Source organism: Actinacidiphila sp. bgisy167, assembly GCF_057707665.1.
The window spans coordinates 109,211-164,685 of record NZ_JBYIQP010000001.1 but is presented as its reverse complement, the minus strand read 5'-3'; the positions used below and the strand labels follow the sequence as shown (position 1 = coordinate 164,685).

Below are 55,475 nucleotides of genomic sequence, written 5' to 3'. Positions count from 1 at the left end.
GCCAGCGCACCCATCGGCTCTCCCAGGCCACCGCCGGGGGTTCGTGGCCGAGCAGGTGGAGCGCGAACGTCGGGACCGGCCCGGGCGGCAGCGGACGGCGCAGCCCCCGTCCGCGCACCAGCCGCCCCGACGGCAGCCGCAGCACTCCCGCCGCCCCCGGCTCCCAGCCGCCGGCCGGCTCAGTCGGCACGGTCACCGCACACCGCCGGGTAGAGCACGGCGCCGGTCAGGCCGCCCTCGCCGACCGCACCGGCCGGAAGGCCGGACAGACGCAGGCAGGCGTCCCGCGTCGCGTCCACGGGAGGGCACTCGACGCCCACGGCGCCGACCGCGGTCACCGCGCCCGCCTGGTGGAGTTCGCCGCCCGAGGACGGCGGTGGCGGCCCGCCCCGCAGGACGCCCAGGGCCACCACGACGCCCGGCTCGTCCGCGGCGCCGAACGCCTCGCGGATGTCGAACCGCCAATGCGCGCGGCTCGCCTGGAGCAGATACGCCCCGGACCTGCCGCATCGCGCCAGCGCGTCCCGGCGGGCGCGGACCAGCTCGGCGATCGCGCAGCACAACGGGGCGTCGTGCCCGGCCGACGTGCGGAAGCGGCCGAAGCCGGCGAGCGGCGCGGAACGCATGGCACGGTCGAGGAGGACGACCGCCGACTCGCGTGCGTGCGGATGGCCGCGTTCGGCGATGTCCAGCAGGAAGGGGGCGGCGACGACGGCCCCGGGGAGTACCTCGCCCGCGACCGCGCGGAGCAGGGAGCCACTGATCAGGGCCGCCACCGCGGCCGTGACCGCGTCGAGGTCGCGAGCCGCGGCCAGCGCCCTGAGCCCTGCCGCGGGATCGGGGCGCTCGGCCGGCGGCCCGTCCGCGGCGCCGGCCGTCCGAGGGCGCGGCGGCGGCGCGGGTATGGCGGGCCAGTCCACGGCGTCGATCTCGGTGAGCAGCATCCGCCCATGATTCCACCCGCCACCCCACCCGCCCCGGGATGGCGGGTTTCCCGTACGGGGCGGGTTTCGAGCGGCCGTCCCGCGCCGCTCGGCTTCAGGCGGTGTGACGCAAGTACAGGGCGCCGCAGCTGTGGCAGAAGGGCTGCGCCTGCGGCGTGCCCCACACGTCCTCGGGCTGTACGGCCGCCGCGGGGGACAGCTCCCTGCCGCACAGCCCGGTCGCGGCCCCGTCCTCGACCATGTGCCAGACCCGCAACGGGTTGTCACCGGCCGGGGTGCCGTCCTCGGTGTCGTACTCCGCGCGCATCTCGTACACCGGCATGCTGGTGCCTCCCGCATGGGTCTCGCCCTTCACAGGTCCCGTATTTCCAGTGTGTCCGCGCGCCGCACCCCCGGCCATCGAGGGCAGCCGGGAGCGGCGGATCGGGCGCCGCGTTCGGCCGGCCTCCCGTGGCGCGGCCAACGGGTCGGCGGCCCGGGCGAGTTCGCTCCGGCGGCCGCGGGCCGCCGAGCCGAAGCGCCCCTCGCCGGCGCGCCTTGGCGGCGGTGCTCGCAAGACCGCCGTACTCGAGGGTCCGGCGACGGACGGTCACCGGATTTGTCGCTCTCGGCCACTAAGAGAATTCCCAGAGCAGGAAAAAAGTACGGAATCAAGGGATTTCGCCGTATGTATTGACTGCGCGGAGTAATGGAATCTAGGGTTCGTCACAGAGGATGACTCTTATGAGCCGCATCCCGTACGGCATGTCACATCTGTGATGGTGCGTCCGCGACCACGAGGTCCGGCCGCACCCCCGTCGCACCAGTGCCTGGCGCATCGGCTGGTGCGGCCCGCGCACGGTCGCCCGCGACCGGCGCCGACGTCTCCCGCATCGAAGGGGGAACGACAATGCGCGTCCAGAGCATGACCATCCGCCGCGTCGCCGCAGCGGCTCTCGCGGCACCGATCCTGGCCCTCGTCGGAGCCGGCGCGGCCGGCGCGGCGCCGCAGCAGGCGGCCCCCGCCTCGCACCAGTCCGTCGTCGCGCACGGGGACGGCTGCCGGGGCTACGGCGACTGGGGTTACGGATGGCGGTACAACCACCACTTCGACGACTGCGGCTACGGCTACGGCTACGGAGGTTACGGCGGCTACGGCTACGGCTATGACAACGGCGTCGTCGTGGTGGTGGTCTGACCGTCAGCGCACACGCCGGTGAGGCGGTACCCGCCCGGCGCCCGTCACGGCCACACCAGGCAGTACAGCTGGTGCCCGCTCTCGTGGCAGCGCCGGGCGAAGTCCTGCCATTCGTGCAGCATCTTGTAGATCACGAACGCGTCCCGCGGACCGCGGCGGTCCGGGACGGTGGACCAGATGAAGGCGGCGGCGCCGAGTGACTCCTCGCCGGCCTTGCGCAAGGGCTCGACGACGGAGGGGGGCAGCTTGACGACGGCGTAGTCGGGGTGGAGGACGACGAGTTCCAAGGGCGGGACCTTCGCCGGAGGTATGCCCTCGATACCCGTCAGCACCATGGCGGCCAGGGTCTCCGGCTTGACCTTGGTGTACATGCCCTGACCCAGCTCGTCGCCGCCGAGTTCCTCCGGGCGCATCGAGATGGGGACCCGAGCGGCGGTGGCGCCGTCGGGCGCGCCGAAGTACTTGTAGGTCACCCCCACTCGGCCACCCCTGCTCCCGCTGTTCTCGACGGCCTTGTCGCGCTCTCTCTGCGGCCGGCGGCGCCGGCCGGTGGGGCGGGCGCGCTCGGCGTCGGGGTCGTCCGCCCCGTCGCCCACGTCGCCGCGTTCGCCACCGCGCTGCATTCCACTACCCGACCATCCGCAGACCCAACCGCGCAACCCGATCATCGTCTCAGATGCACGGTCGATACCTCGCCGCGCAACGCCCGGCATTTGAGAGCATGTGTGTGTGAGCTATCCGTACGCCTACGACGCGCCAGTTTCCCAGACCTTGTTCGATCGAGCAGCCGCCGTGACCCCGGGCGGGGTGAACAGCCCGGTACGCGCCTTTCGCGCGGTGGGCGGCACGCCCCGGTTCATGGTGTCCGGAACGGGTCCTTATCTCAAGGACGCGGATGGCCGGGAGTACGTCGACCTCGTCTGCTCGTGGGGGCCGATGATCCTCGGACACGCCCACCCCGAGGTGATCGCCGCCGTGCAGGAGGCGGTTGCGCGGGGTACCTCCTTCGGCACGCCCGGTGAGGGCGAGGTGGAACTGGCCGAGGAGATCGTGGCGCGCGTCGCGCCGGTGGAGCAGGTGCGGCTGGTCTCCTCCGGCACCGAGGCCACCATGTCGGCGATCCGCCTGGCGCGCGGGTTCACGGGCCGGGCCAAGGTGATCAAGTTCGCGGGGTGTTACCACGGTCATGTGGACGCCCTGCTGGCCGCCGCGGGTTCCGGGGTTGCCACTTTCGGGTTGCCGGACACCCCCGGGGTGACGGGCGCGCAGGCAGGCGACACCATCGTGCTGCCCTACAACGACCTCGAGGCCGTACGGGCCGCGTTCGCCGCCCACCCCGGCGAGATCGCCTGTGTGATCACCGAGGCGTCGCCCGGCAACATGGGCGTCGTGCCGCCGCTCGAGGGCTTCAACCAGGGCCTGGCGGACCTCTGCCGGGACAACGGCGCGCTGTACGTCTCCGACGAGGTCATGACGGGCTTCCGCGTCTCGAAGGCCGGCTGGTACGGCATCGACGGCGTCCGCCCCGACCTGATGACCTTCGGCAAGGTGATGGGCGGCGGCTTCCCCGCCGCGGCCTTCGGCGGCCGTGCCGACGTGATGGCGCACCTCGCGCCCGCCGGCCCCGTCTACCAGGCGGGCACGCTCTCCGGCAATCCGGTGGCGACCGCCGCGGGCCTCGCCCAACTGCGGCTGCTGGACGACGCGGTGTACGAGAGGGTCGACTCCGTCGCCGCGGAGGTCTCGGGTCTGGTCTCCGCCGCCCTCGCCAAGGAGGGGGTGGCGCACAGCCTGCAGACCGCGGGCAACATGTTCTCCGTCTTCTTCACCGAGGAGAAGGTGACCGACTACGACGAGGCCCGGAAGCAGGAGGCGTTCCGCTTCACCGCCTTCTTCCACTCGATGCTCGCGCAGGGCGTGTATCTGCCGCCCTCCGCCTTCGAGTCGTGGTTCGTGTCGTCGGCGCACGACTCCGCCGCCGTCGAGCGCATCGCAGCCGCCCTGCCGGCCGCCGCCCGCGCCGCCGCGGAGGCCACGGCATGAGCGAGATCACGATCGTCCACCTGATGCGGCACGGCGAGGTGGAGAACCCCACCGGCGTGCTCTACGGGCGTCTTCCCGGATACCACCTGTCCGACCTGGGCCGGAAGATGGCCGACCGGGTCGCCGAGCACCTCGCGGGCCGCGACATCCGCCATGTCGTCGCCTCGCCGCTGGAGCGCGCCCAGGAGACCGCGGCGCCCATCGCCGCCGTGCTCGGCCTGGACATCGCCACGGACGAGCGGCTGCTCGAGGCCGACAACGTCTTCCAGGGCAAGACCTTCGGCGTCGGCGACGGCGCGCTCAAGCGCCCCGCCAACTGGAAGCACCTGGTCAACCCGTTGCGGCCGAGCTGGGGCGAGCCGTACGCGGACCAGGTCGTCCGTATGACGGCCGCGCTGGAGGCGGCCAGGGACGCGGCCCGCGGCCACGAGGCGGTGTGCGTCAGCCACCAGCTGCCGATCTGGATCGTGCGCAGCGCCGTCGAGGGGCGGCGCCTGTGGCACGACCCGCGCAAGCGGCAGTGCACCCTGGCGAGCCTGACGTCCTTCACCTTCGAGGACGACCGGATCGTCTCCGTCGGCTACTCCGAGCCCGCCCGCGACCTCGTTCCCCCGCATCTGCTGGCCGGGGCCAAGCCGGTCAAGGGCGGCAGCAAGGGCTTCGGCGCCTGAGCCCGCGCTCTTGAAGGGGTCCCCGGCCTCCGGTCGGGGGCGCCCTCGGGCGCGGTGCGCGCACGGCGTAGCGTCCTCCCGCAGCGGGTTGCTCGTGGCGGGTTGCTCGTGGCGGGTTCCTCGCAGCGGCTCCTCGGAGGGCTCGGCGACGCACCCTGGCGCCCCAGGGCCGACGGCTGAAGGCGGCACTGCCGGTCGTGCCCCGGCATCCGCGACTCCCCCGAAGGCGCCGGTCACGGCGACCGGCGCCTTCGGCGGCTCGCGACGTCCGCCGCCGCATGGCGCGACGCGTGCCCGCCGCGTCGCGTTCACGCATCCACGGGGAACCCGCAGCACGTGCTCGACATCCAGTGTGGTGAGTCGAGGCGGACAACGGATTGGGGCGTGGCATGCGGGACATCAGCCGTCGAGGGGTGCTGGGACTGGCGGCGGGGGCGGCCGCGGCGGGGCTGGCGGGCTGCGCCGGGCACCGCCCCGGTGGCGGCCACGGGGCCGCCGGGGCCCCGCCGACCCCGTCCGTGAGCGGGTCGAAGGGGCGGCCCTCCGCCTCCGCCTCCCCGTCCCCGTCGGTACGGACGATCGGCGACGGTTCCACGGCCGACACCGGGCCTCAGCCGCACCAGCCGGTGGTGGAGCGCCTCGAACCGGGGCAGACGCCGCCGCAGTTCGTGGTCTTCTCCTGGGACGGGGCGGGCGAGCTGGACAACGGCCTCTTCGAGCGCTTCCGCAAGATCGCCCTGGAGCACGACGCGAAGATGACCTTCTTCCTCTCGGGCGTCTACCTGCTCCCCGAGTCGAAGAAGCGGCTCTACAAGCCGCCACGCAACCGCGTCGGCGCCTGCGACATCGGCTATCTGACCGACGCCCACATACGCGCCACCCTGCAGCAGGTGCGGCTGGCCTGGCTCGAAGGCCATGAGATCGGCACGCACTTCAACGGCCACTTCTGCGCGGGTTCCGGCTCGGTGGGCCGCTGGAGCCCGGCCGACTGGCGCGACGAGATAGAACAGGCCGTCGGCTTCGTGGAGAACTGGCGCACCCACACCGGCTTCACCGACCTGCCCCCGCTGCCCTTCGACTACCGCAAGGAACTGGTCGGCGGCCGTACGCCGTGCCTGCTGGGCCAGAGCTCGCTGCTGCCCACCGCGGCCGGCCTGGGCTGGCGGTACGACGCCAGCGGGCCGGGGGGCTCGCAGATGTGGCCGGGCAGGAAGCACGGGCTGTGGGACCTGCCGCTCCAGGCGATACCTTTCCCCGGCCGTTCCTTCGAGGTGCTCTCGATGGACTACAACATGCTGGCCAACCAGTCGGTCAACTCCACCCGCGGCAACCCCGCCCACTACCCCGCCTGGCAGCGGCAGGCCCGCGACGCCTACCTGGCGGGCTTCCGCCGGGCGTACGAGACCAACCGCGCGCCGCTGTTCATCGGCAACCACTTCGAGCAGTGGAACGGAGGGATCTACATGGACGCCGTGGAGGAGGCGCTGCGCCGGATCGCCGACCACCAGGACGTGCGACTGGTGTCGTTCCGCCAGTTCGCGGACTGGCTGGACGCGCAGGACCCGGCGGTCCTGGAGAAGCTGCGCACGCTCGGGCCGGGGCAGCGGCCGGCGGGCGGCTGGCGCCGGTTCCTCGCGCAGGAACGTTCCCTCAGTCCGTCCTCCTCCACCACGTCCCCTTCGTAGGGCGGGCCGGCGGCCCCGCGTCGTCCCCCGCGTCGTCCCCCGTGCCGTCCCCCGTCCGGCGTCGCCCTGACGGGCGACTCGCACAGACCTCGTCAGGGGCCGCGCGCCGGGCCGCGCGGCGCGATTAAGCGACCCTTACTTGGGGCATTTGCCGCTTTGGGCAAAGGTGTCGGGGGTGCGTAAGATCGCCGGTGGCCTCATGCGAAACTTTTCACATGAGTCCTACGCGCGCCCTCCGACGCCGTCCGCTCCGCGGTGCCGCGGCACTCGCCGGGGCAGCCGCGCTCGCGCTGGCCGTCACGGCCTGCTCGACCTCCACCGCGTCCTCCAACGGCACCGGCTCCGGAACGAACTACGTCGGCGGCACGGGCGAGATCTCCGTGGTCGAGCAGGGCCACCGGATCGCGGCGCCCGAGCTCGCGGGGAAGTCCGTCGAGGGCGCGCCGCTGAGCCTGGCCGACTACAAGGGCAAGGTCGTCGTCCTCAACATCTGGGGTTCGTGGTGCCCGCCCTGCCGGGCCGAGGCGCCGCACCTGGCCAAGGTGGCGAAGGAGACCGAGGGCAAGGGCGTGCAGTTCGTCGGCATCAACACCCGCGATCTGCAGACCGCCCAGGCCAAGGCCTTCGAGAAGGAGTTCGGCATCCCCTTCCCGAGCTTCTACGACCCCTCCGGCGACCTGGTGCTGCGCTTCCCCAAGGGCAGCGTCAACCCGCAGGCCATCCCCTCCACGCTGATCATCGACCGGCAGGGGAGGATCGCCGTGCGGGCGCTGAAGGAGCTCAGCGCCGACGAGTTGCACGAGGCCCTCGACCCGGTCGTCGCGGAGAAGTGACGTGAGCGCACTCGCCGTCGGCGCCAACGAGACCGTGCTGAACGGAGCCCTGCTCGCCGCCGTGCCGATCGCGCTCCTCGGCGGTCTGGTCTCGTTCTTCTCCCCGTGCGTGCTGCCGCTCGTCCCCGGCTACCTGTCGTATGTGACGGGGGTCACCGGCACCGACCTGGCCGAGGCGCGCCGTGGCCGGATGGTGGCGGGCGCGTCGCTGTTCGTCGTCGGGTTCACCGCCGTCTTCGTCTCCGGCGGGGCGCTGTTCGGCAACTTCGGCTGGACGCTGCAGGAGCACAAGACGGTCATCACCAAGGTGCTCGGCGCGCTGACGATCGTCATGGGCCTGGCCTTCATGGGCCTGGTGGGCGGTATCACGCAGCGCGAGTTCCGCTTCCACCGCAGGCCCGCGATGGGTCTGGTGGGCGCCCCGCTGCTCGGTGTGCTCTTCGGGGTGGGCTGGGCCCCGTGCATCGGCCCGACCCTGGCCGCCGTCCAGGCACTCGCCTTCAACGAGGCCAGCGCGGGCCGCGGCGCGCTGCTGACCGCCGTCTACTGCCTTGGTCTCGGCCTGCCGTTCATCGTGGCGGCCGTCGCCTTCCGCCGCGCGCTCGGCGCCTTCGGCTGGGTCAAGCGCCACTACGTGTGGGTGATCCGGACCGGCGGTGGCATGCTCGTGGCCGTCGGCGTGCTGCTCGTCACCGGCGTGTGGGACCACATCGTCTACCAGATGCAGATCTGGTCGAGCGGCTTCACCCCAGGGATCTGATCCATGACCTCCAAAGACACCGCGGGGACCGCTCCCGGCCAGGCCGCGGACACCGGTGCCGACCTCGGCGCGGCCGGCGCACAGCTGTCGACCGCTCCCGTCGAGGACCTCGGCCAGGCCGTTCCCGGCTCCTTCGGCGGAGTCCGCGCTCCGGGCCCGGCCGGCGCGCTCGCCTGGACCGGCCGCGAGATCTGGGGCTGGGTGCGCTGGACCTGGCGCCAGCTCACCTCGATGCGGGTGGCGCTGATCCTCCTCTTCCTGCTGTCGCTGGCCGCCGTCCCCGGTTCGCTGGTGCCGCAGACCGCCGTCGACGAGATCAAGGCGCAGGACTTCAAGGCCGCCCACACCACGCTGGCCCCGTTCTACGAGAAGCTCGGGCTGTTCAACGTCTACAGCTCGGTGTGGTTCTCGGCGATCTACATCCTGCTGTTCGTCTCGCTCGCCGGCTGCATCATCCCGCGCAGCTGGCAGTTCGTCGGCCAGCTGCGCGCCAAGCCCCCGGCCGCCCCGCGCCACCTCACCCGGCTCCCGGCCCACGCGACCTGGCGCACCGAGGCCGCCCCGGAGGCGGTGCTCGCCGCCGCCGAGCGCGCGCTGCGCGGCCGCCGCTTCCGCACCCGGGTCGCCGGCCCGGCGGTCGCCTCGGAGAAGGGCTTCCTGCGCGAGGCCGGCAACCTGGTCTTCCACATCGCCCTGTTCGGCCTGCTGATCTCCTTCGCGGCGGGCGGACTGTTCAAGGCGGAGGGCGGCAAGCTGATCGTCGAGGGCGACGGCTTCAACAACACGCTCACCCAGTACGACGACTTCAAGCCGGGCACCTTCTACAGCGCCGACGACCTGGACACCTTCGGCTTCGAGCTGGACGGCTTCACCGCCTCGTACGCGCGCAGCGGCCCGCAGAAGGGCACCCCGCGCACCTTCCGCGCCAACATCCACTACTGGACGAGCCCGGGCGGCAAGCGGACGAAGTCCACGATCGAGGTCAACAAGCCGCTGGAGGTGGGCAGCTCCAAGGTCTACCTGATCGGCCACGGCTACGCGCCCGTGGTCACCGTCAAGGACGGCCAGGGCAACGTCGTCTTCCAGGGCCCCGTCCCGTTCCTGCCGCAGGACGGCAACCAGACCTCGCCCGGTGTCATCAAGGCGATGGACGTCCGCGACCATGCCGGGAAGAAGACCCAGTACGCCTTCCAGGGCCTGTTCACCCCCACCTTCGCGCTGGACGCGCAGCGGGGCCCGCACTCGACCTTCCCGGCCCTGGACTACCCGGTGCTGGTGCTGACCGCCTACCACGGCGACCTCGGGGTGGACGCCGGCCTGCCGCAGAACGTGTACCAGCTCGACACCAAGAAGATGAAGCAGTACAAGGACGCCGACGGCGGGATCCTCAACGACATGCTGCGGCCGGGCGACTCCCTCACGCTGCCCGGCGGTGACGGATCCCTCACCTTCGACGGCGTCAAGACCTGGGCCACCTTCCAGGTCTCCCACCAGGTCGGCAACGGCTGGGCGCTGGCCAGCGCCGTCGCCGCGATCGCCGGGCTGGCGGGCTCGCTGTTCATCCAGCGCCGCCGGGTGTGGGTGCGCGCGCTGCGCGGCGAGGACGGCGACACGGTGGTCGAGCTGGCCGGACTCGGCCGCAGCGAGTCGGCGCGGATCGCCGACGAACTCGGCGCGCTCGCCGCCGACCTCACGGCCACGGCCCCGCCGCTGCCCGAGCAGGACCCGCAAGCGGAGTCCCCAGCGGCTCCTCGAGCGGCCGACGAAGCCTCAGAAGAACCCCTGCCCCATGACGAAGGAGCGCGCGCGTGACCATCGCTGCCGCGGTCAACGAGAACGTCGCCCACATCAGCAACTACCTGATCTACTCGGCGATGGCGGTCTACACGCTCGCCTTCCTCGCGTACATCGCGGAGTGGGTCTTCGGCAGCCGCAGCAAGGTCGCCAGGACCTCCGCCGCGCTCACCCCCGCCGCCGCCGCGCCGGAGGTCACCGTGACCGTGCGGCAGGCGGGCGGCGGCACCGCCACCCTGACCCGCCCCAAGGTCGTCACCCGGGCCTCCGCCAGCGACCGCGGCTTCGCCGACGGCCCCGGCGCGGCCGGCGGCACCGAGCAGGGCGACCTCTACGGCCGCATCGCGATCTCCCTCACCGTGCTGGCCTGGGCGCTGCATGTGGGCGGTGTCGTGGCGCGGGCCGTCTCGGTGCAGCGTGCCCCCTGGGGCAACATGTACGAGTTCTCGACGACCTTCGGCGCCAGCGCGGTCACGGCGTACGTCGTGCTGCTCGCGCTCGGCAAGAAGGTCCGCTGGATCGGGCTCTTCCTCACCACGACCGTCCTGCTCGACCTCGGTCTCGCCGTCTCCGTCCTCTACACCGACAGCGACCAGCTGGTCCCGGCCCTGCACTCCTACTGGCTGTGGATCCACGTCTCCTGCGCGATCATCTCCGGTGCGGTGTTCTACCTGGGCGCGGTCGCGACGCTGCTGTACCTCTTCAGGGACCGCTACGAGACGGCCCTGACCGCCGCGGGCAAGGCCGAGGGAGCCTGGGCGAACATCATGTACCGCCTGCCCTCGGCCGCGAGCCTGGACAAGTTCGCGTACCGCGTGAACGCCATGGTCTTCCCGCTGTGGACGTTCACGATCATCGCCGGCGCGATCTGGGCCGAGGCCGCCTGGGGCCGCTACTGGGGCTGGGACCCCAAGGAGACCTGGTCCTTCATCACCTGGGTGGTCTACGCGGCCTACCTGCACGCCCGCGCCACCGCCGGCTGGAAGGGCCGCAAGGCCGCCTACCTGGCGCTGCTCGCCTTCGCGTGCTTCCTGTTCAACTACTACGGCGTGAACATCTTCATCACCGGCAAGCACTCCTACGCGGGCATCTGACCTCCGCGCCGGGCATCCGGCTCCGCGGTGGCGGAACCGGATGCCCGGGCCGCGGGGCGACGGCGGGCGTCACGCGCCGATGTCCTCGTTCCACAGGTCCGGACGGGCGGCGACGAAGTCCGTCATCAGGGCGACGCACTCCGGGTCGTCCAGCAGGACGATCTCCACACCGTGCTCCGCCAGCCAGTCGTGGCCGCCGTGGAAGGTGCGGGCCTCGCCGATGACGACCCGGGAGATGCCGAACTGCCGGACCAGGCCGCTGCAGTACCAGCACGGCGACAGCGTGGTCACCATGGTCGTGCCGCGGTAGGCGCGCTGCCGCCCGGCCGCGCGGAAGGCCGCCGTCTCGGCGTGCAGGGACGGATCGCCGTCCTGCACGCGGCGGTTGCGGCCGCGGCCGAGCACCGTGCGGCCGTCCGGGCCGTACAGGGCCGCGCCGACGGGGATGCCGCCCTCCGCGAGCCCGGCCCGGGCCTCGGCGACGGCCGTCGCCAGCATTGTCCGCGCGTCGTCCATGACGGCAGTGTGCCGCAGGATCAGCCGCGCGGCAGGTTGTCCTGGCCGTCGCCGGAGCCGCTCTCGCGCTGCCGCAGCTCCTCCTCGCGGCGCCGCAGATCGGCCTCCCAGCTCTTGAGCAGCTGCTCGTCCTTCTTGTTCTCCTCGCGCAGCGAGTGAAGGAACTCCGGGTTGTCGTCCGGCGCGACCCACTGCGTGCGGTGGTTGCGGTGCCATTCCGCGGGCGTGCTCCCGCCCGCCGGGGCCGTGCGGTGCTTGCCGGCCACCAGCCAGGCGATGGGGCCGATCAGCACTTCCCCGAAGAACAGGATGATCAGGACCCACACCACCTTGGGCAGTCCGCGGACCTGCTCCTCGGGCGTGTTGAGGCAGTCGATGAAGGCGTAGATCCACAACGCCAGCACCAGCAGGAACGGGATGTACCGAATCATCGCGGAGGTGCCCCCCAGGCAGCGGCGGCGGGGCGCGGCAGGGCCCCGGTGACGGGTCCAGGGTAGTGCGTGCCGGATACTGGACCGCATGGCTTACGACGATCTTCGCTCGCTGCTGAGGGCCCTGGAGAAGGAGGGGGACCTCAAGCGCGTCAAGGCAGAGGTCGACCCGTACCTGGAGGTCGGTGAGATCGTCGACCGCGTCAACAAGGCGGGCGGTCCGGCGCTGCTGTTCGAGAACGTCAAGGGCTCCTCGATGCCCCTGGCGATGAACGTGTACGGTACCGACCGCCGGCTGCTGAAGGCACTGGGCCTGAAGTCCTACGCCGACATCGGCGACCGCATCGGCGGGCTGCTCAAGCCGGAACTGCCGCAGGGCTTCGTCGGTGTGCGCGAGGCCTTCGGCAAGCTCGCAGGGATGACGCACGTGCCGCCGAAGAAGGTGAAGGACGCGCCTGTCCAGGAGGTCGTGCTCACCGGCGAGGACGTCGACCTCGACGCGCTGCCCGCGCTGTTCACCTGGCCCGGGGACGGCGGCTCCTTCTTCAACCTCGGCTTGACGCACACCAAGGACCCCGAGACCGGCGTCCGCAACCTGGGCCTGTACCGGCTGCAGCGGCACGACCGCCGCACCATCGGGATGCACTGGCAGATCCACAAGGACAGCCGCAACCACTACCAGGCGGCCCAGCGGCGCGGCGAACGGCTGCCGGTGGCCATCGCGTTCGGCTGCCCGCCCGCCGTGACGTACGCCTCCACCGCGCCGCTGCCCGGCGACATCGACGAGTACCTGCTCGCGGGCTTCATCGGGGGCAAGCGCGTCGAGATGGTCGACTGCAGGACGGTGCCGCTCCAGGTGCCCGCCCAGGCCGAGGTGGTGCTGGAGGGCTGGCTGGAGCCCGGCCGGATGCTGCCCGAGGGGCCGTTCGGCGACCACACCGGCTTCTACACCCCGCAGGAGCCCTTCCCGGCGCTGACCATCGACTGCGTGACGATGCGCAGCAGGCCGCTGCTGCAGTCCATCGTGGTCGGCCGGCCGCCGACCGAGGACGGTCCGCTGGGCCGGGCCACCGAGCGGTTCTTCCTCCCGCTGCTGAAGGTCATCGTGCCGGACATCGTGGACTACCACCTGCCGGAGGCCGGCGGCTTCCACAACTGTGCGATCGTCTCGATCGACAAGAAGTACCCCAAGCACGCCCAGAAGGTCATGCACGCCATCTGGGGCGCGCACATGATGTCGCTGACCAAGCTGATCGTCGTGGTCGACGCCGACTGCGACGTGCACGACCTGCACGAGGTCGCCTGGCGGGCGCTGGGCAACACCGACTACGCCCGCGACCTGTCGGTCGTCGAAGGCCCGGTGGACCACCTCGACCACGCCTCCTACCAGCAGTTCTGGGGTGGCAAGGCGGGCATCGACGCGACCCGCAAGCTGCCCGAGGAGGGCTACACCCGCGACGGCGGCTGGCCCGAGATGGTGCTCTCCGACCCGGAGACCGCCGCGACGGTCGACCGCCGCTGGAAGGAGTACGGGCTGTGAGCGCCGAATCCGCGACGCCGGATCTGTTCGGGCCCTCGCCGCGGCCGGACGGCAAGGTCCGGGCGTTCCTGCGGCTGGTGTTGATCGAGCACTCGGTCTTCGCCCTGCCGTTCGCCTACATCGCCGCGCTCAGCGCGATGTTCGCGCAGGACCGTTCCGTCCACTGGTGGCAGCTCTTCCTGATCACCGTCGCGATGGTCGGCCTGCGCACCTTCGCGATGGCCTGCAACCGGATCATCGACCGCGAGATCGACGCCCGCAACCCGCGCACCGCAGGACGCGAACTGGTCACCGGCGCCGTGTCCGTGCGCTCGGCGTGGACCGGTGCGCTGTTCGCCGTGGCGTTCTTCCTGGGCGCCGCCGCGCTGCTGAACCCGCTCTGCCTGGCGCTGGCGCCGGTCGCGGTGGTGCCGATGGTGGTGTACCCGTACGGCAAGCGCTTCACCGACTACCCGCACGCCATCCTCGGCCTCGCCCAGGCCATGGGCCCGGTTGGCGCCTGGCTGGCGGTCACCGGCTCCTGGTCGTGGGACGCCGTCATCCTCGGTCTCGCGGTGGGCGTGTGGATCGGCGGCTTCGACCTGATCTTCGCGTGCCAGGACGTCGCCGCGGACCGCGCCCACGGGGTGCGCTCGGTCCCGGCCCGCTTCGGCGTCGACGGCGCGCTGTACGGGGCGCGGGCGAGCCACGCGGTGACCACGGTGCTGCTCGTCTGGTACGGACTGGCGGTCGGCGCCGGGGCCTTCTGGTGGGTCGGCATGCTGATCGTGGGCGGCGCCTTCGTCTACGAGCACAGCATCGTGAAGCCCGGCGACCTCAGCAGGCTCAACCGGGCGTTCTTCACGGTCAACGGCTTCATCGGCGTGGCGTTGTTCGTCTGTGCGCTGCTGGACCTGGTGGTGCGCGGGCTGGGCGTCTGACGCCGCGGCCCGGGCCGGGCGCGTCCGCGGGCGACCGGGCGGGCCGCGTCCGGCCCGTCCGGTCAGCCGCGCAGGAACGGCAGGGCGAAGAACTTCGGGTAGGTCCACCACTGGCCGCTGTTGGCCTTGGTGCTGCCGACGATGCAGAAGATCAGTCCGACCAGCATGTGCAGCCCGGCCAGGGCCATCACGCCGAAGCCCGTGAGGGGCAGCCAGAGCGGGTCCTCGCCCGCCGACATGGCCATGCCCGCGATGCCGCCCCCGTAGCCGGCGAGGACGAACACGCCCACGATGGCCGTGGTGATGCCGTAGTTGATCGCCTGGGCGGTGTGGTGCCGGACGAAGGGGTCGTGCTTGTTGTGCTGGTTGGAGCGGATGACCAGCGGGGCCACCCACGCCAGCGCCCAGCCGAGGCAGCACACGCTGCTCCCCGCCACCAGGGTGAGCAGCGCGCCGAGGTGGGCCCACATCGCGGGCGTGGTGGGCGGCCGCGGCGGCGGGGGCGGGAAGGGCACCGGCCCGTGGGCGTAGCCGTAGCCGTACGGCGGCACGGTGTTCGGCACCGGAGCGGGCGGCGGCGGGTACGGCGAGGCCGGCGGAGACATGGCGGGGCCGTCCGGCTCCTGCCCCTGCCCCGGTGGCGCGGTCGGTGCCGCACCCTGCGGTGGTACATCCTCGTGCTTGCTGAAATCGGTCATCGGAAGCCCCCCCCGTCGCGTTGTTCCGGGAATCCTACGGCGTCATCTGAGCGACCCGTCGGCGGGCCGGTCCCGGAAGAGGAAGGCGCCCACGACGCCGCCGATGAGCCCGAAGAGGTGGCCCTGCCAGGAGACCCCCTGGGCGGTGGGCAGGACTCCCCACAGGATCGAGCCGTACGCCACCGCGACGATCAGGCCCACCGCGATGTCGATGAGGCGCCGGTCGACGAAGCCGCGCACCAGCAGGTAGGCGAACAGGCCGAAGACGATGCCGGAGGCGCCGGCGGTGTTGGTGTGCGCCGGTGCCACCAGCCACACCCCGCCGCCGCTCGTCATGACGATGACGAAGACCACGCTCAGCAGGCGGCCGGTGCCGCGCAGCGCCGCGAGGAAGCCCAGCACCAGCAGGGGCAGGCTGTTGGCGGCGACGTGGTCGAAGCCGAAGTGGACGAACGCGGCCGGGACCACGTCGCGCAGCTCGCCGATCTGACGGGGCACGATGCCGAAGGTGTCGAGCGCGTGATGGGTCATCACGTCGACGCACTCGATCAGCCAGAGCAGGCCCACCCAGAGGAACATGACCGCCGCGGCCGTCTTCGCCCGTTCTCCCGGACCCGGACCCGGGAGCGGGGCCGCGTCGCCTCGGACGCCCCGGCGGGCGCCGCCGGCGCCACGTCCGGCGATGGGTTCGTACGCCACAGGCCCCCCTCGTGGTGGTCCGCCGCCCGCCCGGCCGGTCGGGCTCCCCTCACGGTAGACAACGAGACCGGGCTTCGTGGCGGTTCCCGGGCCTACGCGTCCGTTTCACCCATCATGAACTGCATCATGGCGCCCATGATGTCCTGGGGGTTCAGCGCGGTGGCCCCGGCCGGGGCGGTGACGGGTACCGCGTCGGGGGCGAAGCCGACGGTCAGCGGCAGCGCGCCGTGGATCTCGCCCTTCGTGTCGAACTGGTCGAGGTCCAGGCTGATCCCCGAGAGCGTGCCGTCCTTGATGGCGACGTCCACGCTGACGTTCTTGTCGGGCACGTCCTTCAGATCGGCGGGCGAGCCCCCGTCCGGCAACCGGGCCGCCAGGGGCTCCAGGGCCTTGGCGAACGCGGCGGCCGTCTTCCCCGCGGACAGGGTCACCTTGATGTGGTCGACGCCGTCCTTGCTGCCGGCGTCGGCGAACTTCGCGTTGTGCTCCACGGCCTCGCGGAGCGCCTTGGTGATCAGCTTCTGCGTCTTCGCGTCCAGCGCCGAGGCGTCCGGGAGCGGAGAGCCGGCGGGCCCGTCCTCGCCCATGGTCTTGGCGAACTCCTCGAAGGCCTCGAGGTCGACGGAGACCCACTTGCCGCCGAGCGCGTCCTTGACCGAGGTGTAGGAGGAGGGCAGGTCGTCGGCGGCGTCCAGGAACCGCTGGACCTCCGCCATGTCGCCCTTGCTCTTCCCGGTGCCGAGATCGCCGGCGAGCGACATGAACCGCCGCAGGTCGAACCGCAGGTAGGTCTTCCCGCCCGCCAGACCGCGGATCTCCAGCAGGTCCTTGTCCTTGCCGAGCGAGATGCGCAGCGCCAGCGAGGAGCTGCCCGCCTTGGCGTCCTTCAGCGGTTCGGCGGCGCTCGCGGAGAAGGACACGTCGAGATCGGCCAGCATCGCGGCGTTCTCCCGGGAGAACCCGTCCGAGTCCTTCAGCGCGGACCATATCTGCTGCTCGCTGCCGTTCAGGCCCACGGACACCGTGACGGCCTTCTGCTGGCCGAGCCGGTCCAGCGCCTGCTGGACCTCGGCGCCGGCGCTCAGGTTCTCGGCGGTGCCGCACGCGGTGGCGGCGGTGGCGATGAAGGCGGCGCAGCCGACGGCGGCGATGCCCTTGCGCATGGTGTCGATGGTGTTCTCCTCGATCGGTGCGGGAACGGTTGGAGGACCCGTGAGGAGGCCGGAAGGTTGTACGGGCGGCCGGATAGGCTCGCCCGCATGGACGACAGCGAGCGCGGGACACCCTGGGTGGTCGGGGTCTCCGGGGCCTCCGGGACGCCGTACGCGGCGGCGGTGCTGCGGGCGCTGCTGCAGGCCGGGGAGGCGGTGGACCTGGTGGTCAGCCGGGCCGCCCGGCTCACCGTCCTGGACGAGACCGGGGGGCCCTTCCGGGACGCGCACTGGCGCGAGGACCTGGCCCGCTGGCTGGCCCGCGGCGCGGACGGCACGCCGGACCGGTTCGAGACGGATCTGTCCCGGGTGCGGTACTGGCCCGCCGGGGACCTCGCGGCCGGCCCGAGCTCCGGCTCCTACCCGGTCAAGGGCATGCTGATCGTCCCGGCGAGCACGGCCTGCGTGGCGGGCGTCGCCCTCGGGCTCTCCAAGGACCTGCTGCAGCGGGTGGCGAGCGTCACGCTGAAGGAGCGCCGCCCGCTGGTGGTCGCCGTACGGGAGACGCCGCTGGGCGGACAGACGCTGCGGCACCTGGTGGCGCTGGACGAGGCCGGCGCCGTGGTGCTGCCGGCCTCGCCGGCCTTCTACGCGGGGGCGCGGGACATCCAGGACCTGGTCGACTTCGTCGCGGGGCGGGTGCTGGACGCCGTCCACGTGCCGCACACGCTGTACCGCCGCTGGGAGGGCGAGCTGGGCGCCGCCGGGGCCGGGGCGGACGGGGCGGCCGCGACGGATGCGCAGGGCACATCCGCGTGAATGCCTTAGATTCTTGTCCTGACAGCGCAGTTGCGGCGTGAATGAAGGGGTCCAGTCTGATGGACGCGGTGGACAGGCAGCTCATCCAGGCCCTCCGTGAGAACGGCCGGGCCTCGTACGCCGAGCTGGGCCGGCTGGTGGGCCTGTCCGGACCGAGCGTCACCGACCGGATCAACCGGCTGGAGCAGGCCGGCGTGATCACCGGCTACCGCGCCACCATCCGTCCGGCGGCCCTCGGTCTCGGGGTCACCGCGCTGGTCGGCCTGCAGCTCAGCGACGCCGCCGACCACGAGGACGTGGCGACCCGGCTGCGCGACCTGAACGAGATCGAGGACTGCTGGTTCATCGCCGGCGACGACTCGTACATGCTCAAGGTGCGCGTCCCCGACGTGGACGCCCTGGAGCACACCATCCGCCGGCTGTCCGGAACCAAGGGCGTCGCGCGCACCCGTACCACGATCGTGCTCTCGACGAAGTGGGAGAACCGGGTCGGGGAACTCCCGGAGAACGTCTAGGCGTAAGGTCGGACGGACGATCCGGATGGTGAAGGCGAGGCAGGCGATGGACGCGGGACTCAAGCGCGAGCTGGAGGCGAAGGTCTACGCGGGTGAGCGGCTGACCCGCGAGGACGGCATCGCCCTCTACGAGTCGGACGACCTGGCCTGGCTGGGCGGCCTCGCCCACCACGTGCGGACGCGGAAGAACGGCGACGTCGTCCACTTCAACGTCAACCGCCACCTCAACATGACCAATGTGTGCACCGCCTCCTGCGCGTACTGCTCCTTCCAGCGCAAGCCCGGGGAGAAGGACGCGTACACGATGCGCATCGAGGAGGCCGTCCGGCTGGCGAAGGAGATGGAGGGGGAGAACCTCACCGAGCTCCACATCGTCAACGGCCTGCACCCGACGCTGCCGTGGCGCTACTACCCGCGCTCGCTGAAGGCGCTCAAGGAGGCGCTGCCGAACGTCTCGCTGAAGGCCTTCACCGCCACCGAGATCCACCACTTCGAGACGATCTCCGGGATGAGCGCGAGCGAGATCCTGGACGAGCTCATCGAGGCCGGCCTCGAGTCGCTGACCGGCGGCGGCGCCGAGATCTTCGACTGGGAGGTGCGGCAGCACATCGTCGACCACCGCACCCACTGGGAGGACTGGTCGCGCATCCACCGCCTGGCGCACGAGAAGGGCCTCAAGACCCCGTGCACCATGCTGTACGGGCACATCGAGGAGCCCCGGCACCGGGTGGACCACGTGCTGAGGCTGCGTGAGCTGCAGGACGAGACCGGCGGCTTCCAGGTCTTCATCCCGCTGCGCTACCAGCACGACTTCGTCGACCTGAAGGACGGCAAGGTCCGCAACACCCTGCAGGCGCGGACCACGATGGCCACCGGCGCCGAGGCGCTGAAGACCTTCGCGGTCTCCCGGCTGCTGTTCGACAACGTGCCGCACGTGAAGGTCTTCTGGGTCATGCACGGCGTGCAGACCGCCCAGCTCGCGCTGCAGCACGGCGCGGACGACATGGACGGCTCGGTCGTCGAGTACAAGATCACGCACGATGCCGACAACTACGGGACGCCCAACAAGCTCACCCGCGACGACCTGCTGGAGCTCATCCGGGACGCGGGCTTCCGTCCGGTCGAGCGCAACACCCGGTACGAGATCATCCGCGAGTACCCGGGGCCCGACGCGGCCCGCCGCGAGTCTCCGCAGCCGATGCGGGTGTGAGACCTGCCGCGCGACCGGGTGCCGGCTCGTGCGGGCAGCGGAGGCGCGCCGTCACATGACGGCGCGCCCCGTCGCCATCCCGGCGCCGAAGCCTCGCCTTCACCCCGGCGTCCCGCCGCGGCCGGACGCCCGTCATGCCACGTCAGCCCGGGTGCCTAGGGTGTGCGCATGGCACTGCGCTTCACCCTCGACCCCGAGCTCACCCCCGGTCTGCGGGACCAGCTCGTCTCCCTGTGGACCGACGTCACCAACGCGGGCGGCGCCGTCGGCTTCGTCGCGCCCGTGGGCCGGGGCGACGTCGCCCCCGAAGCCGAACGGCGCTGCGCGGCGCTGTCCGAGGGCAGGGCGCACATGGTCGCCGGGTTCGCCGGCGACCGGCTCGCCGCCACGGCGTTCCTCACCTTCAACACCCACCGCCTGATGCGGCACTGGGCCTGGCTGTACACCGTGATGATCGACCCCTCCCTGCAGGGCCGCGGCCACGGCGCGGAGCTGATGCGGGCGGCGGAGCGGACGGGCCGCGACCTCGGTCTGGAGGGGCTGAAGCTCACCTGCCGCGGCGGCATGGGGCTGGAGCGCTTCTACGCCTCGGCCGGCTACAAGGAGGTCGGGCGCGTCCCGGCGGCGATACGCGTCGCCCCGGGTGACGACCGCGACGACATCACGATGTGGCTCCCGCTGACCTGACCGCAGCAGGCCCGTGCTTCACTGATGGAGGTGTGTCCGGTACGACCCGCGGGCCGGCGAGCGAAACGAAGGAAGTGGCAACGACCGTGAGCTGGAAGCCGAGCCCCATGCTGCGCTACTCCCTGATGCGTCTCGGTCTCTTCGCGGCCTGCTTCCTGGTGATCTGGGGCCTGGTCTACGTCCGTGTGCTGCCCGCCGGCCTCGGCGACTCCAACCTCCTGTGGGTGATGCTGCTCGCGCTCGTGGTCAGCGCGCCGCTCAGCTTCGTCGTGCTGCGCGGGGTGCGCGAGCAGGCCTCCGTACAGGTCGCCTCGCGCGTGGAGCGGACCAAGGCGAACCTCGCCGCCAGCGCCGCCCAGGAGGACGAGGCGGACGACGCCTCCCGCGCGGCGGCGCAGAACGGCTGACCCACCCCGGGCGGGCGCCGGTCGCGCCGCCCGCCCGCCGGACCGGACGCGGCGGAAGGGACCACCCCGGTGACCACCCCGCCCTGGACCCCTCGAGCGGCTCCCGGCTCCACGGCCCGCATGACCGCGTACGAGATCGCCGCCGCGGTCCGGTCGGGCGCCCTGCCGGCACGGGAGGCCGTCGCGGAGGCGCTGGACCGCGTCGCCCGCCACGACACGCTGCGGGCCTACACCGAGGTCTGGCCGGAGGCGGCCGCGGCGCGGGCCGCCGAGATCGACCGCCGCGTTCGCGCGGGCGAGTGGCTGCCGCTGGCCGGCGTGCCCCTCGCGGTCAAGGCCACCGAGTCCGTCACCGCCTTCCAGACCCGCCGTCTGGCGAGGGCGGGCTGCGTCCCGGTGGGAGCGACGTCCACCCCGGGGCGCGGCACCGGCTGGCGGACCTGGGGAGCCACCGACCGCGGCCCCACGCTCAATCCGCACGACCCCCGCTGGAGCCCGGGCGGGTCCTCGGCCGGCTCGGCCGCCGCGGTGGCCGCCCGTCTGGTGCCGCTGGCCACCGGCAGCGACGGCGCGGGGTCCGTCCGCATCCCTGCCGCCTGGTGCTCGGTGATCGGGCTGAAGCCCACCAACGGACTGGTGCCTGCCCGGGACAGGGCCGGACTGAACATCGCCGGGCCCCTCGCCCGCACCGCCGCCGACGCCGCCCTCTATCTGGACGCCCTCACCGGCCCCGGGACACAGCCCCGGCCTGCTCCCCCCGAGCGTCCCCTGCGCGTGACGTGGTCGGCGACGCTCGGTTTCGCCGACACCGTCGACCGGATCGGCGCCGTGGCCCGGTCACGACTCGACGCCCTCATCCGTACGGGGGCCCTCATCTTCGACGATCTCGCCGTCCGGTTGCCCGATCCGGCCCCGTGCTGGGCGGCGCTGCGCGGGCACGGCGGCGGGGGTCCGGACGGCGCGGCAGGGCGCAAGGCAGAGCTGGAACGCGAACTCGCCCGGGTGTTCGCCGTCGTCGACCTGATCGCGACCCCGACCACTCCGAACCCGCCCCATGGGCACCAGGGCCCCGGTGACACCATGAGCGTCGCGCTGACCTGGGCCTTCAACATCAGCGGCCATCCCGCGATCAGCCTTCCCGCGGGACGGACCGCGCGCGGGGAACCCGTGGGGCTGCACCTTGTGGCGCGGCGGCACCGGGAGGCCGATCTGCTGTCCGTCGCGGCCGCCGCCGAGACGGACCTCCCGGCCCTGTAGGCACGGCGGCCAGGGCATCACCGCTCCGCGGAGGGGACGTACGGGGGCGGCGACGGCGCACGGGGTGCGCACGGTGCGGGGCCCCTACGTCTCGTCCGCGCCCACCGGCCGGCCGGGGTGCGACGGACCGCCGCGGCCCACACGCGCTCACGCGCTCGAAGGCGAAGCCAGAAGGCGAGGACGCGCGTTGGCCCCCGGCCCCCGAAGAGGCGCCGGAGGAGGCCGGCAGAGGCCGGGAGCGGCCGGAAAGGCAGGAGCCCCGCACGGGGTGCGGGGCTCCTTGGGTACTACTCGTCGGTTACTGCTCGTCGGTCCGCGATCAGGCGGGGGTGACGTTCTCCGCCTGCGGGCCCTTCGGACCCTGCGTGACGTCGAAGGTCACCTGCTGGTTCTCCTCCAGCGAACGGAAGCCGGAGGCGTTGATCGCGGAGTAGTGGACGAAGACATCGGGGCCGCCGCCGTCCTGGGCGATGAAGCCGAAGCCCTTTTCGGCGTTGAACCACTTGACGGTTCCGGTAGCCATAAGCCCTCCTTGGGCCAAAGGGTTGCCCTGCTCCAGAACCTGCCCTGCTCACTGCAAGAAGTCTGAAAACTACAAAAGCCCGCGGTCACATGCTCCGCAGGCTCTGTACTGCAAGGGAAACCAAACTGCAACTTGCGACGACAGTAGCACGGAGCATCTGCGGCGGGGAAGAGTGCAAGATCGGAATTCACCCGTGCCGCGCAACGGGCCGGTTCGGCGCTCGCCGGGTCCCGCCCACGACGGCTCCGGCGCGCTACGCGGGACCCGCCGGAGGATCCCGAAGGCGGGGGTCTAGCCTCCTGATGTGGACACATCTGCGCCTCTTCCCTCCGCCGGTGGTGTGCGCCGGGCCCGGCCCCGCGTCGGGCACATCCAGTTCCTGAACTGCGTGCCTCTTTACTGGGGGCTCGCCCGAACGGGTGCCCTGCTCGACCTGGAGCTGACCAAGGACACGCCTGAGAAGCTCAGCGCCCAGCTCGTCTCCGGGGCCCTCGACGTCGGCCCCATCACCCTCATGGAGTACCTCCGGCACGCCGAGGAGTTGATCGCGCTCCCGGACATCGCCGTCGGCTGCGACGGCCCGGTGATGTCCTGCGTGATCGTGAGCCAGGTCCCCCTGACCGCGCTGGACGGCGCCCGGGTCGCCCTCGGCTCCACCAGCCGCACGTCGGTCCGGCTGGCCCAGCTGCTGCTCGCCGAGCAGTACGGGGTGGAGCCCGACTACTACACCTGCCCGCCCGACCTCTCGCTGATGATGCAGGAGGCCGAGGCCGCCGTCCTGATCGGGGACGCGGCGCTGCGCGCCTCGCTGCACGACGCGCCGCGGCTCGGCCTGGAGGTCCACGACCTCGGGCTGATGTGGAAGGAGTGGACGGGACTGCCCTTCGTCTTCGCCGTCTGGGCCGCCCGCCGCGACTTCCTGGAGTCCCGCCCCGAGGTCGTGCACGAGGTGCACCGGGCCTTCCTCTCCTCCCGCGACCTGAGCATGGAGGAGGTGGAGAAGGTCGCCGAGCAGGCCGCCCGGTGGGAGGCCTTCGACGCCCGCACCCTGCAGCGCTACTTCACCACCCTGGACTTCTCGCTCGGAGCCGAGCAGCTCACGGGCATCGCCGAGTTCGCCCGCCGGGTGGGCTTCCCCGAGCAGGCGCGCGTCGAACTGCTGGGCGCCGAGGGCTGATCCCACGGGCCGGCGGCACCCCGCCGCCGGCCCCGCTGCCCCGGCCCCCCGTTGCCCCGGCCCCTTTCCCCGACAACGGGACGATCGGCGCGGCCCCGTCCGCGGCGGCGCCTGCCGCCGGAGCACTCGGCCGCGGCGGATGGCGTGAGCACGGCGGCCAGGGGTACGACTCCCCTGACCTTCCGCACCGGCGAGAGGCGCGCAGATGCAGCCCCTGCAAGCGAACGACCCTCCGGCGATCGGTCCTTACCGCCTGCTCGGCCGGCTGGGCGCCGGCGGGATGGGCCGGGTCTACCTGGGGCGCAGCCCCGGCGGCCGGACGGTGGCGGTGAAGGTGGTGCGCTCGGAGCTCGCGGACGACCCGGAGTTCCGCACCCGGTTCCAGCGCGAGGTCGACGCGGCGCGCCGGGTCGACGGCGCGTGGAGCGCGCCGGTGCTGGACGCGGACACCGACTCGCCGGTGCCATGGGTGGCCACCCGTTATGTCGCCGGCCCCGCGCTGTCCGAGGCCGTCCCGGCCTTCGGGCCGCTGCCGCCGCGGGGACTGCGCGCGCTGGGCGCGGGACTGGCCGAGGCGCTGGAGGCCGTCCACGGACGCGGGCTGGTGCACCGCGACATCAAGCCGTCCAATGTGCTGCTCTCGCTGGACGGTCCCGTGCTGATCGACTTCGGCATCGCCCGTGCCATGGACGCCACGGCCGCCCTGACCAGCAAGGGCGCGGTCGTCGGCTCACCCGGCTACATGGCGCCCGAGCAGGTCACCGGCGGGCCCACCGGTCCGGCCGCCGACGTCTTCGCCCTCGGCGCGGTGCTGGCCTTCGCCGCGACCGGCAGCGGCCCCTTCTCCGGGGACAGCGCGGCCGTCCTGCTCTACAAGGTCGCCCACGAGGAGCCGGAACTCGGCGCGGTGCCGGACGAGTTGCGTTCGCTGACACGGTCCTGCCTGGCCAAGGACCCCGCCAAGCGACCGACGCCCCGCCGGCTCACCGAACTCCTGGCGCCCGGTGGCGACGCCGCCTCGCTGGTGCGGGCCGGCTGGCTGCCGCCCCCGCTGACGGAGCGGCTGGGGCGGCAGGCCGTCGAACTGCTCGACCTCGAACCCTCCCCGCACCCGGGACCGCCGGGTCCGGCCCCCGGTCCCGCCGGCGCGACCGCCGGTCAGACCGCCGGGGGATCGGGCGCGGGTCACGGCGCGTACGGGTCGTACGGCGGGCACCCCTCGTACGGGGCGTTCGGCCCGCCGCCCGGGCCGACCGGGCCCCAGGACGCACCGCCGTTCCCCGCGACGCCGCCGCCCGCCCCCGCGGCGGGCCGCCGGCGCGGACGCGCCGCCGTGCTGGCGGGGGCGGGGATCGCGGCGGCGGCCGCCGTGGCCCTGTCCCTCGTGCTGCCGGGGCTCCTCGACGGCGCGAACCAGGCCAGGGGCGGCGAGCCCACCCCGTCGGCAAGCGCGGGCCGGGGCAGGACGGCGGCGTCCTCGCCCACGTCGCCGGCCCCGCCGCCGTCCTCGCCGCCGGCCTCCGCAGCGCGCCTGGACGCACTCCCGAAGTCCTTCGCCGGCACCTGGAAGGGCGACACCGTCACCACCGGCGGAGTGCCGGGGACGATGCAGATCACCCTGCGCGAGGGCAGGGTCGGGGCGGTCGTCGGCCGCGACAGGAGCGTGCTGGACCTGCTCGGCGAGACCTACGACTGCAGCGGCGACTGGAAGCTCGTCGAGGCCACGGAGAAGAGCATCGTGCTCGACACCAGCGGCGCCGCCAACCCGCACCCCGGGATCTGCTCCGACGGTTCGTCCGACGAGCGGTTCACCCTCACCGCGGACGGCTCGCTGCACTACCGCTCGGGCGACCCCCTGGCCGGCCGACCGGAAGGGGACCTCAGGAAGCAGGGCGGCTGATCGCCTGGCGTAGGCTGAGCGGGTCCGTCACAACCCTCGGAAGGGATGCCCGGTGAGCGAGAACGCCGACCTGCAGTCCGTCCTCGACCGTGCCGCCGGCGGTGGCCGCATCACCCCCGAGGAGGCGCTCGACCTCTACCGCTCCGCGCCCCTGCACGCCCTCGGCGCGGCCGCCGACGCCGTGCGCCGCCGCCGCTACGCGGGTACCGAGCACATCGCGACGTACATCATCGAGCGCAACATCAACTACACCAACGTCTGCGTGACGGCGTGCAAGTTCTGCGCCTTCTACGCCGCGCCCAAGGACACCGCCAAGGGCTGGACCCGGGACCTCGATGACATCCTGCGCCGCTGCGCGGAGACCGTCGAACTCGGCGGCACTCAGATCATGTTCCAGGGCGGCCACCACCCCGACTACGGCGTCGAGTACTACGAGAAGCACTTCAGCGCCATCAAGCAGGCCTTCCCGCAGCTGGTCATCCACTCCCTCGGCGCCTCCGAGGTCGAGCACATGGCCCGGATCTCCAAGGTGTCCGTGGAGGAGGCCATCAGCCGCATCCACGCCGCGGGCCTGGACTCCTTCGCGGGCGCCGGCGCCGAACTGCTGCCGGAGCGGCCTCGGAAGGCGATCGCCCCGCTGAAGGAGAGCGGCGAGCGCTGGCTGGAGATCATGGAGACTGCGCACGGGCTCGGCGTGGAGTCGACCTCCACCATGCTGATGGGCACCGGCGAGACCAACGCCGAGCGCATCGAGCACCTGAGGATGATCCGCGACGTCCAGGACCGCACGGGCGGTTTCCGCGCGTTCATCCCCTACACCTACCAGCCCGAGAACAACCACCTGAAGGGCCGGACCCAGGCCACGCTCTTCGAGTACCTGCGCATGATCGCCATCGCGCGGATCTTCCTGGACAACGTCGCCCACATCCAGGGCTCCTGGCTCACCACCGGCAAGGAGGTCGGCCAGCTCTCGCTGCACTACGGGGCCGACGACCTCGGCTCGGTGATGCTGGAGGAGAACGTGGTCTCCTCGGCCGGCGCCAGGCACCGCTCCAACCGCATGGAGCTGATCCACCTGATCCGCGCCGCCGGCCGCGTCCCGGCCCAGCGCGCGACCACCTACGAGCACCTCGTCGTCCACGACGACCCGGCGAACGACCCGGTCGACGACCACGTCGTCTCCCACCTGTCGTCGACCGCCATCGAGGGCGGCACGGCGCACCCGGAGCTGAAGCTGCTCAGCACCTCCTGAGCCGCCCGATGGTGACGATCCACTCCGGGGCCGACGGCACGGCCGTGCTGGTCGACGGCGGCATCCTGGCCGCCGTCGGCCCGTTCGAGGAGTTGCGGGCGGCCCATCCGGGCGCCCGTGTGCGGACCTGGCCGGGCGTGCTGCGCCCCGGCCTGACCCACGAGGGCGAGCTGCCGCCGGCGCCCACCCCGCGCGAACGCGTGCACGCCCTGCTGCTGCGCGGCGTCACCGCCGTGGCCGGCGCCCCGGCCGATCCGGCGCTGCGCTCGACCCTGGACCGCTACGGGCTGCTGCCCGCGCGCCGGGCCCCGGCCCTGGAGCCGGGCGCCCGGGCGGATTTCGCTGTCTTCGAAGAGCAGGGCCGCTGCCTCGCCACCGTCGTCGCCGGTCGCCTCCTCCACCGCCGGGCCTGACGCCGTCGGGCCTGACGCCCTCGGGGCGCGTCCGGGGCCCGGGCGAGCTGCCCGGTACGGGCCGGACCCGCGTCGACCCTCATCGCGGGCTGCCCTGCGGCCCGTTGCCGCGCTGGTCCCCGGAGCCGGGCGTCCGCCGCCCGCCCGGCCGCGCCCTGCCCGGGGCCCCTGCGCGGGGCGCGGGGCTGCCGGGTGAACAATGGGGGCGTGACCCGAGCCTCCCTGGACAAGCAGCCGCACGAAGTCGCCGCGATGTTCGACGACGTCGCAGCCAACTACGACCTGACCAACGACGTGCTGTCGCTCGGCCAGGACCGCCGCTGGCGCAAGGCCGTCGCCCAGGCCCTCGCCGTCCGTCCCGGCGAGCGCGTGCTGGACCTCGGCGCCGGCACGGGCACCTCCTCGCTGCCCTTCGCGGAGGCGGGCGCCCGCGTCGTGCCCTGCGACTTCTCCCTGGGCATGCTGCGCGAGGGCAAGCGCCGCAACCCCTTCCTCCCGCTCACCGCGGGCGACGCGACCCGGCTGCCGTTCGCCGACGCGGTCTTCGACGCCGTCACGATCTCCTTCGCCCTGCGCAACGTCCACGACACCGACGCCGCGCTGCGCGAGATGCTGCGGGTCACCCGCCCCGGCGGCCGGGTCGTCATCTGCGAGTTCAGCCACCCCACCTGGGCGCCGTTCCGCACCGTCTACACCGAGTACCTGATGCGCGCCCTCCCGCCCGTCGCCCGGGCGGTCAGCAGCAACCCCGACGCGTACGTGTACCTGGCCGAGTCCATCCGCGCCTGGCCCGACCAGCCTTCGCTGGCCGGGCGCCTGCAGAAGGCGGGCTGGTCGAAGGTCGCCTGGCGCAACCTGTCGGGCGGCATCGTGGCGCTGCACCGCGCGGTGCGCTGAAGGCGGGGCGGCCCGCCCGCTCACGGATGCGGCCCCATAGACTGCACGGAAGTCCGGTCCGGCCGCAGCCGGCTGGTCGCAGACAGGCCCGCATCCGCCCCTGAGCAGCGAGGAGCACCGTGACCGAGACCGCCGCTTCGGAACGCAGCGCCGATGTGATCGTCGTAGGTGCCGGGCCCGCCGGTTCGACGACGGCCTACTACCTGGCGAAGGCGGGACTCGACGTCCTGCTGCTGGAGAAGACCGCCTTCCCGCGCGAGAAGGTGTGCGGCGACGGACTGACCCCCCGGGCGACCAAGCAGCTGGTCGCGATGGGCATCGACATCTCCGAAGAGGCCGGCTGGTTGCGCAACAAGGGACTGCGCATCATCGGCGGCGGCGTCCGGCTGCAACTGGACTGGCCGGACCTGGCCTCGTTCCCGGACTACGGGCTGGTGCGCAAGCGCGAGGACTTCGACGAACTCCTCGCCCGCCAGGCGCAGAAGGCGGGCGCCCGGCTCTACGAGCGCTGCAACGTGGGTGCCCCGATCCGCGACGAGCGCACCGGCCGCATCACCGGCGTCGAGGCCAAGCTGGGCGAGGAGAAGACCCCGGTCACCTTCCACGCGCCGCTGGTCGTCGCCGCGGACGGCAACTCCACCCGGCTCTCGCTCCAGATGGGCCTGCACCGCCGCGAGGACCGCCCGATGGGCGTTGCCGTGCGCACGTACTTCACCTCCCCACGGCACGACGACGACTACCTGGAGTCCTGGCTCGAGCTGTGGGACCGGCGGGTCCCGGGCGATCCGCGGCTGCTGCCGGGCTACGGCTGGATCTTCGGCATGGGCGACGGCACGTCCAACGTGGGCCTGGGCGTGCTCAACACCTCCTCCGCCTTCAAGGAGCTGGACTGGCGCGAGGTGCTGAAGGCCTGGTGCGCCTCGATGCCCGAGGACTGGGGCTACACCGAGGAGAACATGACCGGGCCCATCCGCGGCGCGGCGCTCCCTATGGCCTTCAACCGCCAGCCGCACTACACCAAGGGCCTGCTGCTGGTCGGCGACGCGGGCGGTCTCGTCAACCCGTTCAACGGCGAGGGCATCGCCTATGCGATGGAGTCCGGCCAGATCGCCGCCGACGTCATCGTCCAGGCGCACGCGCGCGGCACCGCGGCCCAGCGGGAGCTGGCGCTCCAGTCGTACCCCCGGATCCTCAAGGACACCTACGGCGGCTACTACACGCTCGGCCGCGCCTTCGTGAAGCTGATCGGCAACCCGAAGGTCATGAAGCTGGCGACACAGCGCGGCCTGACGCATCCGATGCTGATGCGCTTCACGCTGAAGCTGCTGGCGAACCTCACCGACCCCTCGGGCGGCGACGCGATGGACCGTGTGATCAACGGTCTGTCGAAGGTGGCGCCGCGCTCCTGAACCCCCGCGGTCCCTGCCGCGCCGGTCCGTGCTGCACGGGCCGGCGCGGCTTTTTTCTGCCATCGCGCCGGGCAGCCGACGTGGAGGTATGCAAACGACCTTATCCTTACCTTTCAGAGGTATGATGCAGGCCTATGGAGAGGGAATGGCTGTCCGTGGAGCAGGTCGCGGAGCGGCTCGGCCTGCATGTGCGCACCGTCCGCGGCTACATCCGCGACGGACGGCTGAAGGCCGTGCGCATCGGCAAGCAGTACCGCGTCGCCCGGGCCGATCTGGACGCCCTCACCGGTGCGCCGGCAGCCGCCCCACGGCGCCGGGTGGAGGTCTCGGCCATCGTCGAGGTGGACGGCATCGGCGCGGCCGCCGCCGACCGCCTGGGCACCCTGCTCGTGGCCGGCGCCCAGATGGCGCGGGAGCCGCACGAGTTGGCCCGGGTCCGGACGGCGTACGACGACGAGCGCTCGCGGCTGAAGGTCGTGGTGCTCGGAGGCGCCGCGGCGACGGCGGACGTCCTGCGCACCATCGACGACGTCCTGGGAGGGGAGAACGACATGCTGCCGCAGGAGCACATCGAGGATCCGGAGGCGGGCCGTGGCTGACGTGGTGACCGAGCGGCGGGGCGTGCCCGTCCTCGTCTGCGGCGAGGACGGTGCGAGGGTCAGCGGCGTCCAGGACGCGCTCGACCTGATCGGAGCGACCTACCTGCAGGCGGAGGTGGTGGCCCTGCCGGTCGCCCGGCTGGACGAGAGCTTCTTCGCCCTGCGCAGCGGCCTGGCGGGGGAGATCATGCAGAAGTTCGTCAACTACCGTGTCCGGCTTGCCGTCGTCGGCGACGTCTCGGCGTACACGGCGGCGAGTACGGCCTTTCGCGACCTGGTCCGCGAGTGCAACCGCGGCGGCCGCACGTGGTTCGTCGACGACCTCGAGGCGCTCGACGCCCGCCTCGGCTGACCGGGCGCGCGCCGCTCCGACGGGGAACCGCGCCCACGGCGGCTTCCGTTGGCCCGCGCGGCCGTGCGCTTCGCGGGAAGGGGCGGCGGACTCGCCGGTCTGGGCCTGCGGTTGGCGCGGACGCGGAGGACGGGGTGGCGAGGGGCCGGATCGCCGATCCTCTGACATCGATGTCGTTGACATCGATGTCAGCAGCGCCTGCCAGGGAGTCAGCTCGCGCCCGAAATGCGGGATTTGAGGCAATGTGCTCATACTTTTGATCACTGCTCGGGGATTCGTGATCAACGAAAGGGTGCAGACATGAGCACGCGCATAACCCAGGTCCTGGTCGCCGCGGCCGCCGCGGACCAGCGCCCGGGCGACAGCCGCGGCGACGACCGCCGTAGTGACGACCGCCGTGACGACCGGCGGGGCGACGACCGGCGGGGCGACGACCGGCGGGGCGACGACCGGCGCGGTGACGACCGCCGTGGCGACCGGCGGGGGCAGTGCTCGGTCGGCCTGGGCTCCTGGAAGCTGGAGTACCGTCCCGGACGTCTGGTGCCGGTCTCCAGCCACGGCCGCGTCAAGTGGGTCCGCACCCCCGGTCACTGGGTCAAGGTCTGGCACAGCGGGGGCCGGGACTGCCACCGCCGATGACCCCAGCGGCCGGAGCCCGGTTCCCCGCCGCGGTGGAGCCTGGCTCCGGCCCGGGAGCCACTCCCGGGGGACCCAGGCCGTCCGGCCCCGTGCGGTGGCTCTCCTTGCGGCGGGGCCGGACCCGTCCGTCCTCCGCACGGCGCGGGGCGCGGTGCGGCGGTTCCCCCTCGCGGCCGTCCCCCCTCGCGGCGGCGGAGGAGCGCACAGGACGGACGCAGGAAGCCGCCGGCCCACAGTCAGTGGGCCGGCGGCTTCGTGGGGACGGGGCCCGCGATCAGAGCACGCGGACGGCGGACGTCGGCATGTAGCCGGACATCTGCTGGATGACGACGCCCTTGCTCGGGTTCGCCGCGTCCAGGTACTGCCCGCCGCCGATGTAGACGGCCACGTGGTAGGCGGAGCCGACGCCGCCCCAGAAGACGAGGTCGCCCGGCTGGACCGCGCTCACGGACACGGGGGTGCCGAAGGTCGACTGCGCCTGCGAGGTGCGCGGCAGCTCGACGCCGATGGTGCGGAAGGCGGCCTGGGTGAGGCCGGAGCAGTCGTACGCGCTGGGGCCCGTGGCGCCGTAGACGTACGGCTTGCCGACCTGGGCCTTCAGGAAGCCGATGACGGAGGCGACGCTGCCCGTCGCGTGGCTGGAGGAGGAAGAGGCGGCCAGCACGGTGCGCCCGACGGAGCGGGACACGGCGGCGGTCTCGCGCGCCTCGGCGGCCTTGGCCTTGGCCTTGGCCTCGGCGCGCGACCGCGCGTCGGCGGCGGCCTTCTTCTTCTGGGCGGCCTTCATGGCCTCGGTGCGCGCCTGCTCGCGGGCCGCGTCCAGCTGCTGCTCGACGACGGTCTCGTCGAGGGCGTCGGCGGCCTCCGCGGCGGTGGCGGTGGTGGAGAGGGCGGGGATGACGGGGATGCTCCCCGTGGTCGCCGGGTCGGCGGCCGAAGGCTCCGCGTTCGCCGGAGCGGACATTCCGGTCAGGGCGAGCGTTCCGATGACGCCGCCGGCGACTCCAGCGCGGCGCACCCAGTTGGGGCTCTGCGCGTCGCGTCGCCGGCGGCGTATATGCGAGGTCTGAAGGGACATGAGGACTTGGGTATCAGGCCAGGTCGGTTCCGTTCAACAAAAGTGTGATGCGCCACAGTTGGCTCAGGAGCAGTGGTATTGTCCCCTTTTTGATCTTCTTAATTCGGGATGATCGGGACATTCAACTGCAAATCCTCGTGCTCGCGTTCACGTGCCTCCGGACGTCGTCAGCGCGGGTTTTCATGGCTCACCCGCACGGGTGGCGAGCGGCTATCACGTCCTGCGGTCCATCTCGAATTTGCCTTGGAACGGCACGGCCTGATAGTGCTGCACCCCTTTTCACCAGCGGAAATGCAGGTAAATGTGACTTCTGGTGATCGTTTGAGATGCCTGAGTGAGAAGATCACCGCTCATCCCTGTTCATGATCGTTCGACTGGTGGCAGAGATCACAAAAGCCGAAGCGAACCCCGTGTCGCAGATCACAGACCAGGAGGCATAGGATGCGGGCAGTCCGGGCTTGTGAACTGCCTCACATGGAGGGGAACCCGGTGGCGTGGGGCGCACGTCCGGACACGGTCCGTCATCAGTCACCGTCGACTGGAAGGAGCGGGGACGTGAACGCCTACGCGCCCATCCTCGTGCTGGGCGGCCTCGGGGCCGGCTTCGCGATCTTCTCCGTGGTCATGGCCTCCATCATCGGCCCGAAACGGTACAACCGGGCGAAGTTGGAGGCGTATGAGTGCGGCATCGAGCCGACTCCGCACCCAGCCGGGGGTGGCCGTTTCCCGATCAAGTACTACCTGACGGCGATGCTCTTCATCGTCTTCGACATCGAGATCGTCTTCCTCTACCCCTGGGCCGTCACCTTCGACGCCCTCGGGATCTTCGGGCTCGTCGAGATGCTCCTCTTCGTGCTCACCGTCTTCGTCGCATACGCCTATGTCTGGCGCCGCGGCGGTCTGGAATGGGACTAGGGGCGGAGAATAGCCATGGGTATTGAAGAGAAGCTGCCGAGCGGGTTCCTGCTCACCTCCGTCGAGGCGGCGGCCGGCTGGGTCCGGAAGGCCTCGGTCTTCCCGGCCACGTTCGGTCTCGCGTGCTGCGCCATCGAGATGATGACGACCGGGGCCGGGCGGTACGACCTGGCGCGTTTCGGCATGGAGGTCTTCCGCGGGTCCCCGCGCCAGGCGGACCTGATGATCGTGGCCGGCCGGGTGAGCCAGAAGATGGCCCCCGTCCTGCGCCAGGTCTACGACCAGATGCCGAACCCCAAGTGGGTGATCTCGATGGGGGTCTGCGCATCGAGCGGCGGGATGTTCAACAACTACGCGATCGTGCAGGGCGTCGACCACGTGGTGCCGGTCGACATCTACCTCCCCGGATGTCCGCCCCGTCCCGAGATGCTGATGGACGCCATCCTCAAGCTCCACCACAAGATCCAGCACAGCAAGCTCGGCGTGAACCGTGAAGAGGCCGCGCGCGAGGCGGAGGAAGCGGCGCTCAAGGCGCTGCCGACGATCGAGATGAAGGGGCTGCTTCGGTGAGCGACGCACACGAGGCCGCAGGGGCCCCGGGCGGCGACGGGGCCCGCGCCTTCGCGCAGGGCGACGAAGAACGAGAGGGGCGCGCGATGACTTCCCCTGACACCCCGAACCCGGACAAGGACGTCAACGCGGCGGGCCTGCCCGGCCAGCGGGGCGACCACGGCGAGGCGATCCGCGTCCAGCGCGGCATGTTCGGCGCCCAGGGCGGCGGCGACACCTCCGGCTACGGCGGCCTGGTGCGCACCGTGCGACTGCCCGGGGCGGCGAGCCGTCCCTACGGCGGCTGGTTCGACGATGTCGCCGACGAACTCGAGGGCGCCCTCGAGGAGCAGGGCCTCCTCCCGGACAACGCGATCGAGAAGGTCGTCGTGGACCGCGGCGAGATCACCTTCCACATCGCGCCCGAGCACCTGCCCCGGGTCGCCAGGACCCTGCGGGACGACCCCGCGCTGCGCTTCGAGCTCTGCACGGGCGTCAGCGGCGTCCACTTCCCGGAGGACAAGGGCCGCGAACTGCACGCGGTGTACCACCTGCGCTCGATCACCCACAACCGGCTGATCCGGCTGGAGGTGAGCGTCTCCGACACGGACCGGCACATCCCGTCGCTCGTCGAGGTCTACCCGACCAACGACTGGCACGAGCGGGAGACCTACGACTTCTTCGGGATCGTCTTCGACGGGCACCCCGCCCTGATCCGGATCATGATGCCGGACGACTGGCAGGGCCACCCGCAGCGCAAGGACTACCCCCTCGGCGGCATCCCCGTCGAGTACAAGGGCGCCCAGATCCCTGCTCCGGACCAGCGGAGGTCGTACTCGTGAGCACACACGACATGTGGCAGGCACCCCGGCAGGCCGCGGAGCGGGAGACCACCGAGGGCCGGGTCTTCACGGTCACCGGCGGGGACTGGGACGAGCTGGCCGAGAACGTCGGCAAGGCGGACGACGAGCGCATCGTCGTCAACATGGGTCCACAGCACCCCTCCACCCACGGCGTGCTCCGGCTGATCCTCGAGATCGACGGTGAGACGGTCACCGAGGCCCGCTGCGGCATCGGCTACCTCCACACCGGCATCGAGAAGAACATGGAGTTCAGGAACTGGACCCAAGGGTCCACGTTCGTGACGCGCATGGACTACCTGACGCCGTTCTTCAACGAGACGGCGTACTGCCTGGCGGTGGAGAAGCTGCTCGGCATCACCGACGCGGTCCCTGACCGCGCCTCGGTGATCCGCGTGATGCTGATGGAGCTGAACCGCATCTCCTCGCACCTGGTGGCCATCGCCACCGGCGGCATGGAGCTCGGCGCCACCACGATCATGATCTACGGCTTCCGCGACCGCGAGATGATCCTGGACATCTTCGAGGTGATCACCGGCCTGCGGATGAACCACGCCTACATCCGCCCCGGAGGCCTCGCCCAGGACCTGCCGCCCGGCGCCGTGGACCAGGTCCGCGAGTTCGTGAAGAAGTTCCGCAAGAACCTCCCCGAGTACGACAAGCTCGCCACCGGCAACCCGATCTTCAAGGCCCGCATGCAGGATGTGGGCTATCTGGACCTGGCCGGCTGCATGGCGCTCGGCGCCACCGGCCCGATCCTGCGCTCCACCGGGCTGCCGCACGACCTGCGCAAGGCGCAGCCGTACTGCGGGTACGAGAACTACGAGTTCGAGGTGCCGACCGTCGACACCTGCGACTCCTACGGGCGGTTCCTGCTCCGCCTGGAGGAGATGCGGCAGTCGCTGGACATCGTCGAGCAGTGCCTGGACCGGCTGCAGCCCGGACCGGTCATGGTCGCCGACAAGAAGATCGCCTGGCCCGCGCAGCTCGCGCTCGGCCCGGACGGGCTGGGCAACTCGCTCGACCACATCAAGAAGATCATGGGCACCTCCATGGAGGCCCTGATCCACCACTTCAAGCTGGTGACCGAGGGCTTCCGGGTCCCGGCCGGCCAGGCGTACGTCGCCGTCGAGTCGTCCAAGGGCGAACTCGGCGTCCACGTGGTCAGCGACGGGGGCACCCGTCCCTTCCGCGTCCACTTCCGCGACCCGTCCTTCACCAACCTGCAGTCCATGGCGGCGATGTGCGAGGGCGGCCAGGTCGCCGACGTCATCGTCGCGGTGGCGTCCATCGACCCCGTGATGGGAGGCGTCGACCGGTGACTGAGGTATCACTCGGCATCCCCGCGATGCCCGCGCCGGACTACCCGGCCGACGTACGGCAACGGCTGGACGAGGACGCGGCGAAGATCATCGCGCGCTACCCCGGCAGCCGCAGCGCCCTGCTGCCGCTGCTGCACCTGGTGCAGGCGGAGGAGGGCCATGTCTCCCGCACCGGTGTGCGCTTCTGCGCCGAGCAGTTGGGTCTGACCACGGCCGAGGTCACCGCGGTGGCCACCTTCTACTCGATGTACCGGCGGAGGCCCTCCGGCGAGTACCAGGTCGGGGTCTGCACCAACACCCTCTGCGCGGTCATGGGCGGCGACGCGATCTTCGACGAGCTCAAGCGGCACCTCGGCGTCGAGAACGGCGAGACCACCGCCGACGGCAAGATCACGCTCGAGCACATCGAGTGCAACGCGGCATGCGACTTCGCCCCCGTGGTGATGGTCAACTGGGAGTTCTTCGACAACCAGGACCCGGCCTCGGCCAAGCGGCTCGTCGACGACCTCCGCGCCGGCCGCACCGTCGAACCCACCCGCGGCGCTCCCCTCTGCTCGTTCAAGGAGACGTCCCGGATCCTCGCCGGGTTCCCCGACGAGCGCCCGGGCGCCGTCGAGGCGAGCGGCGGCGCCGGCCCCGCCTCGCTGGCGGGCCTGCGGCTCGCCCGCGGCGAGGCGCTGCCGGGCACCGGGGGCGGCGTGCCCCGGCAGACCTCCGCACCGCCGCAGGACGGGACGCCCGCGGCCCACCCCAGCTCCCACGACGCCCCGCTGGACTCCGCGGTCTCCGACCCGGACCACCCGGCGGGACCCGTGACGGAGCCTTCGACCGAAGGCGAGGAGGACCGGTGACCATGGTCGACTCGGCGGAGAAGGTGCTGTCGCCCGTTCTCTCGGCCTTCTGGGACGATCCGCAGTCCTGGACGCTCAAGACGTACCGCCGGCACGAGGGCTACGAGGGCCTGCGCAAGGCGCTGGCCATGCCCCCGGACGACGTGATCGCCCTCGTCAAGGACGCCGGCCTGCGCGGCCGCGGCGGCGCCGGCTTCCCCACCGGGATGAAGTGGCAGTTCATCCCGCAGGGCGACGGCAAGCCGCACTACCTCGTCGTCAACGCGGACGAGTCGGAGCCGGGCACCTGCAAGGACATCCCGCTGCTCTTCGCCAACCCGCACTCGCTCATCGAGGGCATGGTGATCGCCTGCCACGCGATCCGCTCGAACCACGCCTTCATCTACCTGCGCGGCGAGGTCGTCCCCGTGCTGCGGCGGCTGCACCACGCCGTCGACGAGGCCTACAAGGGCGGCTTCCTCGGCAAGAACATCCTCGGCAGCGGCTTCGACCTGGAGCTGACCGTCCACGCCGGTGCGGGCGCCTACATCTGCGGTGAGGAGACCGCGCTGCTGGACTCCCTCGAGGGGCGCCGCGGCCAGCCCCGGCTGCGCCCGCCCTTCCCGGCGGTCGAGGGCCTGTACGCCTGCCCGACGGTGGTCAACAACGTCGAGTCGATCGCCTCGGTGCCGTCGATCCTGCTCAAGGGCAAGGACTGGTTCCGCTCCATGGGCAGCGAGAAGTCCCCGGGCTTCACGCTCTACTCGCTCAGCGGCCACGTCGCCAACCCCGGTCAGTACGAGGCCCCCCTCGGCGTCACCCTGCGCCAGCTGCTGAGTCTCAGCGGCGGCATGCGGCCCGGCCACCGGCTGAAGTTCTGGACCCCGGGCGGCTCCTCGACGCCGATGTTCACCGACGAGCACCTCGACGTCCCGCTGGACTACGAGGGCGTCGGCGCCGCGGGCTCCATGCTCGGCACCAAGGCGCTGCAGTGCTTCGACGAGACGACCTGCGTCGTGCGGGCCGTCACCCGCTGGACCGAGTTCTACGCCCACGAGTCCTGCGGCAAGTGCACGCCGTGCCGCGAGGGCACCTACTGGCTCGTCCAGCTGCTGCGGGACATCGAACGCGGGGCCGGCTCGCTGGCCGACCTCGACAAGCTCGCCGACATCGCCGACAACATCAACGGCAAGTCCTTCTGCGCCCTCGGCGACGGAGCGGCCAGCCCGATCTTCTCCTCCCTCCAGTACTTCCGCGACGAGTACGTGGAGCACCTGGAAGGCCGAGGCTGCCCCTTCGACCCGTCCAAGTCCACGGCCTGGGCCGACAAGTCCCCCCTGGAGGTGAACGCGTGACCGTCACCACCAACGCCGCTTCCGGTGAGGCGGCGGTGCCGCCCGAGGACCTGGTGTCCGTCACCATCGACGGCATCGAGGTCGCCGTGCCCAAGGGCACCCTGGTGATCCGCGCCGCCGAGCTCATCGGCATCGAGATCCCGCGGTTCTGCGACCACCCCCTCCTCGACCCCGTCGGCGCCTGCCGCCAGTGCATCGTCGAGGTCGAGGGCCAGCGCAAGCCGATGGCCTCCTGCACGATCACCTGCACCGACGGGATGGTCGTCCGGACGCAGCTCACCTCCGGCGTCGCGGAGAAGGCCCAGCGCGGGGTGATGGAGCTGCTGCTCATCAACCACCCGCTGGACTGCCCGGTCTGCGACAAGGGCGGCGAGTGCCCACTGCAGAACCAGGCGATGTCCGCCGGCCAGGCCGACACCCGCTTCGAGGGCCGCAAGCGGACGTACGAGAAGCCCGTCCCGATCTCCACCCAGGTGCTGCTGGACCGCGAGCGCTGCGTGCTGTGCGCGCGCTGCACCCGCTTCTCGCAGCAGATCGCCGGAGACCCGATGATCGAGCTGGTGGAGCGCGGCGCGCTGCAGCAGGTCGGCACCGGCGAGGGCGACCCCTTCCAGTCGTACTTCTCCGGCAACACCATCCAGATCTGCCCGGTCGGCGCCCTGACCTCGGCGGCCTACCGCTTCCGGTCCCGGCCGTTCGACCTGGTCTCCTCGCCCGGCGTGTGCGAGCACTGCGCGGGCGGCTGCGCCACCCGCACCGACCACCGGCGCGGCAAGGTCATGCGCCGGCTCGCGCAGGACGACCCCGAGGTCAACGAGGAGTGGATCTGCGACAAGGGCCGCTTCGCGTTCCGCTACGCGCAGCGCCCCGAGCGGCTCACCACCCCGCTGGTCCGCAACGCCGACACGGGTGAACTGGAGCCGGCGAGCTGGCCCGAGGCCCTGGAGGCCGCCGCCCGCGGACTCGCCGCGGCCCGCGGCCGCACCGGTGTGCTGACCGGCGGCCGGCTCACGGTCGAGGACGCGTACGCCTACGCCAAGTTCGCCCGCGTCGCCCTCGACACCAACGACGTCGACTTCCGGGCCCGCGTCCACTCCGCGGAGGAGGCTGACTTCCTCGCCGCCGTCGTGGCGGGCCGGGGGCGCGACCTGTCCGGCGACGGCGTCACGTACACGCTGCTGGAGAAGGCTCCCGCCGTGCTGCTGGCCGGGCTGGAGGCCGAGGAGGAGGCGCCCGGCGTCTTCCTGCGCCTGCGCAAGGCCTGGCGCAGGCACAAGCAGCGCACCTTCGCGCTGGCCCCGTTCGCCACCCGCGGGCTGGAGAAGGCGGGCGGCACCCTGCTGCCCGCCGCGCCCGGCACCGAGACCGAGTGGCTGGACGCCCTCGCCGGTGGCACCGGCCTGGACGGCAACGGCGCCACCGCCTGCGAGGCGCTGCGCGCCGAGGGCGCGGTCATCCTGGTCGGGGAGCGGCTGGCGGCCGTTCCGGGCGCGCTCTCCGCGGCCGTGCGGGTCGCGGAGGCGACCGGCGCCCGGCTGGCGTGGATCCCGCGCCGCGCGGGCGAGCGCGGTGCGCTCGAGGCGGGCGCCCTGCCCGGGCTGCTGCCCGGCGGCCGCCCGGTCACCGACCCGCGGGCCCGTGACGAGGTCGCCGAGGTCTGGGGCGTGGCCACGCTTCCGTCCCGCCACGGCCGCGACACCGGCGAGATCCTGGAGGCGGCCGCGCGCGGCGAGCTCGGCGCGCTCCTCGTCGGCGGCGTCGAGCCGGCCGACCTGCCCGATCCGGCCCGGGCCCGCGCGGCCCTGGACGCGGCGGGCTTCGTGGTCAGCCTGGAGCAGCGCCCCGGCGAGGTCACCGAGCGGGCGGACGTCGTGCTGCCGGTCGCCGCGGTCGCCGAGAAGGCGGGCACCTTCCTCAACTGGGAAGGCCGGGTCCGGCCCTTCGAGGCCGCGATCAAGCCGGCCCTGCAGGTCCAGCGGCACCAGTTCCCGGACGCCCGGGTGCTGACCATGCTGGCCGACGCGATGGACGTCCACCTCGGCCTCGCCGACGTGCGCTCGGCTCGCGCCGAGCTCTCCCGGCTGGCCCCGTACGAGGGTCCGCGGGCCACCGCCCCGCAGGAGACCGGCCGTCCGCTGCCCAAGCCCGGCAGCGGCGAGGCGGTCCTCGCGGGCCACCGGCTGCTGCTCGACCAGGGCCTGCTGCAACAGGGCGACGACGCCCTCGCCGGCACCCGCCACCCGGCGGTCGCCCGCCTGTCGGCGACCACCGCGAAGGAGATCGGCGTCGCCGACGGCGAGCCGCTGGAGGTCTCCGGCCCGCTGGGCACGGTCCGGCTGCCGCTTCAGGTGACGGCGATGGCCGACCGGGTCGTGTGGGTGCCCCTCAACTCGGTCGGCGGGGGAGTCGCCTCGGACACCGGCGCCCTGCCGGGCCAGGTCGTCCGGATCGCCCCGGCCGCCGTGGACGCCGCTGCCGCACCGGAGGTGACACCGTGACGGGACTGACGACGCTCGCCGCCGAGGACCTGTCCATGTTCGGACGGGACCCGTGGTGGCTGATCGCCATCAAGGCGGTCTTCTGCTTCGCGTTCCTGATGCTGACCGTGCTCTTCTCCATCGTGTGGGAGCGCAAGGTCGTCGCGTGGATGCAGCTGCGCATCGGCCCCAACCGGCACGGTCCCTGGGGCATGCTCCAGTCGCTCGCCGACGGCGTGAAGCTGATGCTCAAGGAAGACCTCGTCGTCAAGAAGGCCGACAAGGTCGTCTACGTGCTGGCCCCGATCGTCGCGGCCATCCCGGCCTTCATGGCGATCGCGGTGATCCCCTTCGGCCCGGCGGGCAACGAGGTCTCCGTCTTCGGCCACCGCACGCCGATGCAGCTCACCGACCTGCCGATCGGCGTCCTGTACATCCTGGCCACCGCCTCCGTCGGCATCTACGGCATCGTGCTGGCCGGCTGGTCCTCCGGCTCGACATACCCGCTGCTCGGCGGACTGCGCTCCTGCGCGCAGATGATCTCCTACGAGATCGCGATGGGCGTCGCCTTCGCGTCGGTCTTCCTCTACTCCGGCTCGATGTCGACCTCGCAGATCGTCGCCCAGCAGGAGGGGCGCTGGTACGTCCTGCTGCTGCCGGTGTCGTTCATCATCTACGTCGGCACCATGGTCGGTGAGACCAACCGCGCGCCGTTCGACATGCCCGAGTCCGAGGGCGACCTGGTCGGCGGCTTCAACACCGAGTACTCCTCGATCAAGTTCGCGCTCTTCATGCTTGCCGAGTACGTGAACATGGTGACCGTCTCGGCGGTGGCCACCACCCTCTTCCTGGGCGGCTGGCGGGCCCCGTGGCCCGTCAGCACCTTCTGGGAGGGCGCCAACCACGGCTGGTGGCCGCTGCTGTGGTTCGTGATCAAGGTGCAGCTGCTGCTCTTCTTCTTCATCTGGCTGCGCGGCACGCTGCCCCGCGTCCGCTACGACCAGCTGATGAAGCTGGGCTGGAAGGTCCTGATCCCGGTCTCGATGGTGTGGCTGATGCTGGTCGCCACCGTCCGGGCGCTGCGCAACGCCAACCACGACGGCGTGACGGTCGTGTTCTACGTCGGCAGCGGTGTGGTCCTGCTGTTCCTGGCCAGTCTGGTCTTCGACGTCCTCCGCGACCGCGGCGAGAAGGCCGCCGAGGAGGCCGCGGCGGGCGGGCCGCCGGAGCCGTTCGACCCCATGGCGGGCGGGTACCCCGTGCCGCCGCTGCCCGGCCAGGAGCTGCCGCCCGTCCCGCGGCGGCCGTCCCGTGCGGAGCGTCAACTCGTAGGCAAGGAGGCCGACGATGCCTGAGTTCCTGGGCCCGGTCGCGGGCTTCGGCGTGACCTTCAAGGCCATGTTCAAGAAGCGGCTGACCGAGCAGTACCCCGAGGAGAAGAAGCCGACCGCGCCGCGGTTCCACGGCCGCCACCAGCTCAACCGGCACCCGGACGGGCTGGAGAAGTGCGTGGGTTGCGAGCTGTGCGCGTGGGCCTGCCCGGCGGACGCGATCTACGTCGAGGGCGCCGACAACACCGACGAGGAGCGCTACTCGCCGGGTGAGCGCTACGGCCGCGTCTACCAGATCAACTACGCCCGCTGCATCCTGTGCGGACTGTGCATCGAGGCCTGCCCGACGCGGGCCCTGACCATGACCAACGAGTACGAACTCGCCGACAGCAGCCGCGAGTCGCTGATCTTCACCAAGGAGCAGCTGCTCGCCGGACTGACCGAGGGCATGGTCGACACCCCGCACGCGATCCACCCCGGCATGGACGAGGCCGACTACTACCGCGGCGCGGTGACCCGGGCGGCACCCGGGACCGAGCGCCAGGTCGCGGTCTCCAAGGGCGAGAAGCCGGACGAGACGGTGCGCTCCGACGAGGGCGGCCAGGGCGAACCGGCCGTGGCGGTCCCCGCGACGGGCGGCACCGCTCCGGCCGGGACGGGAGGCGAGGCATGAACGGCGTGACCACCCTGGCCGGCCTGACGACGGCGGCCGGGTACTCCACCTCCACCGGGGAGGCGGTCCAGTTCTGGGTGCTCGGCACCGTCGCGGTGCTCGGCGCGCTCGCGACCGTGCTGATGAAGAAGGCCGTGCACAGCGCGCTGTCGCTGGCGGGGACGATGATCGTCCTGGCGGTCTTCTACCTGGCACAGGGCGCGTACTTCCTCGGGGTCGTCCAGATCGTCGTCTACACCGGCGCGATCATGATGCTCTTCCTCTTCGTCGTCATGCTGGTCGGCATCACCGCCGCCGACTCGCTCAAGGAGACGCTGAAGGGGCAGCGCTGGCTGGCCGCGGGAGCCGGCCTGGGCTTCGGCGTGCTGCTGATCGCCGGCATCGCCAACGCCTCGATCACGAACTTCCAGGGGCTCGGCCAGGCCAACGCCGGCGGCAACGTCGAAGGCCTCGCCGCACTGATCTTCACCAAGTACGTGTGGGCCTTCGAGGTCACCGGCGCGCTGCTCATCACCGCCGCCGTCGGCGCCATGGTCCTCACCCACCGCGAGCGCACCCAGGCCCGCGCCACCCAGCGCGAACTCAGCCTGCGGCGCGTGCGCGAGGGCGTGGCGTCCGGCCGGCGTCCCGCGGCGTCGGGCTCCGCCTGGCCGCTGCCCACCCCGGCTCCCGCACCCGGCGTCTACGCCCGCAACAACGCGGTCGACGTCCCCGGTCTGCTGCCGGACGGCACGGTCTCGGAGCTCAGCGTCAGCCCGACGCTGCGCGCCCGCGGCCAGTACCGGGACGTGTCCGCGGAGGCGGTCGCCAAGGTCGCCGAGCTGGAACAGCGCTCCGAGGAGGCGTCGAAGTGAACCCGGTCAACTACCTGTACCTGTCGGCCTTGCTGTTCACCATCGGCGCGGCCGGGGTGCTGGTCCGGCGCAACGCGATCATCGTCTTCATGTGCGTCGAGCTGATGCTGAACGCCGCCAACCTGGCGTTCGTCACCTTCTCCCGCATGCACGGCAACCTCGACGGCCAGATCATCGCCTTCTTCACGATGGTCGTCGCCGCCGCGGAGGTCGTCGTGGGACTGGCGATCATCGTGACGATCTTCCGCTCCCGCCACTCGGCCTCGGTCGACGACGCCAGCCTGATGAAGCTCTAAGGGGTAGCGACAGTGGACTACTTGATCGGATGGCTCGTCCTCCTGCCGCTGCTGGGCGCCGGCGTGCTGCTCAGCTGCGGCCGGAGGCTGGACCGCACGGGCCACTGGATCGGCACCACGCTCGCGGGGGCGTCCTTCGTCGTCGCGGCGGTGCTCTTCTTCGACATGCTGGGCCGCGCCGGCGAGGACCGCGCGCTGCACTCGACCGCCTTCCCCTGGATCTCCGTCGGCGGCTTCCGGGCGGACGTGGCCTTCCAGCTCGACCAGCTGTCGATGACCTTCGTCCTGCTGATCACCGGTGTGGGAACGCTCATCCACATCTACTCGATCGGCTACATGGAGCACGACGAGCGGCGCCGCCGCTTCTTCGGCTACCTCAACCTCTTCCTCGCGGCGATGCTCCTGCTCGTCCTCGCCGACAACTACCTGCTGCTGTACGTCGGCTGGGAGGGCGTGGGCCTCGCCTCGTACCTGCTGATCGGCTTCTGGCAGCACAAGCCCAGCGCGGCCACCGCGGCCAAGAAGGCCTTCATCGTCAACCGCGTCGGCGACGTCGGCCTGTCGATCGCGATCATGCTGATGTTCACCACCTTCGGCACCTTCGCCTTCGAGCCGCTCTTCGGCCAGGTGGACCGGGCGGGCGAGGGCGTGCTGACCGGCATCGGCCTGATGCTGCTGCTCGCCGCCTGCGGCAAGTCGGCCCAGGTTCCGCTGCAGTCCTGGCTCGGCGACGCGATGGAGGGCCCGACCCCGGTCTCGGCCCTGATCCACGCGGCGACGATGGTGACCGCCGGCGTCTACCTGATCACCCGCTCCAGCGTGATCTTCGACGCCGCGCCCACGGCCCAGATCGCGGTGGTGACGGTCGGAGCGGTCACGCTGCTCTTCGGTGCGATCGTCGGTTGCGCCAAGGACGACATCAAGAAGGCCCTGGCCGGGTCCACGATGTCGCAGATCGGCTACATGGTGCTGGCCGCGGGCCTCGGCCCGATCGGCTACGTCTTCGCGATCATGCACCTGGTCACCCACGGCTTCTTCAAGGCGGGGCTCTTCCTCGGCGCCGGATCGGTCATGCACGGCATGAACGACGAGGTGGACATGCGCAAGTACGGGGCCCTGCGGAAGTACATGCCGGTCACCTTCGCCACCTTCGGACTCGGTTACCTGGCGATCATCGGCTTCCCGGGCCTGTCCGGCTTCTTCTCGAAGGACAAGATCATCGAGGCCGCCTTCGCCAAGGGCGGCACCGAGGGGTGGATCCTCGGCGGCGCGGCCCTGCTGGGCGCGGCGATCACCGCGTTCTACATGACCCGCGTGATGCTGATGACCTTCTTCGGCGAGAAGCGCTGGCAGCCCGACGCGGACGGCCACGAGCCGCACCCGCACGAGTCGCCGAAGTCGATGACGATCCCCATGGTCGTGCTGGCCTTCGGCTCGGTCTTCGCGGGCTTCCTGTTCAGCTGGAACGAGGCCTTCGTGAAGTGGCTGGAGCCGGTCACCGGATACAAGGAGGGCCACCCGCCGATGGGCGCCGCGGCGGTCACCGGCGCCACGGTGACGGTCATGGTGCTCGGTGTGGCCCTGGCCTGGGCCATGTACGGCCGCCGCCCGGTCCCCTCCGTCGCCCCGCGGGCCAGTTGGCTCACCCGTGCCGCCCGGCGCGACCTGCTCCAGGACGACTTCAACCACGTCGCCCTGGTGCTGCCCGGCGAGTACCTCACCCGCGGTCTGGTCTACCTGGACCACAAGGGTGTGGACGGCGTCGTCAACGGCACGGCGGCCGCCGTCGGCGGCCTCTCCGGCCGTCTGCGGCGGCTCCAGAACGGTTATGTGCGCAGCTACGCCGTGTCGATGCTGGCGGGCACCGCGGTGCTGGTCGCCGCGACGCTGCTGATGAGGGGTGTTGCCTGATGTCCTTCCCCCTGCTCACGCTGACCGCCGGCCTGCCGGCGCTCGGCGCGATCGCCACCGCCGCGGTGCCGGCGGCGCGGCGCGGGGCCGCCAAGTGGCTCGCGCTGCTCGTCTCGCTGGCGACGCTCGTGCTGGCCGCCGTCGTCTTCGTGCGCTTCGACCCGGGCGGCGCCCGCTACCAGCTCACCGAGTCCCACGCCTGGATCGCCGACTTCGGTGTCCGCTACGAACTCGGGGTGGACGGCATCGCCGTCGCGCTCATCGGGCTGACCGCGCTGCTCGTCCCGTTCGTCATCGCGGCGGGCTGGCACGACGCCGATCCCCTGGAGGAGAAGAACCCGGGTCGCCGCTGGCGGCCCACCCAGGGCTTCTTCGCGCTGATCCTGCTGGTCGAGGCGATGGTGATCATCTCCTTCGAGGCCACGGACGTCTTCCTCTTCTACATCTTCTTCGAGGCCATGCTCATCCCGATGTACTTCCTCATCGGCGGCTTCGGGGACCGTGCCCACGAGCACGGCGAGGAGGAGGCGGCCCGTCAGCGCTCCTACGCGGCGGTGAAGTTCCTGCTCTACAACCTGGCCGGCGGGCTCATCATGCTGGCCGCGGTCATCGGGCTCTACGCCGTCACCGCCGACCAGCTCGGCCAGGGCACCTTCTCCCTCCAGGAGATCCTGCAGGCCCGGGCGGCAGGCAAGCTCGACATGTCCACCACCGCCGAACGCGCTCTGTTCCTGGGCTTCTTCTTCGCGTTCGCGGTCAAGGCCCCGCTGTTCCCGCTGCACACCTGGCTGCCCAACGCCATGGGCGAGGCCACGGCGCCGGTCGCGGTGCTCATCACCGCGGTCGTCGACAAGGTCGGCACCTTCGCGATGCTCCGCTTCTGCCTCCAGCTCTTCCCCGAGGCCAGCGCGTGGGCGACGCCGGTGGTCCTGGTGCTGGCGCTGATCAGCATCATCTACGGCGCGCTGCTCGCCGTCGGCCAGCGCGACATCAAGCGGCTGATCGCATACGCGTCGATCTCCCACTTCGGCTTCATCATCCTGGGCATCTTCGCGCTGACCTCCCAGGGCCAGGGCGGGGCGACGCTGTACATGGTCAACCACGGCATCTCCACCGCCGCGCTGATGCTGGTCGCGGGCTTCCTGATCTCCCGCCGCGGCTCCCGCCTCATCGCTTCCTACGGCGGGGTGCAGAAGGTGGCCCCGGTGCTGGCAGGCACCTTCCTGATCGGCGGTCTGGCCACCCTGTCGCTGCCGGGGCTCGCGCCCTTCGTCAGCGAGTTCCTCGTCCTCGTCGGGACGTTCAGCCGCTACCCGGTGGCCGGGATCGTCGCCACCACCGGCATCGTCCTCGCCGCGCTGTACGTCCTCGTCCTGTACCAGCGGACGATGACCGGCCCGGTGAAGGCCGAGGTACAGGGGATGCCCGACCTGAAGGTCCGGGAACTCGCCGTCGTGGCACCGCTGATCGCGCTGCTGATCGTGCTCGGCGTGTACCCGAAGCCGCTGACCGACGTCGTCAACCCGGCGGTGCAGCAGACGCTCTCCGACGTGCACAAGTCCGACCCCAAGCCGGCGCTGGAGGCTTCCAAGTGAGCAGCACAGGTGCTGTCCACAGCCTGTGGACAACGGCGGCGCCGCTCGCCGCCGACAAGATCGAGGCGCCGAAGATCGAGTACGCCCAGCTCGCACCGATCCTGATCGTCTTCGGTGTGGCCGTTCTCGGCATCCTCCTCGAGGCGTTCCTGCCGCGCCGCTTCCGCTACGCCGGGCAGGTCGGCCTCGCGGCCGTCGGCCTGGCCGCCGCCTTCGCCGCGGTCGTGGCGCTCGCGGCGGGCGGCTACGCCACGACGAAGGCGCACATCGCCGCCATGGGCGCGGTCGCCGTCGACGGCCCGGCCCTGTTCCTGCAGGGCACGATCCTGCTCGTCGGCCTGGTCGGGCTGTTCACCTTCGCCGAGCGCCGGCTCGACCCCAGGGCGCACGGCCGGCCGGTCGACTCCTTCGCCGCGCAGGGCTCCGCGGTGCCCGGCAGCGACCAGGAGAAGGACGCCGTCAAGGCCGGCTTCACCACCACCGAGGTCTTCCCGCTGCTGATGTTCGCCATCGGCGGCATGCTCGTCTTCCCGGCGGCCGACGACCTGCTGACGCTCTTCGTGGCCCTGGAGGTCTTCTCCCTCCCGCTCTACCTGCTGTGCGCCCTCGCCCGGCGCCGCCGCCTGATGTCGCAGGAGGCGGCGGTCAAGTACTTCCTGCTGGGCGCCTTCTCCTCCGCCTTCCTGCTGTTCGGCATCGCGCTGCTGTACGGCTACGCGGGCACCGTCTCCTACGCCGGCATCGCCTCGGTCGTCGACGGCACCGCCACGCTCACCCCGGCGCTCGCCGGCTCCGCGGGCAACGACGCGCTGCTGCTGATCGGTGCCGCGCTGGTCGTGATGGGGCTGCTGTTCAAGGTGGGCGCCGTGCCGTTCCACATGTGGACGCCGGACGTCTACGAGGGCGCGCCGACCCCGGTCACCGGCTTCATGGCCGCGGCCACCAAGGTCGCCGCCTTCGGGGCGCTGCTGCGGCTGCTCTACGTCGTCCTGCCCGAACTGCGCTGGGACTGGCGGCCGGTGATGTGGGGCGTCGCGATCCTCACGATGCTGGCCGGCGCGATCGTGGCGGTCACCCAGACCGATGTGAAGCGCCTGCTCGCGTACTCCTCGATCGCGCACGCCGGCTTCATCCTGGCCGGTGTCATCGCGACCACGCCGGAGGGCGTCTCCTCGGTGCTCTTCTACCTGGCGGCGTACTCCTTCGTGACGCTGGGCGCCTTCGCTGTCGTCACGCTGGTGCGCGACGCCGGCGGGGAGGCCACGCACCTGTCCCGCTGGGTGGGTCTGGGGCGGCGCTCCCCGCTGGTGGCCGCGGTCTTCGCGGTCTTCCTGCTCGCCTTCGCCGGCATCCCGCTGACTTCGGGATTCGCGGGGAAGTTCGCGGTCTTCAGCGCCGCCGCGCAGGGCGGCGCGGTGCCGCTGGTGATCGTCGGTGTGATCTCGTCCGCGATCGCGGCGTTCTTCTACATCCGGGTCATCGTGCTGATGTTCTTCAGCGAGCCGAAGGCCGACGGCCCCACGGTCGCCGTGCCCTCGCCGCTGACGTCCACGGCCATCGCGGTGGGTGTGGCCGTCACCTTGGTGCTGGGCGTCGCGCCCCAGTACTTCCTGGACCTCGCGAACCAGGCGGGCGTCTTCGTCCGCTGACTGCTCGCGCGGCCCGAGCGCCCCGCGACCGGCCTCCGGTCGCGGGGCGCCTGCGTGGGTCGCGGCAGCGCACCGAGACGGGACCGCGCGGCCTGCACGGTGGGCGCGGCGGCACGGCGAAGCCGGTCGGGCCCCACCGCGTCACCGTGCGGTCCCTTCCGCCCGGCGCCGGGATGCCGGCAGGCGGTGCGACCGCCCATCGGGAACCCGAACTCCCCGTCGTGGCCGCGCGCCACCCCGCCGGCCCGTCCGGCGGGCCGGCCGGCACCCGGACACGGACGCACCTTCGGCGGAGCGCCGCCGCGCCCTGCGGGGGCGGACTGTCCGCCGGGGCGCCGGGCTGATGGCCCAGGTGTGAGACCGGTGGTCCCGCATGTTCAAGGGTCGCGTATTCGCCGCAACCGTAGGCGGATCGGCACCCTGTGCCGGTGCCCTGCGGCATGATGAAGGGCGTGAACACTGAGATGGTCATAGACGTCTGGCAGCGGCTTCTCGCCGACCCTCGCAAGTCGTGGGTGCTGTTCGAGCATGGCACCTGTGTCGTGCTGACCGCTCCGGAAGGGGAGCTTGCGGAACAGGCGACCGACCTCCTCAAGGAGTTCGGCCCAGCGCATGCCGGATCCTCGGCAGGAGACTTCGGGGTGATCGACCCCGAGGACGTCGAGGGATGGGTCGTCACCGGGCATCACAACGACGTCCTCACCTATGTCGGTCCCGATGAGCCTCAGGATCAGTCGCATTTCGCTGTCGGGCTGCTCGGACGTTCCAAGCGCCACCGGGACGGCACCGAGCTTCACGTCGTCCATGTGGAGGACAGACGCGGCTCAGCGGACCCAGCGTAAATATCACCCTTCGTCGCCGGTGGTCGCCGGGGGCGTATGGCTGTCTTGTCGTGGCAACCGAGCGCCTTCGCGATGAGGGGAGCCGGGGCCTGGAGGACGTGCTGCCGGACGGCGGAGGTCCTGCCGCGCTGCGGCGGGGCGCCGATGTGACGCAGATGAACCTGGAGGCCGACCGGACTCATCGGCTGTCCGCGCTGACGGCCGGGGAAGAGCCACTGCGAGCTCCGGCTGCCGGCGTAGGGCAGGTGCTGACGGGACTGAGGACGACGGCTCGGCCGAAGCCGCGATGCGGGATAAGCCGGCCCTGCGCTGCAACGCTGTGCGCCCCCTTCCCTCGCTGCTGGGCGAGTCGGACGCGCTCGGCGCGGCCCCGGCCGCCAAACCACTGTGCGTCTCCCCGGCGCCTCCTGCACCCACATCCCGAACCTGCGCGAACTGCGCGCCGGAACCGTGCCCCGGCAGCCTGAAGTCCCCCGCGAAGCAGCTCAGGCTCAGCAAGATCGATCCCAGCGGCACTTCCTGCACCGCGACACCTCACACACGTGGCCCCGCAGGCGCCGCTCATGGGGCCGCCCACGGCCTGCCCCGGCGGCGCCTGTCCTGGCGCCGTGCCGTGTGCGCGGCGGTCAGGGGGTCTCGGAGGCGGTTAGGTCCGGTCCGGTCGGGTCGGCAAGGGCCGCGCGGCGGTTCACGCGAAAGCCCGGCACCGCGGCGGGGCCGTGCCGCCCCAGGCGTGCGCTCCGCGGACCGTACGCCTGGGGCGGCATGGCGGGTGGCGCTCGGGGAACCCGGAACACAGCGGTAGCGCCCGGCGAGGCCTCTGCGGGGTGCCCCGCCAAGGGAGTTCGGCGGCGGTGGCGGGCGCCGCGGCCGAGCGCCGGGCCGGGAAAGGCCAGGAGCATACACGGGCAAAACCGGTTGTAGTGGGCCTAGGGAGCCATGCCCTCTCAGTGATCGAGAGGCGACCGGTTACTCTGCCGGTGTAGTACAGCGCCACGCCGCAAGCCGCAGAAGCGATCTCAGCGACAGGAGAATCCCAGGTGACGACCGTCGTCGGGCCCTTCGGGCTGAGCGTCATGGACGAGGATCTCGAGTCCGGTGTGCGGGCCGGGCTGTCCGCTGTCGAGGAAGGCCTCTTGGAGGCCACCAAGAGCGACGTACGGTTCATCACCGAGGCGGCCCGACACCTCGTGCACGCGGGCGGGAAGCGGTTCCGTCCGCTGCTGGTGCTGCTGGCCGCCCAGTTCGGCGACCCGCACGCGCCCGGCATCGTGCCGTCGGCCGTGGTGGTGGAACTGACGCACCTGGCGACGCTGTACCACGACGACGTCATGGACGAGGCCGACGTGCGCCGCGGCGTGCCGAGCGCCAACGCCCGCTGGGACAACTCGGTGGCCGTGCTGACCGGCGACTTCCTGTTCTCCAAGGCCTCGCACATACTGGCCGACCTCGGGCCGGAGGCCGTACGCATCCAGGCCGAGGCCTTCGAGCGGCTGGTGACCGGGCAGATCCTCGAGACGGTCGGCCCGCGCGACGGTCGCGACCCGATCGAGCACTACCTGGAAGTCATCGCCGGAAAGACGAGCTCGCTGATCGCCGTGGCCTGCCGCTTCGGCGCGATGATGTCCGGCGCCGACGAGAGCGTCGTCGACGTCCTCACCCAGTACGGGGAGCGGATCGGCACGGCGTTCCAGCTCGCCGACGACGTGCTCGACATCGCCAGTGACTCGCACGAGTCCGGCAAGACCCCGGGCACGGACCTGCGCGAGGGCGTGGCGACCCTGCCGGTCCTGCACCTGCGTTCGGCCGTGGCCAGGGCGGGCGGCTTCGCGTCGGCGGACGACCTGCGGCTGTGCGAGCTGTTGGACGGCGATCTGACGGACGACCTGCGGCACGCCGAGGCGCTGGGACTGCTGCGCGTCCACCCCGCTCTGGAGCAGGCCCGGCGCGACACCGTGCGCTACGCGGACGAGGCGCGGGCGCTGCTCGCGCCGCTGCCCGACTGCGCCGCCAGGCAGGCCCTGGAGGGCCTCTGCGACGCCGTGGTGCACCGCGCGGGCTGAGGTTCCCGGGGGCGGCCTCCCCGCCGTCCACACGGCCCCTCGCGGCCCTCGCGGAGGTCTACCGGCCATGGGCCGCAGGGTGCGCCTTCTGCCCTGAGTCGTTGTCAGGGACCGTCATCCTCGAGGAGTAGGCCGGATTGATCCCGGCGGGCGATGCGTCCACCGCCCCGGACTGATGGGATAAGAGGCACCACCACACGGCGGACCGGGTGACAATGGCCCGAGGCGGGCGAGTGCGAGCCGACGGAACCCGCCGTTGACCACGGAGGCAGGGACGCAATGGCATCCATCCAGCCCATGGACGACAGCCGGGAGCCCCGGCACCGGGCCAAGGCGATACGGTACGCGGTCCCGGTGGCGGCGGTGGGAGTCGCCGCGGCGACCATCGGGCTCGTACCGGCGCTCGCGAACGCGGGCAGCCCCGATCTGCCCGGGATCACGCCCGAAGAGCTGATCGCCGAGGTCGTGGCCTCGGACACACAGACGATCTCCGGATCGGTCCGCGTCAGCACGGACCTCGGTCTGCCGGCCGTGCTGACCGGCGCCATGGGCGGCGCCGGACCCTTCGGCGGGGGTGGCGGCGCGGGCGAGCGCGGGGAGTCCTCCGCCGACCCCGAGGAGCAGCTGCCCCAGCTGCTGGCCGGCTCCCATACCCTGCGGGTGGCGGCCGACGGCCCGGAGCGGCAGAAGGTGTCGATCGTCCGGGACGCCGCGGAGTACAGCCTCATCCACGACGGCGACGAGGTCTGGGCCTACGACAGCGGCAGCAACCAGGCCTACCACCTGACCGGCCTTCCGAAGGAGGCGCCGGGCAAGGACAGGGCCGGGGACGGGCGCGAGCTGCCCGAGGGCTGGCCGGCCACCCCGCAGGAAGCCGCGAGGAAGATCCTCGAGGCGGCGCGAGGCACGTCCACGGTGGCGGTGGACGGGACCGCGCGCATCGCCGGCCGGGACGCCTACCAGCTGGTGGTCAGGCCCAAGGCCACCGACTCCACCGTCGGCGCGATCCGGATCGGTGTCGACGCCGGCACCGGTGTGCCGCTGCGGTTCACCCTCGCCCCGAGGGACGGCGGCAAGGCCATCGTGGACATCGCCTTCACCAGGGTCGACTTCTCCCGGCCCGCCGCCTCGACCTTCGACTTCACCCCGCCCAAGGGCGCGAAGGTGACGACGGAGAAGGCCGGCGAGAAGGCGGAGAGGAAGGCCGGGGAGTCCCGCGGCGGGCGGGAGGGGCCCGGGGAGCACGGTGCCCTGGAGGGTCTGCGCGATCTGGACGTCCTCGGCAAGGGCTGGGACTCGGTCGCCGAGCTGAAGCTGCCGCGAGAGGCGCTCAACGGCGACACGTCCGGGGGTGGGGACAAGGGCCCCGCCTTCGGGGGAACGGGGATGCTCGACACCTTCGGCAAGGCGGTCGAGGGCGACTTCGGCACCGGCACGGTGATCAGCACCCGGCTTGTCAACGCCCTGATCACCGACAGCGGCACGGTCTATGTGGGCACCGTGACCCAGGAGGCCCTGATCAAGGCCGCGGACACGGCCGCGAAGTAGCGCGTCGAGCAGGGCACCGTCACCGAACGAAGGAGCGCCGATGGGCGAGCCGTCCGCCCGGACCGGTGAGTACGCGATCCTCACGAGCGGACTCGCCAAGAGGTACCGCGGCGGGCAGCTCGCCGTCGACGGGCTGGACCTGGCCGTCCCCCGCGGCAGCGTCTTCGGGTTCCTGGGACCCAACGGCTCCGGGAAGACGACGACGATCCGCATGCTCATGGGGCTCATCGCCCCGACCTCGGGCACGGCTCAGGTGCTCGGCGAGCCCATGCCGCGCGCGGTACGCAGCGTCCTGCCGCGGGTGGGCGCGCTGATCGAGGGGCCCGCCCTCTACGGCTACCTCTCGGGGCGCGCCAACCTGCTGCGCCTCGACGCGGCCGATCCCACCGCGGGCCCCCGCACCCGTGCCGCACGGGTCGACACGGCCCTGGAGCGGGTGGGTCTGGCCGCCGCCGCGGGAAAGAAGGCACGGGCGTACTCGCTCGGCATGAAGCAGCGGCTCGGCCTGGCGGCCGCCCTGCTGCGGCCCCGGGAGCTGCTCGTGCTGGACGAGCCCACCAACGGCCTGGACCCCCAGGGCATGCGGGAGATCCGCTCGCTCGTCCGGGAACTGGCGGCGGACGGCGCCACGGTCTTCCTCTCCTCCCACCTCCTCGACGAGGTCGAACAGGTCTGCACCCATGCCGCAGTGATGTCCCGCGGCAGGCTGATCACCCAAGGCACGGTCGAGGCGCTGTCCTCGGCCCGGCGCCTGGTGGTCACCACGCCCGACCCGGCCGAGGCGGTACGCGTCCTGAAGGAGCGGGGCGTCACGGGCCTCGCCGCCGACGGCGACCGGGTCACCGGAGAACTGCCGCAGGACCCGGCGGCCCTGCCTGAACTCGCCGAGCTGAACGCCGCGCTGGTCGGCGCCGGCGTCCGCGTCCGTGGCTTCGGCATCGAACGGACGTCACTGGAGGACGCGTTCGTCGCGCTGACCGGAGAGGGCTTTGATGTCGCGGGCTGACACCCTGACCGGGTCGGTGCGGCCGATCCGCTCGCTCGGGCTGTTCCGCAGCGAGCTGTTGACCGTGCTGCGCCGCTGGCGCACCCTGGCCCTGCTCGCTGTCCTGGCCGCGGTACCGGTGCTCATCGGCGTCGCCGTGCGGATCGAGACCGGTGACGGCGGTCCGGCGGGCGGCGGCCCCGCCTTCGTCGCGCTGATCACCAACAACGGTCTCTTCCTGGTGTTCGCCTCGCTCGCCGCGACGCTGCCCTTCTTCCTCCCCATGGCGGTCGGTGTCGTGGCCGGGGACGCCGTGGCCGGCGAGGCGGCTGCGGGCACCCTGCGCTATCTGCTGGTGGCCCCGGCCGGGCGCACCCGTCTGCTGGTCTCCAAGTACGCCTCCGTCCTGGCCTTCTGCTTGATCGCCACTCTCGTGGTCGCCTTGTCGGCACTGGTGACCGGCGCCCTGCTCTTCCCGCTCGGTGACGTCACCCTGCTGTCGGGCACGACGGTCCCCTTCTTCGAGGGGCTGCTGCGCGCCCTGCTGGTCGCCCTGGTCGTGGCCGGCTCGCTCACCGGCATCGCCGCGCTGGGCCTTTTCGTCTCCACGCTCACCGACAGCGGTATCGCCGCCATGGCCACCACCGTGGGCCTGCTGATCACCGTGCAGATCGTCGACACCATCCCCCAACTGGGCGCCGTGCAGCCGTACCTCTTCCTGCACCACTGGCTGAGCTTCGCCGACCTCGTCCGCGAGCCCGTCTACTGGGACGGGATACGGGGCAACCTCCAGCTCCAGGCGCTCTACGTCGCCGTGTTCGGCTCCGCGGCCTGGGCCCGCTTCACCACCCGTGACGTGACGTGCTGACCTCGCCGGTCAGCTGAAGAAGGTCTTCGCCCGGCTCAGCGCGGCCGTGTCGCGGAGGATGTCGCCCGGCTCGCCGCCGTGGCCCAGCAGAGCCCCGCCCCAGCGCATCCCCGCGTAGTCGGCCGTGTGGCGCAGCGTGCCCACCAGCGGGGCCGCCGTGGCCGGGTCCTGGCTGCTGTGCACGGTCACCGCCCACAGGGTCTTGCCGCGCATCCGCTCCAGGAAGTCCAGTCCCGGCACTCGCATCCAGCCCGACCAGTGGTCCAGGTAGACCTTGACGGCGGTCGAGACGCTGTACCAGTGCAGCGGGGAGACCACGACGATGTCGGTGACCGCCAAGGTGGCCTTCAGAAGCGTCGCGGCATGCCCCGACGGCGCGGGACGGTGTCCCTCCTCCTCGAGCCGGAGGTCCTCGAAGAGCGGCAGCGGCAGGTCCCTGAGCCGCAACCAGCGCCGGTCCAC

General features: G+C 71.9%; 56 protein-coding genes (2 of these 56 running past the window's edge). 44 read left to right on the top strand and 12 right to left on the bottom strand.

The features are described from left to right. From AC3ET4_RS00885 to AC3ET4_RS00875, 3 genes are all read right to left on the bottom strand, one after another. Positions 1-190, bottom strand: the beginning of a protein-coding gene (locus AC3ET4_RS00885) for a protein-tyrosine phosphatase family protein (RefSeq protein ID WP_431944678.1). It extends 248 nt beyond the left edge of the window; 190 of the gene's 438 nt are visible here — the first part of the coding sequence; its start codon is at positions 188-190; the stop codon falls past the left edge of the window. Beyond that, the gene (locus AC3ET4_RS00880) at positions 180-944 is read right to left on the bottom strand and encodes a hypothetical protein (protein WP_431944676.1); all 765 of its coding nucleotides are present in this window, start codon (positions 942-944) and stop codon (positions 180-182) included. The genes AC3ET4_RS00885 and AC3ET4_RS00880 overlap by 11 nt, the downstream gene beginning before the upstream one ends. 94 nt (positions 945-1,038) lie before the next feature. Further along, positions 1,039-1,266 (bottom strand): hypothetical protein, encoded by a 228-nt coding sequence (locus AC3ET4_RS00875; RefSeq protein ID WP_431944674.1) that lies wholly within the window; start codon positions 1,264-1,266, stop codon positions 1,039-1,041. A gap of 567 nt (positions 1,267-1,833) precedes the next feature. Here AC3ET4_RS00875 and AC3ET4_RS00870 point away from each other — a divergent pair. Next, positions 1,834-2,121, top strand: a complete 288-nt coding sequence (locus AC3ET4_RS00870) for a hypothetical protein (RefSeq protein ID WP_488175897.1) — start codon at positions 1,834-1,836, stop codon at positions 2,119-2,121. 44 nt (positions 2,122-2,165) lie between these two features. Here the strand turns inward: AC3ET4_RS00870 and AC3ET4_RS00865 are convergent, their stop codons facing one another. After that, positions 2,166-2,744: a hypothetical protein gene (locus AC3ET4_RS00865; RefSeq protein ID WP_431944671.1), complete on the bottom strand. Its 579-nt coding sequence runs from the start codon at positions 2,742-2,744 to the stop codon at positions 2,166-2,168. Positions 2,745-2,850: 106 nt separating this feature from the next. Between AC3ET4_RS00865 and hemL the strand changes: the two genes are divergently transcribed. The 7 genes from hemL to ccsB all read left to right on the top strand — a co-directional run bounded on the left by hemL (position 2,851) and on the right by ccsB (position 11,001). Beyond that, positions 2,851-4,164: a glutamate-1-semialdehyde 2,1-aminomutase gene (hemL, locus tag AC3ET4_RS00860; protein ID WP_431944669.1), complete on the top strand. Its 1,314-nt coding sequence runs from the start codon at positions 2,851-2,853 to the stop codon at positions 4,162-4,164. Next, positions 4,161-4,835: a histidine phosphatase family protein gene (locus AC3ET4_RS00855; RefSeq protein WP_431944667.1), complete on the top strand. Its 675-nt coding sequence runs from the start codon at positions 4,161-4,163 to the stop codon at positions 4,833-4,835. The genes hemL and AC3ET4_RS00855 overlap by 4 nt, the downstream gene beginning before the upstream one ends. Before the next feature lie 389 nt (positions 4,836-5,224). Further along, the gene (locus AC3ET4_RS00850; RefSeq protein ID WP_431944665.1) at positions 5,225-6,520 is read left to right on the top strand and encodes a polysaccharide deacetylase family protein; all 1,296 of its coding nucleotides are present in this window, start codon (positions 5,225-5,227) and stop codon (positions 6,518-6,520) included. Positions 6,521-6,735: 215 nt separating this feature from the next. Continuing rightward, positions 6,736-7,353 (top strand): TlpA family protein disulfide reductase, encoded by a 618-nt coding sequence (locus AC3ET4_RS00845; RefSeq protein WP_431944663.1) that lies wholly within the window; start codon positions 6,736-6,738, stop codon positions 7,351-7,353. A 1-nt stretch (position 7,354) separates the two neighbouring features. After that, entirely contained in the window at positions 7,355-8,113 is a 759-nt protein-coding gene (locus tag AC3ET4_RS00840) for a cytochrome c biogenesis CcdA family protein (RefSeq protein ID WP_431944661.1), read from the top strand. Positions 8,114-8,116: 3 nt separating this feature from the next. Further along, on the top strand, positions 8,117-9,925 hold the full coding sequence (gene resB / locus AC3ET4_RS00835) for a cytochrome c biogenesis protein ResB (protein WP_431944659.1): 1,809 nt from the start codon (positions 8,117-8,119) through the stop codon (positions 9,923-9,925). After that, a complete protein-coding gene (gene ccsB / locus AC3ET4_RS00830) occupies positions 9,922-11,001 on the top strand; it encodes a c-type cytochrome biogenesis protein CcsB (protein WP_431944658.1) in 1,080 nt (359 codons plus the stop codon). The genes resB and ccsB overlap by 4 nt, the downstream gene beginning before the upstream one ends. A 69-nt stretch (positions 11,002-11,070) precedes the next feature. On the opposite strand, the gene AC3ET4_RS00825 is transcribed toward ccsB, so the two are convergent. Next, complete coding sequence (locus AC3ET4_RS00825) at positions 11,071-11,517, bottom strand: nucleoside deaminase (RefSeq protein WP_431944656.1); 447 nt, start codon at positions 11,515-11,517, stop codon at positions 11,071-11,073. Between the two features lie 20 nt (positions 11,518-11,537). Continuing rightward, on the bottom strand, positions 11,538-11,948 hold the full coding sequence (locus tag AC3ET4_RS00820) for a PLD nuclease N-terminal domain-containing protein (protein WP_431944654.1): 411 nt from the start codon (positions 11,946-11,948) through the stop codon (positions 11,538-11,540). Positions 11,949-12,036: 88 nt separating this feature from the next. Between AC3ET4_RS00820 and AC3ET4_RS00815 the strand changes: the two genes are divergently transcribed. After that, positions 12,037-13,488: a menaquinone biosynthesis decarboxylase gene (locus AC3ET4_RS00815; protein ID WP_431944652.1), complete on the top strand. Its 1,452-nt coding sequence runs from the start codon at positions 12,037-12,039 to the stop codon at positions 13,486-13,488. Beyond that, positions 13,485-14,408: a menaquinone biosynthesis prenyltransferase MqnP gene (gene mqnP / locus AC3ET4_RS00810; RefSeq protein ID WP_431944650.1), complete on the top strand. Its 924-nt coding sequence runs from the start codon at positions 13,485-13,487 to the stop codon at positions 14,406-14,408. The genes AC3ET4_RS00815 and mqnP overlap by 4 nt, the downstream gene beginning before the upstream one ends. 62 nt (positions 14,409-14,470) lie before the next feature. Here the strand turns inward: mqnP and AC3ET4_RS00805 are convergent, their stop codons facing one another. From AC3ET4_RS00805 to AC3ET4_RS00795, 3 genes are all read right to left on the bottom strand, one after another. Then, positions 14,471-15,106 carry a DUF4870 domain-containing protein gene (locus tag AC3ET4_RS00805; protein ID WP_431944649.1) on the bottom strand — a complete coding sequence of 212 codons (636 nt, stop codon included), beginning with the start codon at positions 15,104-15,106 and terminating at the stop codon, positions 14,471-14,473. A gap of 42 nt (positions 15,107-15,148) precedes the next feature. Beyond that, positions 15,149-15,685: a rhomboid family intramembrane serine protease gene (locus AC3ET4_RS00800; protein WP_431944647.1), complete on the bottom strand. Its 537-nt coding sequence runs from the start codon at positions 15,683-15,685 to the stop codon at positions 15,149-15,151. Between the two features lie 212 nt (positions 15,686-15,897). After that, positions 15,898-16,968, bottom strand: coding sequence for a hypothetical protein (locus AC3ET4_RS00795; protein ID WP_431944645.1), 1,071 nt, complete (start codon positions 16,966-16,968; stop codon positions 15,898-15,900). Positions 16,969-17,064: 96 nt separating this feature from the next. On the opposite strand from AC3ET4_RS00795, the gene AC3ET4_RS00790 reads away from it, so the two are divergent. From AC3ET4_RS00790 to AC3ET4_RS00765, 6 genes are all read left to right on the top strand, one after another. Then, positions 17,065-17,775 (top strand): UbiX family flavin prenyltransferase, encoded by a 711-nt coding sequence (locus AC3ET4_RS00790; protein ID WP_431944643.1) that lies wholly within the window; start codon positions 17,065-17,067, stop codon positions 17,773-17,775. Positions 17,776-17,834: 59 nt separating this feature from the next. Continuing rightward, positions 17,835-18,290, top strand: coding sequence for an Lrp/AsnC family transcriptional regulator (locus AC3ET4_RS00785; RefSeq protein WP_431944641.1), 456 nt, complete (start codon positions 17,835-17,837; stop codon positions 18,288-18,290). 46 nt (positions 18,291-18,336) lie between these two features. Beyond that, on the top strand, positions 18,337-19,500 hold the full coding sequence (gene mqnE, locus AC3ET4_RS00780; RefSeq protein ID WP_431944800.1) for an aminofutalosine synthase MqnE: 1,164 nt from the start codon (positions 18,337-18,339) through the stop codon (positions 19,498-19,500). Positions 19,501-19,668: 168 nt separating this feature from the next. After that, on the top strand, positions 19,669-20,187 hold the full coding sequence (locus AC3ET4_RS00775; RefSeq protein ID WP_431944639.1) for a GNAT family N-acetyltransferase: 519 nt from the start codon (positions 19,669-19,671) through the stop codon (positions 20,185-20,187). 107 nt (positions 20,188-20,294) lie between these two features. Continuing rightward, on the top strand, positions 20,295-20,594 hold the full coding sequence (locus AC3ET4_RS00770; protein WP_431944798.1) for a DUF4229 domain-containing protein: 300 nt from the start codon (positions 20,295-20,297) through the stop codon (positions 20,592-20,594). A gap of 69 nt (positions 20,595-20,663) precedes the next feature. Beyond that, entirely contained in the window at positions 20,664-21,851 is a 1,188-nt protein-coding gene (locus AC3ET4_RS00765; protein WP_431944637.1) for an amidase family protein, read from the top strand. Between the two features lie 319 nt (positions 21,852-22,170). Here AC3ET4_RS00765 and AC3ET4_RS00760 read toward each other — a convergent pair whose 3' ends face one another. Further along, positions 22,171-22,374, bottom strand: coding sequence for a cold-shock protein (locus AC3ET4_RS00760; protein WP_030667277.1), 204 nt, complete (start codon positions 22,372-22,374; stop codon positions 22,171-22,173). A 304-nt stretch (positions 22,375-22,678) separates the two neighbouring features. Here AC3ET4_RS00760 and AC3ET4_RS00755 point away from each other — a divergent pair, with 304 nt between their 5' ends. The 9 genes from AC3ET4_RS00755 to AC3ET4_RS00715 all read left to right on the top strand — a co-directional run bounded on the left by AC3ET4_RS00755 (position 22,679) and on the right by AC3ET4_RS00715 (position 31,012). Then, positions 22,679-23,551 carry a menaquinone biosynthetic enzyme MqnA/MqnD family protein gene (locus AC3ET4_RS00755; RefSeq protein ID WP_431944635.1) on the top strand — a complete coding sequence of 291 codons (873 nt, stop codon included), beginning with the start codon at positions 22,679-22,681 and terminating at the stop codon, positions 23,549-23,551. Between the two features lie 205 nt (positions 23,552-23,756). Further along, entirely contained in the window at positions 23,757-25,451 is a 1,695-nt protein-coding gene (locus tag AC3ET4_RS00750; RefSeq protein ID WP_431944633.1) for a serine/threonine-protein kinase, read from the top strand. Between the two features lie 52 nt (positions 25,452-25,503). Further along, the gene (mqnC, locus tag AC3ET4_RS00745; RefSeq protein ID WP_431944631.1) at positions 25,504-26,703 is read left to right on the top strand and encodes a cyclic dehypoxanthinyl futalosine synthase; all 1,200 of its coding nucleotides are present in this window, start codon (positions 25,504-25,506) and stop codon (positions 26,701-26,703) included. Between the two features lie 8 nt (positions 26,704-26,711). Continuing rightward, positions 26,712-27,116 carry an imidazolonepropionase-like domain-containing protein gene (locus AC3ET4_RS00740; RefSeq protein ID WP_431944629.1) on the top strand — a complete coding sequence of 135 codons (405 nt, stop codon included), beginning with the start codon at positions 26,712-26,714 and terminating at the stop codon, positions 27,114-27,116. Positions 27,117-27,323: 207 nt separating this feature from the next. Continuing rightward, on the top strand, positions 27,324-28,013 hold the full coding sequence (locus AC3ET4_RS00735) for a demethylmenaquinone methyltransferase (protein WP_431944627.1): 690 nt from the start codon (positions 27,324-27,326) through the stop codon (positions 28,011-28,013). A gap of 119 nt (positions 28,014-28,132) precedes the next feature. Next, positions 28,133-29,422 (top strand): geranylgeranyl reductase family protein, encoded by a 1,290-nt coding sequence (locus tag AC3ET4_RS00730; RefSeq protein ID WP_431944625.1) that lies wholly within the window; start codon positions 28,133-28,135, stop codon positions 29,420-29,422. Positions 29,423-29,556: 134 nt separating this feature from the next. After that, the gene (locus AC3ET4_RS00725) at positions 29,557-30,021 is read left to right on the top strand and encodes a helix-turn-helix domain-containing protein (protein ID WP_431944623.1); all 465 of its coding nucleotides are present in this window, start codon (positions 29,557-29,559) and stop codon (positions 30,019-30,021) included. Beyond that, positions 30,014-30,373 carry a DUF4180 domain-containing protein gene (locus AC3ET4_RS00720; protein WP_431944621.1) on the top strand — a complete coding sequence of 120 codons (360 nt, stop codon included), beginning with the start codon at positions 30,014-30,016 and terminating at the stop codon, positions 30,371-30,373. Before AC3ET4_RS00725 ends, AC3ET4_RS00720 begins: the two co-directional genes overlap by 8 nt. A gap of 300 nt (positions 30,374-30,673) precedes the next feature. Next, a complete protein-coding gene (locus tag AC3ET4_RS00715; protein ID WP_431944619.1) occupies positions 30,674-31,012 on the top strand; it encodes a hypothetical protein in 339 nt (112 codons plus the stop codon). 274 nt (positions 31,013-31,286) lie between these two features. Here the strand turns inward: AC3ET4_RS00715 and AC3ET4_RS00710 are convergent, their stop codons facing one another. Then, the gene (locus AC3ET4_RS00710) at positions 31,287-32,090 is read right to left on the bottom strand and encodes a C40 family peptidase (protein ID WP_431944617.1); all 804 of its coding nucleotides are present in this window, start codon (positions 32,088-32,090) and stop codon (positions 31,287-31,289) included. Between the two features lie 555 nt (positions 32,091-32,645). Between AC3ET4_RS00710 and AC3ET4_RS00705 the strand changes: the two genes are divergently transcribed. The 19 genes from AC3ET4_RS00705 (at position 32,646) to AC3ET4_RS00615 (ending at position 55,013) form a co-directional block, all read left to right on the top strand. Further along, positions 32,646-33,005, top strand: coding sequence for an NADH-quinone oxidoreductase subunit A (locus tag AC3ET4_RS00705; RefSeq protein ID WP_431944615.1), 360 nt, complete (start codon positions 32,646-32,648; stop codon positions 33,003-33,005). Positions 33,006-33,020: 15 nt separating this feature from the next. Continuing rightward, complete coding sequence (locus AC3ET4_RS00700; RefSeq protein WP_392611405.1) at positions 33,021-33,575, top strand: NuoB/complex I 20 kDa subunit family protein; 555 nt, start codon at positions 33,021-33,023, stop codon at positions 33,573-33,575. A gap of 86 nt (positions 33,576-33,661) precedes the next feature. Beyond that, a complete protein-coding gene (locus AC3ET4_RS00695) occupies positions 33,662-34,396 on the top strand; it encodes an NADH-quinone oxidoreductase subunit C (RefSeq protein ID WP_431944796.1) in 735 nt (244 codons plus the stop codon). An 11-nt stretch (positions 34,397-34,407) separates the two neighbouring features. Then, on the top strand, positions 34,408-35,736 hold the full coding sequence (locus AC3ET4_RS00690; protein ID WP_431944794.1) for an NADH-quinone oxidoreductase subunit D: 1,329 nt from the start codon (positions 34,408-34,410) through the stop codon (positions 35,734-35,736). 26 nt (positions 35,737-35,762) lie between these two features. Further along, entirely contained in the window at positions 35,763-36,587 is an 825-nt protein-coding gene (gene nuoE, locus AC3ET4_RS00685; RefSeq protein WP_431944792.1) for an NADH-quinone oxidoreductase subunit NuoE, read from the top strand. A gap of 2 nt (positions 36,588-36,589) precedes the next feature. After that, complete coding sequence (gene nuoF, locus AC3ET4_RS00680; RefSeq protein ID WP_431944791.1) at positions 36,590-37,921, top strand: NADH-quinone oxidoreductase subunit NuoF; 1,332 nt, start codon at positions 36,590-36,592, stop codon at positions 37,919-37,921. Continuing rightward, entirely contained in the window at positions 37,918-40,419 is a 2,502-nt protein-coding gene (locus AC3ET4_RS00675; RefSeq protein ID WP_431944613.1) for an NADH-quinone oxidoreductase subunit G, read from the top strand. The genes nuoF and AC3ET4_RS00675 overlap by 4 nt, the downstream gene beginning before the upstream one ends. Before the next feature lie 35 nt (positions 40,420-40,454). Next, positions 40,455-41,753 carry an NADH-quinone oxidoreductase subunit NuoH gene (gene nuoH / locus AC3ET4_RS00670; protein WP_431944789.1) on the top strand — a complete coding sequence of 433 codons (1,299 nt, stop codon included), beginning with the start codon at positions 40,455-40,457 and terminating at the stop codon, positions 41,751-41,753. Further along, a complete protein-coding gene (gene nuoI, locus AC3ET4_RS00665) occupies positions 41,746-42,402 on the top strand; it encodes an NADH-quinone oxidoreductase subunit NuoI (RefSeq protein ID WP_431944611.1) in 657 nt (218 codons plus the stop codon). Before nuoH ends, nuoI begins: the two co-directional genes overlap by 8 nt. Then, positions 42,399-43,256 carry an NADH-quinone oxidoreductase subunit J gene (locus tag AC3ET4_RS00660; protein WP_431944610.1) on the top strand — a complete coding sequence of 286 codons (858 nt, stop codon included), beginning with the start codon at positions 42,399-42,401 and terminating at the stop codon, positions 43,254-43,256. Before nuoI ends, AC3ET4_RS00660 begins: the two co-directional genes overlap by 4 nt. Next, on the top strand, positions 43,253-43,552 hold the full coding sequence (nuoK, locus tag AC3ET4_RS00655) for an NADH-quinone oxidoreductase subunit NuoK (RefSeq protein ID WP_431944608.1): 300 nt from the start codon (positions 43,253-43,255) through the stop codon (positions 43,550-43,552). The genes AC3ET4_RS00660 and nuoK overlap by 4 nt, the downstream gene beginning before the upstream one ends. A gap of 12 nt (positions 43,553-43,564) precedes the next feature. Continuing rightward, on the top strand, positions 43,565-45,463 hold the full coding sequence (nuoL, locus tag AC3ET4_RS00650; protein ID WP_431944606.1) for an NADH-quinone oxidoreductase subunit L: 1,899 nt from the start codon (positions 43,565-43,567) through the stop codon (positions 45,461-45,463). Further along, positions 45,463-47,058 carry an NADH-quinone oxidoreductase subunit M gene (locus tag AC3ET4_RS00645; RefSeq protein ID WP_431944604.1) on the top strand — a complete coding sequence of 532 codons (1,596 nt, stop codon included), beginning with the start codon at positions 45,463-45,465 and terminating at the stop codon, positions 47,056-47,058. The genes nuoL and AC3ET4_RS00645 overlap by 1 nt, the downstream gene beginning before the upstream one ends. Continuing rightward, on the top strand, positions 47,055-48,707 hold the full coding sequence (gene nuoN / locus AC3ET4_RS00640; protein WP_431944602.1) for an NADH-quinone oxidoreductase subunit NuoN: 1,653 nt from the start codon (positions 47,055-47,057) through the stop codon (positions 48,705-48,707). Before AC3ET4_RS00645 ends, nuoN begins: the two co-directional genes overlap by 4 nt. A gap of 440 nt (positions 48,708-49,147) precedes the next feature. After that, on the top strand, positions 49,148-49,549 hold the full coding sequence (locus tag AC3ET4_RS00635; protein WP_431944787.1) for a hypothetical protein: 402 nt from the start codon (positions 49,148-49,150) through the stop codon (positions 49,547-49,549). Positions 49,550-50,625: 1,076 nt separating this feature from the next. After that, the gene (locus AC3ET4_RS00630) at positions 50,626-51,612 is read left to right on the top strand and encodes a polyprenyl synthetase family protein (RefSeq protein ID WP_431944786.1); all 987 of its coding nucleotides are present in this window, start codon (positions 50,626-50,628) and stop codon (positions 51,610-51,612) included. Between the two features lie 279 nt (positions 51,613-51,891). Beyond that, complete coding sequence (locus AC3ET4_RS00625) at positions 51,892-53,160, top strand: LolA family protein (RefSeq protein WP_431944600.1); 1,269 nt, start codon at positions 51,892-51,894, stop codon at positions 53,158-53,160. A 40-nt stretch (positions 53,161-53,200) separates the two neighbouring features. After that, positions 53,201-54,166 carry an ABC transporter ATP-binding protein gene (locus AC3ET4_RS00620; protein ID WP_431944598.1) on the top strand — a complete coding sequence of 322 codons (966 nt, stop codon included), beginning with the start codon at positions 53,201-53,203 and terminating at the stop codon, positions 54,164-54,166. Beyond that, on the top strand, positions 54,153-55,013 hold the full coding sequence (locus AC3ET4_RS00615) for an ABC transporter permease (protein ID WP_431944596.1): 861 nt from the start codon (positions 54,153-54,155) through the stop codon (positions 55,011-55,013). The genes AC3ET4_RS00620 and AC3ET4_RS00615 overlap by 14 nt, the downstream gene beginning before the upstream one ends. A gap of 9 nt (positions 55,014-55,022) precedes the next feature. Here AC3ET4_RS00615 and AC3ET4_RS00610 read toward each other — a convergent pair whose 3' ends face one another. Continuing rightward, positions 55,023-55,475: the 3' portion of a flavodoxin family protein gene (locus tag AC3ET4_RS00610; protein ID WP_431944594.1), read on the bottom strand. The gene runs 129 nt beyond the window's last position; only the last 453 of its 582 coding nucleotides appear in the window; its start codon lies beyond the right edge, outside the window — the gene reads right to left on this strand; its stop codon occupies positions 55,023-55,025.

What these genes read in the sequence shown, in the direction of transcription:
- AC3ET4_RS00880 (WP_431944676.1), bottom strand. Translation starts at nt 944, where the DNA reads ATGCTGCTCACCGAGATCGACGCCGTGGACTGGCCCGCCATACCCGCG.
- AC3ET4_RS00875 (WP_431944674.1), bottom strand. Translation starts at nt 1,266, where the DNA reads ATGCCGGTGTACGAGATGCGCGCGGAGTACGACACCGAGGACGGCACC.
- AC3ET4_RS00870 (WP_488175897.1), top strand. Translation starts at nt 1,834, where the DNA reads ATGCGCGTCCAGAGCATGACCATCCGCCGCGTCGCCGCAGCGGCTCTC.
- AC3ET4_RS00865 (WP_431944671.1), bottom strand. Translation starts at nt 2,744, where the DNA reads ATGCAGCGCGGTGGCGAACGCGGCGACGTGGGCGACGGGGCGGACGAC.
- AC3ET4_RS00855 (WP_431944667.1), top strand. Translation starts at nt 4,161, where the DNA reads ATGAGCGAGATCACGATCGTCCACCTGATGCGGCACGGCGAGGTGGAG.
- AC3ET4_RS00850 (WP_431944665.1), top strand. Translation starts at nt 5,225, where the DNA reads ATGCGGGACATCAGCCGTCGAGGGGTGCTGGGACTGGCGGCGGGGGCG.
- AC3ET4_RS00845 (WP_431944663.1), top strand. Translation starts at nt 6,736, where the DNA reads ATGAGTCCTACGCGCGCCCTCCGACGCCGTCCGCTCCGCGGTGCCGCG.
- resB (WP_431944659.1), top strand. Translation starts at nt 8,117, where the DNA reads ATGACCTCCAAAGACACCGCGGGGACCGCTCCCGGCCAGGCCGCGGAC.
- AC3ET4_RS00825 (WP_431944656.1), bottom strand. Translation starts at nt 11,517, where the DNA reads ATGGACGACGCGCGGACAATGCTGGCGACGGCCGTCGCCGAGGCCCGG.
- AC3ET4_RS00820 (WP_431944654.1), bottom strand. Translation starts at nt 11,948, where the DNA reads ATGATTCGGTACATCCCGTTCCTGCTGGTGCTGGCGTTGTGGATCTAC.
- AC3ET4_RS00815 (WP_431944652.1), top strand. Translation starts at nt 12,037, where the DNA reads ATGGCTTACGACGATCTTCGCTCGCTGCTGAGGGCCCTGGAGAAGGAG.
- AC3ET4_RS00805 (WP_431944649.1), bottom strand. Translation starts at nt 15,106, where the DNA reads ATGACCGATTTCAGCAAGCACGAGGATGTACCACCGCAGGGTGCGGCA.
- AC3ET4_RS00800 (WP_431944647.1), bottom strand. Translation starts at nt 15,685, where the DNA reads ATGTTCCTCTGGGTGGGCCTGCTCTGGCTGATCGAGTGCGTCGACGTG.
- AC3ET4_RS00795 (WP_431944645.1), bottom strand. Translation starts at nt 16,968, where the DNA reads ATGCGCAAGGGCATCGCCGCCGTCGGCTGCGCCGCCTTCATCGCCACC.
- AC3ET4_RS00790 (WP_431944643.1), top strand. Translation starts at nt 17,065, where the DNA reads ATGGACGACAGCGAGCGCGGGACACCCTGGGTGGTCGGGGTCTCCGGG.
- AC3ET4_RS00785 (WP_431944641.1), top strand. Translation starts at nt 17,835, where the DNA reads ATGGACGCGGTGGACAGGCAGCTCATCCAGGCCCTCCGTGAGAACGGC.
- mqnE (WP_431944800.1), top strand. Translation starts at nt 18,337, where the DNA reads ATGGACGCGGGACTCAAGCGCGAGCTGGAGGCGAAGGTCTACGCGGGT.
- AC3ET4_RS00775 (WP_431944639.1), top strand. Translation starts at nt 19,669, where the DNA reads ATGGCACTGCGCTTCACCCTCGACCCCGAGCTCACCCCCGGTCTGCGG.
- AC3ET4_RS00770 (WP_431944798.1), top strand. Translation starts at nt 20,295, where the DNA reads ATGCTGCGCTACTCCCTGATGCGTCTCGGTCTCTTCGCGGCCTGCTTC.
- AC3ET4_RS00760 (WP_030667277.1), bottom strand. Translation starts at nt 22,374, where the DNA reads ATGGCTACCGGAACCGTCAAGTGGTTCAACGCCGAAAAGGGCTTCGGC.
- AC3ET4_RS00750 (WP_431944633.1), top strand. Translation starts at nt 23,757, where the DNA reads ATGCAGCCCCTGCAAGCGAACGACCCTCCGGCGATCGGTCCTTACCGC.
- AC3ET4_RS00740 (WP_431944629.1), top strand. Translation starts at nt 26,712, where the DNA reads ATGGTGACGATCCACTCCGGGGCCGACGGCACGGCCGTGCTGGTCGAC.
- AC3ET4_RS00725 (WP_431944623.1), top strand. Translation starts at nt 29,557, where the DNA reads ATGGAGAGGGAATGGCTGTCCGTGGAGCAGGTCGCGGAGCGGCTCGGC.
- AC3ET4_RS00715 (WP_431944619.1), top strand. Translation starts at nt 30,674, where the DNA reads ATGAGCACGCGCATAACCCAGGTCCTGGTCGCCGCGGCCGCCGCGGAC.
- AC3ET4_RS00710 (WP_431944617.1), bottom strand. Translation starts at nt 32,090, where the DNA reads ATGTCCCTTCAGACCTCGCATATACGCCGCCGGCGACGCGACGCGCAG.
- AC3ET4_RS00700 (WP_392611405.1), top strand. Translation starts at nt 33,021, where the DNA reads ATGGGTATTGAAGAGAAGCTGCCGAGCGGGTTCCTGCTCACCTCCGTC.
- AC3ET4_RS00695 (WP_431944796.1), top strand. Translation starts at nt 33,662, where the DNA reads ATGACTTCCCCTGACACCCCGAACCCGGACAAGGACGTCAACGCGGCG.
- AC3ET4_RS00690 (WP_431944794.1), top strand. Translation starts at nt 34,408, where the DNA reads ATGTGGCAGGCACCCCGGCAGGCCGCGGAGCGGGAGACCACCGAGGGC.
- nuoE (WP_431944792.1), top strand. Translation starts at nt 35,763, where the DNA reads ATGCCCGCGCCGGACTACCCGGCCGACGTACGGCAACGGCTGGACGAG.
- nuoF (WP_431944791.1), top strand. Translation starts at nt 36,590, where the DNA reads ATGGTCGACTCGGCGGAGAAGGTGCTGTCGCCCGTTCTCTCGGCCTTC.
- nuoH (WP_431944789.1), top strand. Translation starts at nt 40,455, where the DNA reads ATGTTCGGACGGGACCCGTGGTGGCTGATCGCCATCAAGGCGGTCTTC.
- nuoI (WP_431944611.1), top strand. Translation starts at nt 41,746, where the DNA reads ATGCCTGAGTTCCTGGGCCCGGTCGCGGGCTTCGGCGTGACCTTCAAG.
- AC3ET4_RS00660 (WP_431944610.1), top strand. Translation starts at nt 42,399, where the DNA reads ATGAACGGCGTGACCACCCTGGCCGGCCTGACGACGGCGGCCGGGTAC.
- AC3ET4_RS00645 (WP_431944604.1), top strand. Translation starts at nt 45,463, where the DNA reads ATGTCCTTCCCCCTGCTCACGCTGACCGCCGGCCTGCCGGCGCTCGGC.
- AC3ET4_RS00635 (WP_431944787.1), top strand. Translation starts at nt 49,148, where the DNA reads ATGATGAAGGGCGTGAACACTGAGATGGTCATAGACGTCTGGCAGCGG.
- AC3ET4_RS00630 (WP_431944786.1), top strand. Translation starts at nt 50,626, where the DNA reads ATGGACGAGGATCTCGAGTCCGGTGTGCGGGCCGGGCTGTCCGCTGTC.
- AC3ET4_RS00625 (WP_431944600.1), top strand. Translation starts at nt 51,892, where the DNA reads ATGGCATCCATCCAGCCCATGGACGACAGCCGGGAGCCCCGGCACCGG.
- AC3ET4_RS00620 (WP_431944598.1), top strand. Translation starts at nt 53,201, where the DNA reads ATGGGCGAGCCGTCCGCCCGGACCGGTGAGTACGCGATCCTCACGAGC.
- AC3ET4_RS00615 (WP_431944596.1), top strand. Translation starts at nt 54,153, where the DNA reads ATGTCGCGGGCTGACACCCTGACCGGGTCGGTGCGGCCGATCCGCTCG.